The organism is Streptomyces sp. NPDC002779 (assembly GCF_042888685.1).
Classification (GTDB): Bacteria; Actinomycetota; Actinomycetes; order Streptomycetales; family Streptomycetaceae; genus Streptomyces.
Genome location: NZ_JBIAQC010000013.1, coordinates 1 through 55,533, shown reverse-complemented (window position 1 = coordinate 55,533; position 55,533 = coordinate 1). Strand labels below are relative to the sequence as shown.

At 72.3% G+C, this 55,533-nt stretch carries 53 protein-coding genes and 3 pseudogenes (1 of these 56 only partly in view); 35 read left to right on the top strand and 21 right to left on the bottom strand.

Annotated elements, in window-relative coordinates; translation table 11 throughout:
• From ACFYW5_RS30045 to ACFYW5_RS30035, 3 genes are all read right to left on the bottom strand, one after another.
• A protein-coding gene (locus tag ACFYW5_RS30045; RefSeq protein ID WP_389420250.1) for an ATP-binding cassette domain-containing protein crosses the window boundary here: on the bottom strand, nt 1-492 show its 5' end (the start). It extends 498 nt beyond the left edge of the window; only the first 492 of its 990 coding nucleotides appear in the window; the start codon lies at nt 490-492; the stop codon falls past the left edge of the window.
• A gap of 78 nt (nt 493-570) precedes the next feature.
• On the bottom strand, nt 571-1,413 hold the full coding sequence (locus tag ACFYW5_RS30040) for a DUF4097 domain-containing protein (RefSeq protein ID WP_389420249.1): 843 nt from the start codon (nt 1,411-1,413) through the stop codon (nt 571-573).
• 98 nt (nt 1,414-1,511) lie between these two features.
• On the bottom strand, nt 1,512-2,027 hold the full coding sequence (locus tag ACFYW5_RS30035) for a toxin-antitoxin system HicB family antitoxin (protein ID WP_389420248.1): 516 nt from the start codon (nt 2,025-2,027) through the stop codon (nt 1,512-1,514).
• 150 nt (nt 2,028-2,177) lie between these two features.
• Here ACFYW5_RS30035 and ACFYW5_RS30030 point away from each other — a divergent pair, with 150 nt between their 5' ends.
• On the top strand, nt 2,178-2,924 hold the full coding sequence (locus tag ACFYW5_RS30030) for an MBL fold metallo-hydrolase (RefSeq protein WP_389420247.1): 747 nt from the start codon (nt 2,178-2,180) through the stop codon (nt 2,922-2,924).
• Nucleotides 2,925-2,965: 41 nt separating this feature from the next.
• A complete protein-coding gene (locus ACFYW5_RS30025) occupies nt 2,966-4,207 on the top strand; it encodes a DUF4032 domain-containing protein (protein ID WP_389420246.1) in 1,242 nt (413 codons plus the stop codon).
• 1 nt (nt 4,208) lies between these two features.
• On the opposite strand, the gene ACFYW5_RS30020 is transcribed toward ACFYW5_RS30025, so the two are convergent.
• Nucleotides 4,209-5,084: a universal stress protein gene (locus ACFYW5_RS30020; RefSeq protein ID WP_389420245.1), complete on the bottom strand. Its 876-nt coding sequence runs from the start codon at nt 5,082-5,084 to the stop codon at nt 4,209-4,211.
• Between the two features lie 61 nt (nt 5,085-5,145).
• Here ACFYW5_RS30020 and ACFYW5_RS30015 point away from each other — a divergent pair, with 61 nt between their 5' ends.
• The 12 genes from ACFYW5_RS30015 to ACFYW5_RS29960 all read left to right on the top strand — a co-directional run bounded on the left by ACFYW5_RS30015 (nt 5,146) and on the right by ACFYW5_RS29960 (nt 20,270).
• Nucleotides 5,146-5,499: a VOC family protein gene (locus ACFYW5_RS30015; protein ID WP_389420244.1), complete on the top strand. Its 354-nt coding sequence runs from the start codon at nt 5,146-5,148 to the stop codon at nt 5,497-5,499.
• A gap of 28 nt (nt 5,500-5,527) precedes the next feature.
• A complete protein-coding gene (locus tag ACFYW5_RS30010; RefSeq protein ID WP_389420243.1) occupies nt 5,528-6,160 on the top strand; it encodes a dihydrofolate reductase family protein in 633 nt (210 codons plus the stop codon).
• Nucleotides 6,161-6,255: 95 nt separating this feature from the next.
• Complete coding sequence (locus ACFYW5_RS30005; RefSeq protein WP_389420242.1) at nt 6,256-7,932, top strand: FAD-dependent oxidoreductase; 1,677 nt, start codon at nt 6,256-6,258, stop codon at nt 7,930-7,932.
• Complete coding sequence (locus ACFYW5_RS30000; RefSeq protein WP_389420241.1) at nt 7,929-9,389, top strand: ATP-binding protein; 1,461 nt, start codon at nt 7,929-7,931, stop codon at nt 9,387-9,389. Before ACFYW5_RS30005 ends, ACFYW5_RS30000 begins: the two co-directional genes overlap by 4 nt.
• Nucleotides 9,386-9,736 (top strand): UBP-type zinc finger domain-containing protein, encoded by a 351-nt coding sequence (locus ACFYW5_RS29995; RefSeq protein WP_389420240.1) that lies wholly within the window; start codon nt 9,386-9,388, stop codon nt 9,734-9,736. Before ACFYW5_RS30000 ends, ACFYW5_RS29995 begins: the two co-directional genes overlap by 4 nt.
• A gap of 93 nt (nt 9,737-9,829) precedes the next feature.
• Nucleotides 9,830-12,751 carry an AAA family ATPase gene (locus tag ACFYW5_RS29990; RefSeq protein WP_389420344.1) on the top strand — a complete coding sequence of 974 codons (2,922 nt, stop codon included), beginning with the start codon at nt 9,830-9,832 and terminating at the stop codon, nt 12,749-12,751.
• Between the two features lie 124 nt (nt 12,752-12,875).
• The gene (locus ACFYW5_RS29985) at nt 12,876-14,063 is read left to right on the top strand and encodes a serine hydrolase domain-containing protein (RefSeq protein ID WP_389420239.1); all 1,188 of its coding nucleotides are present in this window, start codon (nt 12,876-12,878) and stop codon (nt 14,061-14,063) included.
• A gap of 108 nt (nt 14,064-14,171) precedes the next feature.
• Nucleotides 14,172-15,653, top strand: coding sequence for a CAP domain-containing protein (locus ACFYW5_RS29980; protein WP_389420238.1), 1,482 nt, complete (start codon nt 14,172-14,174; stop codon nt 15,651-15,653).
• Between the two features lie 55 nt (nt 15,654-15,708).
• On the top strand, nt 15,709-16,386 hold the full coding sequence (locus ACFYW5_RS29975) for an AIM24 family protein (RefSeq protein WP_389420237.1): 678 nt from the start codon (nt 15,709-15,711) through the stop codon (nt 16,384-16,386).
• Nucleotides 16,387-16,563: 177 nt separating this feature from the next.
• Complete coding sequence (locus ACFYW5_RS29970) at nt 16,564-17,598, top strand: tetratricopeptide repeat protein (RefSeq protein WP_389420236.1); 1,035 nt, start codon at nt 16,564-16,566, stop codon at nt 17,596-17,598.
• Nucleotides 17,595-18,620 (top strand): polyprenyl synthetase family protein, encoded by a 1,026-nt coding sequence (locus tag ACFYW5_RS29965; protein ID WP_389420235.1) that lies wholly within the window; start codon nt 17,595-17,597, stop codon nt 18,618-18,620. Before ACFYW5_RS29970 ends, ACFYW5_RS29965 begins: the two co-directional genes overlap by 4 nt.
• Nucleotides 18,621-18,752: 132 nt before the next feature.
• Entirely contained in the window at nt 18,753-20,270 is a 1,518-nt protein-coding gene (locus ACFYW5_RS29960) for a serine/threonine-protein kinase (protein WP_389420234.1), read from the top strand.
• Here the strand turns inward: ACFYW5_RS29960 and ACFYW5_RS29955 are convergent.
• On the bottom strand, nt 20,262-21,662 hold the full coding sequence (locus ACFYW5_RS29955; protein ID WP_389420233.1) for a serine hydrolase domain-containing protein: 1,401 nt from the start codon (nt 21,660-21,662) through the stop codon (nt 20,262-20,264). The genes ACFYW5_RS29960 and ACFYW5_RS29955 overlap by 9 nt on opposite strands.
• A gap of 58 nt (nt 21,663-21,720) precedes the next feature.
• Between ACFYW5_RS29955 and ACFYW5_RS29950 the strand changes: the two genes are divergently transcribed.
• Nucleotides 21,721-22,692 (top strand): LLM class F420-dependent oxidoreductase, encoded by a 972-nt coding sequence (locus tag ACFYW5_RS29950; protein WP_389420232.1) that lies wholly within the window; start codon nt 21,721-21,723, stop codon nt 22,690-22,692.
• A 100-nt stretch (nt 22,693-22,792) separates the two neighbouring features.
• On the top strand, nt 22,793-23,842 hold the full coding sequence (locus ACFYW5_RS29945) for a hypothetical protein (RefSeq protein WP_389420231.1): 1,050 nt from the start codon (nt 22,793-22,795) through the stop codon (nt 23,840-23,842).
• Here ACFYW5_RS29945 and ACFYW5_RS29940 read toward each other — a convergent pair.
• Genes ACFYW5_RS29940 through ACFYW5_RS29930 form a run of 3 tightly spaced genes read right to left on the bottom strand, consistent with a single transcriptional unit; the run spans nt 23,824 to nt 26,608 of the window.
• Complete coding sequence (locus ACFYW5_RS29940) at nt 23,824-24,315, bottom strand: DUF6328 family protein (protein ID WP_389420230.1); 492 nt, start codon at nt 24,313-24,315, stop codon at nt 23,824-23,826. The two genes, ACFYW5_RS29945 and ACFYW5_RS29940, sit on opposite strands and share 19 nt — an antisense overlap.
• A 37-nt stretch (nt 24,316-24,352) precedes the next feature.
• Entirely contained in the window at nt 24,353-25,336 is a 984-nt protein-coding gene (locus ACFYW5_RS29935; protein ID WP_389420229.1) for an aldo/keto reductase, read from the bottom strand.
• Between the two features lie 57 nt (nt 25,337-25,393).
• A complete protein-coding gene (locus tag ACFYW5_RS29930) occupies nt 25,394-26,608 on the bottom strand; it encodes an FAD-dependent monooxygenase (protein ID WP_389420228.1) in 1,215 nt (404 codons plus the stop codon).
• Nucleotides 26,609-26,953: 345 nt separating this feature from the next.
• Between ACFYW5_RS29930 and ACFYW5_RS29925 the strand changes: the two genes are divergently transcribed.
• The 3 genes from ACFYW5_RS29925 (at nt 26,954) to ACFYW5_RS29915 (ending at nt 28,764) form a co-directional block, all read left to right on the top strand.
• Nucleotides 26,954-27,328, top strand: coding sequence for a tyrosinase cofactor (locus ACFYW5_RS29925; RefSeq protein WP_389420227.1), 375 nt, complete (start codon nt 26,954-26,956; stop codon nt 27,326-27,328).
• A gap of 64 nt (nt 27,329-27,392) precedes the next feature.
• Nucleotides 27,393-28,217, top strand: a complete 825-nt coding sequence (locus tag ACFYW5_RS29920; RefSeq protein WP_389420226.1) for a tyrosinase family protein — start codon at nt 27,393-27,395, stop codon at nt 28,215-28,217.
• Between the two features lie 94 nt (nt 28,218-28,311).
• On the top strand, nt 28,312-28,764 hold the full coding sequence (locus ACFYW5_RS29915) for an SRPBCC family protein (RefSeq protein WP_389420225.1): 453 nt from the start codon (nt 28,312-28,314) through the stop codon (nt 28,762-28,764).
• An 8-nt stretch (nt 28,765-28,772) separates the two neighbouring features.
• Here ACFYW5_RS29915 and ACFYW5_RS29910 read toward each other — a convergent pair whose 3' ends face one another.
• Together ACFYW5_RS29910 and ACFYW5_RS29905 are read right to left on the bottom strand one after the other, a co-directional pair.
• Complete coding sequence (locus tag ACFYW5_RS29910; RefSeq protein ID WP_389420224.1) at nt 28,773-29,459, bottom strand: ribonuclease H; 687 nt, start codon at nt 29,457-29,459, stop codon at nt 28,773-28,775.
• A 46-nt stretch (nt 29,460-29,505) separates the two neighbouring features.
• A complete protein-coding gene (locus ACFYW5_RS29905; RefSeq protein ID WP_389420223.1) occupies nt 29,506-30,306 on the bottom strand; it encodes a VOC family protein in 801 nt (266 codons plus the stop codon).
• Between the two features lie 400 nt (nt 30,307-30,706).
• Here ACFYW5_RS29905 and ACFYW5_RS29900 point away from each other — a divergent pair, with 400 nt between their 5' ends.
• The 5 genes from ACFYW5_RS29900 (at nt 30,707) to ACFYW5_RS29880 (ending at nt 35,511) form a co-directional block, all read left to right on the top strand.
• Nucleotides 30,707-32,140 carry a family 2B encapsulin nanocompartment shell protein gene (locus ACFYW5_RS29900; protein WP_389420222.1) on the top strand — a complete coding sequence of 478 codons (1,434 nt, stop codon included), beginning with the start codon at nt 30,707-30,709 and terminating at the stop codon, nt 32,138-32,140.
• A gap of 29 nt (nt 32,141-32,169) precedes the next feature.
• Nucleotides 32,170-33,213, top strand: a complete 1,044-nt coding sequence (locus ACFYW5_RS29895) for a family 2 encapsulin nanocompartment cargo protein terpene cyclase (RefSeq protein ID WP_389420221.1) — start codon at nt 32,170-32,172, stop codon at nt 33,211-33,213.
• A 53-nt stretch (nt 33,214-33,266) separates the two neighbouring features.
• Nucleotides 33,267-34,142, top strand: coding sequence for a geranyl diphosphate 2-C-methyltransferase (locus ACFYW5_RS29890; RefSeq protein ID WP_389420220.1), 876 nt, complete (start codon nt 33,267-33,269; stop codon nt 34,140-34,142).
• Between the two features lie 125 nt (nt 34,143-34,267).
• Nucleotides 34,268-34,906, top strand: coding sequence for an ATP-dependent Clp protease proteolytic subunit (locus tag ACFYW5_RS29885; protein ID WP_389420219.1), 639 nt, complete (start codon nt 34,268-34,270; stop codon nt 34,904-34,906).
• 2 nt (nt 34,907-34,908) lie between these two features.
• Complete coding sequence (locus ACFYW5_RS29880) at nt 34,909-35,511, top strand: ClpP family protease (protein WP_389420218.1); 603 nt, start codon at nt 34,909-34,911, stop codon at nt 35,509-35,511.
• Nucleotides 35,512-35,529: 18 nt separating this feature from the next.
• On the opposite strand, the gene ACFYW5_RS29875 is transcribed toward ACFYW5_RS29880, so the two are convergent.
• From ACFYW5_RS29875 to ACFYW5_RS29865, 3 genes are all read right to left on the bottom strand, one after another.
• A complete protein-coding gene (locus ACFYW5_RS29875) occupies nt 35,530-35,934 on the bottom strand; it encodes a helix-turn-helix domain-containing protein (protein ID WP_389420217.1) in 405 nt (134 codons plus the stop codon).
• A 124-nt stretch (nt 35,935-36,058) separates the two neighbouring features.
• Nucleotides 36,059-36,511, bottom strand: a complete 453-nt coding sequence (locus ACFYW5_RS29870; RefSeq protein WP_389420216.1) for an ATP-binding protein — start codon at nt 36,509-36,511, stop codon at nt 36,059-36,061.
• 99 nt (nt 36,512-36,610) lie between these two features.
• Nucleotides 36,611-37,843, bottom strand: coding sequence for a DUF6777 domain-containing protein (locus ACFYW5_RS29865; RefSeq protein ID WP_389420215.1), 1,233 nt, complete (start codon nt 37,841-37,843; stop codon nt 36,611-36,613).
• A 161-nt stretch (nt 37,844-38,004) separates the two neighbouring features.
• Between ACFYW5_RS29865 and ACFYW5_RS29860 the strand changes: the two genes are divergently transcribed.
• Nucleotides 38,005-39,270: a streptophobe family protein gene (locus ACFYW5_RS29860; protein WP_389420214.1), complete on the top strand. Its 1,266-nt coding sequence runs from the start codon at nt 38,005-38,007 to the stop codon at nt 39,268-39,270.
• Here the strand turns inward: ACFYW5_RS29860 and ACFYW5_RS29855 are convergent.
• From ACFYW5_RS29855 to mgrA, 5 genes are all read right to left on the bottom strand, one after another.
• Nucleotides 39,267-40,271: a serine/threonine-protein kinase gene (locus ACFYW5_RS29855; protein ID WP_389420213.1), complete on the bottom strand. Its 1,005-nt coding sequence runs from the start codon at nt 40,269-40,271 to the stop codon at nt 39,267-39,269. The genes ACFYW5_RS29860 and ACFYW5_RS29855 overlap by 4 nt on opposite strands.
• Nucleotides 40,261-40,806 (bottom strand): hypothetical protein, encoded by a 546-nt coding sequence (locus ACFYW5_RS29850; RefSeq protein WP_389420212.1) that lies wholly within the window; start codon nt 40,804-40,806, stop codon nt 40,261-40,263. Before ACFYW5_RS29850 ends, ACFYW5_RS29855 begins: the two co-directional genes overlap by 11 nt.
• A 9-nt stretch (nt 40,807-40,815) precedes the next feature.
• Nucleotides 40,816-43,158 (bottom strand): FHA domain-containing protein, encoded by a 2,343-nt coding sequence (locus ACFYW5_RS29845; protein ID WP_389420211.1) that lies wholly within the window; start codon nt 43,156-43,158, stop codon nt 40,816-40,818.
• Between the two features lie 46 nt (nt 43,159-43,204).
• Nucleotides 43,205-43,615, bottom strand: a complete 411-nt coding sequence (locus ACFYW5_RS29840; RefSeq protein ID WP_389420210.1) for a hypothetical protein — start codon at nt 43,613-43,615, stop codon at nt 43,205-43,207.
• 294 nt (nt 43,616-43,909) lie between these two features.
• Nucleotides 43,910-44,899, bottom strand: coding sequence for an L-glyceraldehyde 3-phosphate reductase (gene mgrA / locus ACFYW5_RS29835; RefSeq protein WP_389420209.1), 990 nt, complete (start codon nt 44,897-44,899; stop codon nt 43,910-43,912).
• Between the two features lie 126 nt (nt 44,900-45,025).
• Between mgrA and ACFYW5_RS29830 the strand changes: the two genes are divergently transcribed.
• Both ACFYW5_RS29830 and ACFYW5_RS29825 read left to right on the top strand, forming a co-directional pair.
• Complete coding sequence (locus ACFYW5_RS29830; RefSeq protein ID WP_389420208.1) at nt 45,026-45,913, top strand: LysR substrate-binding domain-containing protein; 888 nt, start codon at nt 45,026-45,028, stop codon at nt 45,911-45,913.
• A 27-nt stretch (nt 45,914-45,940) separates the two neighbouring features.
• Entirely contained in the window at nt 45,941-46,450 is a 510-nt protein-coding gene (locus ACFYW5_RS29825; protein WP_389420207.1) for a DinB family protein, read from the top strand.
• Here the strand turns inward: ACFYW5_RS29825 and ACFYW5_RS29820 are convergent.
• On the bottom strand, nt 46,438-47,502 hold the full coding sequence (locus ACFYW5_RS29820; RefSeq protein WP_389420206.1) for an adenosine deaminase: 1,065 nt from the start codon (nt 47,500-47,502) through the stop codon (nt 46,438-46,440). The two genes, ACFYW5_RS29825 and ACFYW5_RS29820, sit on opposite strands and share 13 nt — an antisense overlap.
• Nucleotides 47,503-48,004: 502 nt before the next feature.
• Nucleotides 48,005-48,391: a VOC family protein gene (locus ACFYW5_RS29815; protein ID WP_389420205.1), complete on the bottom strand. Its 387-nt coding sequence runs from the start codon at nt 48,389-48,391 to the stop codon at nt 48,005-48,007.
• Between the two features lie 155 nt (nt 48,392-48,546).
• On the opposite strand from ACFYW5_RS29815, the gene ACFYW5_RS29810 reads away from it, so the two are divergent.
• Nucleotides 48,547-49,005 (top strand): pyridoxamine 5'-phosphate oxidase family protein, encoded by a 459-nt coding sequence (locus ACFYW5_RS29810; protein WP_389420204.1) that lies wholly within the window; start codon nt 48,547-48,549, stop codon nt 49,003-49,005.
• Nucleotides 49,006-49,127: 122 nt separating this feature from the next.
• Nucleotides 49,128-50,114, top strand: a complete 987-nt coding sequence (sph, locus tag ACFYW5_RS29805; RefSeq protein WP_389420203.1) for a sphingomyelin phosphodiesterase — start codon at nt 49,128-49,130, stop codon at nt 50,112-50,114.
• 11 nt (nt 50,115-50,125) lie between these two features.
• On the opposite strand, the pseudogene ssuE reads toward sph, so the two are convergent.
• Nucleotides 50,126-50,677 (bottom strand): annotated as a pseudogene (gene ssuE / locus ACFYW5_RS29800) (NADPH-dependent FMN reductase).
• A 581-nt stretch (nt 50,678-51,258) separates the two neighbouring features.
• On the opposite strand from ssuE, the gene ACFYW5_RS29795 reads away from it, so the two are divergent.
• From ACFYW5_RS29795 to ACFYW5_RS29770, 6 genes and pseudogenes are all read left to right on the top strand, one after another.
• The gene (locus ACFYW5_RS29795; protein WP_389420202.1) at nt 51,259-51,783 is read left to right on the top strand and encodes a winged helix-turn-helix domain-containing protein; all 525 of its coding nucleotides are present in this window, start codon (nt 51,259-51,261) and stop codon (nt 51,781-51,783) included.
• A 13-nt stretch (nt 51,784-51,796) separates the two neighbouring features.
• Nucleotides 51,797-53,032 carry an acyl-CoA dehydrogenase family protein gene (locus ACFYW5_RS29790; protein ID WP_389420201.1) on the top strand — a complete coding sequence of 412 codons (1,236 nt, stop codon included), beginning with the start codon at nt 51,797-51,799 and terminating at the stop codon, nt 53,030-53,032.
• Between the two features lie 107 nt (nt 53,033-53,139).
• Complete coding sequence (locus tag ACFYW5_RS29785) at nt 53,140-53,253, top strand: putative leader peptide (protein ID WP_389420200.1); 114 nt, start codon at nt 53,140-53,142, stop codon at nt 53,251-53,253.
• 178 nt (nt 53,254-53,431) lie between these two features.
• Nucleotides 53,432-54,538 carry an ABC transporter substrate-binding protein gene (locus tag ACFYW5_RS29780; RefSeq protein ID WP_389420199.1) on the top strand — a complete coding sequence of 369 codons (1,107 nt, stop codon included), beginning with the start codon at nt 53,432-53,434 and terminating at the stop codon, nt 54,536-54,538.
• A gap of 32 nt (nt 54,539-54,570) precedes the next feature.
• A pseudogene (locus ACFYW5_RS29775) lies at nt 54,571-55,357 on the top strand (ABC transporter ATP-binding protein).
• Nucleotides 55,344-55,533, top strand: a pseudogene (locus ACFYW5_RS29770) (ABC transporter permease); the annotation flags it as partial. The pseudogenes ACFYW5_RS29775 and ACFYW5_RS29770, both read left to right, overlap by 14 nt.

Sequence of the window (55,533 nt, the reverse complement as noted above, 5' to 3'; positions counted from 1 at the left end):
ATCGCCGACCAGGGTCATGGCGATGTCCAGTCGGCGTTTCATGCCGCCGGAGTAGGTGGCGGCGGGCTTCCTCGCGGCCTCGGTGAGGTCGAAGCGCTCCAGCAGCTCGGCGGTGACCCGTCGTCCCTCGCGCCGGGACAGATGGTGCAGGTCCGCCATGAGGAGCATGTTCTCCTCGCCGGTGATCAGACCGTCCACGGCGGAGAACTGCCCGGTGACGCCGATCGCGGCACGCACGGCCTGCGGATCGGTGGCGAGGTCGTGACCCGCGACCTCGGCCCGGCCGCCGTCGGCGGTGATGAGCGTGGAGAGGATCTTCACCGCGGTGGTCTTGCCGGCGCCGTTCGGCCCGAGCAGCGCGAACACGGACCCGGCCGGGATCCGCAGATCGACGCCGTCCAGGACCGTCCGGTCGCCGTACGACTTGCGCAGACCGACGGCAACGACGGCGGCCGGAGTCGGGCGACCGCCGCTCGGACTGGACGTGGGCATGACAGATGAAGGCATGGCGCCCCCCGTTCGAAGGCTGAAGAAGTGGGAGAAGTGAGCGGGTCGAGGCCGACCGCAGGATCAGGCCTTGGCGCGCAGGACGTCGATGTTGCCCCAGTTGGTCCGGGCGCGGACCGTGACGGCGTCCTCGGTCTGCGCCGGGGCTTCGGACACGGCGAGCGCGTTGCGCACCTGTCCGCGGTTGGAGCTGACGTCGAGCCAGGCGGCGGCGCCCTCGCGGATGCCGACCTCGATGGACCCGTTGGAGGTCTCCAACCGGACCTCCCCGCGTGCGACATCGGCGACGCGCAGCGGACCGTTGGTCGAGGTGCCGGTGACCGAGCTCTCGGCGCGCGCGATGTCGATGGCGCCGTTGGCGCCGCTCACCCGCAGCTCGCCGGTCACGGCGCCGACGATCGTGGCGCCGTGCGAGTTCTTCAGGACGGCGGGGCCGTCGACGGTGCCGACGCGCACATTGCCGGTGCTGCAGGTGATCTCGGCCCTGCCCTCGACCCGGTCCACGGTGATCTGGCCGTGCGACGCGCTCAGCTCCGCCGGACCCGTGGTGTCGAGGCGGATGTCACCGACCGCGGTCTTCACGCGGACCTCGCCGAGCCGGCCCTCGCCGAGCATCTGGGCCCAGGCGCCGGTCGCGTCGACACGTGAGCCCGTGGGCAGGTCGACGACCACGTCGACGACGCCGCTGGGCCCGACGAGACGGCGGTGCTTGGTCCGGATGGTCAGCACACCGCTCGCGTAGGAGACCTCGGTCACCTCGGCGGCGCGCACATCCCGGTCCCTCTTCGGATCGCGGGGCCGTACCTCGACGACCGTGTCGAGGCGGTCGCCCGCGGAGAACCGGAGGGAACCGGCGTCCACGCGGGCGCTGACCGAAATCGGTCCGGGAGTGTCGAATGCGGGCATGGCTGTACCGTCCTCGTGAGTCCGTGGGTCGTCCCGCAGGGGGACGTGATGGGGTGACGTGCCGGGGTGCGGTCCGCGATGAGGGCTGGACCGTGGGCCTAGCGCACCCAGCCCGTGAAGCTCTGCCCGACCGTGCGGGTCCTCTCCGTGGGGCGCGGGCGCGCCGGGCCGCCGTCGACCGCCGCCGACACGGCCCGTACCAGCCAGGCGTTGACCGACAGGCCCTCGCGGCTCGCGGCCTCCTCGGCGCGCGCCTTGAGGTGGGCCGGAAGACGCAGATTGACCCGGGCGGTGCCGCCCTCCTCGGCGTCCGCCACCGGCGTGAGCGGTTCGGCGGGCGCGGCGGGCTGCGCCGGGGCGCTGTCGTAGGCGGGCGGCACAGTCACCACGAAGTCGGGGTCGAGTCCGCGCAGCCGTACGTCGACCGAGCCGGGGGCCAGCTCGCGGGTGATCTCGTCCATCGCGTCCGAGAGCACGTTGAGCAGGGTCAGCCGGGCCGCCGACTCCAGCGGAGCGGTGAGGCGTTCGGCCAGCTCGCGGGCTTGGTCACCGCCGGCCTCGGCGGCCACCGCCAGTTCTCGGCGGAGGGTTTCGACGTACGGGGTGAGGTCCATGGCGCCATAGTGGCACCACGATGACGCCATGCGCAACCAGGATGGCGCCAAGCGGCGTCACGTGGCACCAGGACGCACCCGGCCCGGCGCCCGCCGCGTGATCTGCTTTGCTGATCCCGTCGAGCGGCAACCTCGGAACGGGGGACGGTCATGCGGGCGGACGTGCGGCAAGTGGCCGACGCCATCTATCTGGTGCACGGCAGCAACACCAACTGGGTGATCCTGACCGAGGGTGACGCGGCCACGCTGATCGACACCGGCTACCCGGGCGACCGGGAGCAACTGCTCGCCTCCCTCACGGAGGTGGGGAGTTCACCGCAGGCGGTGGCCGCCGTACTGATCACGCACGCCCACAACGACCATGTGGGTTCGGCCGAGTTCCTGCGGACGACGTACGGCACGCCCGTCCTGCTGCACGAGGCCGAAGTGCCGCACGCCCGGCGGGAGTTCCTGCACCAGGTGTCCGTGGGCCAGGTCCTGCGGAACGGCTGGCGGCCGGGCGTCGTGCCGTGGGCGCTGCACGCCCTCCGCTCCGGCGGCACGGCGCACGTCCCGGTCACCGCGCCGGCGGCCTTCGCGACGGGCGCCCCGCTCGATCTGCCGGGACGTCCGGTGCCGGTGCACACGCCGGGCCACACGGACGGCCACTGCGCCTTCCACCTGCCGGACAGCGGCGCCCTGATCACCGGGGACGCCCTGGTCAGCGGCCACCCGACCTCCCGCGTCGAGGGCCCGCATCTGCTGCTCGGCATGTTCCACCGCGAACGTGCCCGCGCCCTGGCCTCGCTGGACCTGCTCGGCGCTCTGGAGGCCGACCTGCTCCTGCCGGGCCACGGCCCCGCCCACCGCGGTCCGGTCCGTGAAGCGGCACTTCAGGCCAGGGAGCGCGCCGTCTAGGGTGAGGTGACGATCACCGGCGAGACGAGGACACCCCGCCCATGGCCCTTCAGATCAGCGCGACCAACCCGGAGCACCCCGCGCTCCTGCTGGAGCTGCCCTGGCACCTGCCCCTCGAGGAGTGGCCCGAGGAGTACCTCGTGCCGCTGCCGCGCGGTATCTCCCGGCACGTCGTGCGCTACGCCCGCGCCGGGGAGGAGGTCATCGCGGTCAAGGAGCTCGCCGAACGCCCCGCCCTGCGCGAGTACGAGCTGCTGCGCGACCTGGACCGGATCGGCATCCCGGCGGTGGACCCCCTCGCCGTCGTCACCGGACGCCTCGACGCCGAGGGCGCACCTCTGGAGTCGGTGCTGGTCACCCGGCACCTCGGCGGCTCCATGCCGTACCGCTCGATGTTCGAGACGACGATGCGCCCGGCGACCATGCACCGGCTGATGGACGCCCTGGCCGTGCTGCTGGTGCGGCTCCACCTGGCCGGGTTCGCCTGGGGCGACTGCTCGCTGTCCAACACCCTCTTCCGGCGCGACGCGGGCGCCTACGCCGCCTATCTGGTCGACGCCGAGACCGGCGACCTGCACCCCCGGCTCAGCCCCGGCCAGCGGGACTACGACCTCGACCTCGCCCGCGTCAACATCAGCGGCGAGCTGCTGGACCTGGAGGCCTCCGGGGCGCTGCACCCGTCGGTGGACCCGATCGAGTTCGGCACCGAGATCTGCGCCCGCTACCGGGGCCTGTGGCAGGAGCTGACCCGCACCTCGGTCTACCCGGCGGGCAAGTACCACTACATAGAGCGCCGGATACGCCGCCTCAACGACCTCGGCTTCGACGTCGCGGAGATGCAGATCGAGCACTCCTCCAACGGCGACACCGTCACCTTCGTCCCCAAGGTCGTCGACGCCGGCCACCACCAGCGCCAGCTCCTGCGCCTGACCGGCCTGGACACCGAGGAGAACCAGGCCCGGCGGCTGCTGAACGACCTGGAGAGCTGGATGGCCACCCAGGACGACTACGCCCCGGGCGACCCCCTCGCCGCCCGCCCCGAGGTCCTCGCCCACCGCTGGGTGCGGGACGTGTTCCGCCCGACGGTACGGGCGGTCCCGCTCGAACTGCGCGGCTCGATGGACGCCGCGGAGATCTACCACGAACTCCTCGAACACCGTTGGTACCTGTCGGAGCGCTCACAGCACGACATAGGGCTGGACACGGCCGTCGAGGACTACATCAAGAACATCCTCCCCAGGGCCCGGGAGACGCTCCAGCCCACCTCGGGGGAGGCGGGCTGACTCAGGACGCGGGCGGCACCACGGCCACCGGGCAGCCGGCGTGGTGCAGCACGCCGTGCGCGACCGAGCCGATCCGCGCGCCCACGGCCGTACGGTGGGCGCGGCGCCCGACGACCATCAGCTGCGCCCGCCCGGCCACCGACAACAGCACCTGCCCCGCGCTGCCCATCTCGACGTGCTCCACCACATGGACGTCCGGGAACCGGTCCCGCCACGGCTGCAGGGCCGCCGCCAGCGCCTTCTGCTCGAACGGCTCGAGCCCGCCCGCGTCGTCGAGCAGCTTCAGCGAGCCCGGGCTGTACGCGAACAGCGGCGGCAGCGTCCAGGCCCGTACGGCCCGCACCGTGGCACCACGCGCCGCGGCCGTCTCGAACGCGAACCGCAGCGCCGCCGCGCTGTCCTCCGGATCGCCCTGCTGACCGACGACGATCTCGTGTCCGGCGACCTCGGCCGAGGGCTTGTCATCGGCCCGGACGAGCACGACGGGCCGCTCGGCCTCCACGATCACCTGCTGCCCGACGGAGCCGAGCAGGAACCCGACGACCACGCCATGTCCCCGGGACCCCAGGACGAGCATCTCGGCGTCCTCGGCGGCGGCGACGAGCGCGTCGACGGGCCCGCCCTCCAAGGCGTCCGTCGACACCTCCAGACCGGGATGCCGCTCCTCTATCTCCCGGGCGGCCGCCGCCACCGCTTCCCGCGCCCACTGGGCCTGCGTGTCGGGATCGGCCTCCTCGACCGTCTCCAGCGCCTGGAACCGCCAGGCGTGCACCACCCGCAGCGCGAGCCCTCGCCGAACCGCCTCCCGAGCCGCCCAGCCCAAGGCGGCGATGCTCTCCTCGGTCCCGTCGAATCCTGCCGTGATCGGGCGCGTCATTGCGGGTTTCCTCCTGTGTCGCGGTCACGTCGGTGACCACAGTCTTCACTACCCTGCGCCCATGGCATTGCAGTGGGAGCAAGTGGTCGTGGACTCCGCGGATCCGGCGGCCCTGGGCGCCTGGTGGGCGGCGGCCCTCGGCTGGACGGTCCTGAACGACTCCGCCGACGAGTACGAGATCCGCCCGGCGCCGGACCGCATCCCGGGCCTGATCTTCGTCCCGGTCCCGGAGGAGAAGGCGGGCAAGAACCGGCTGCACCTCGACTTCCGCCCGGACGACCAGCGGGCCGAGGTCTCCCGGCTGCTCGCCCTGGGCGCCCGCCCCGCGGACGTCGGTCAGGGCGAGCAGCCGTGGGTGACGCTGGCGGACCCCGAGGGCAACGAGTTCTGCGTACTGGCCGCACGGCACCGCTGACCGCACCCACGCGACGGAGGAGAACGCGATGAGCGAACGCACGGGCAAGGTGGTCTGCGACCTCACGGTCTCGGCCGACGGCTACTCGGCCGGACTGCACCAGAGCGAGGAACGCCCCTTCGGGGACGACGGCGGGGACGGCTCGGGCGCCGGGCTGCACGCCTGGATGTTCGACACCCCCGACGAGAACCGGGCGGAGATCGACCAGTTGGCCGGTGCCGGGGCCTTCATCATGGGCCGCAACATGTTCGGCCCCGTGCGCGGCGCGTGGGACAGGCAGTGGAACGGCTGGTGGGGCGAGAACCCGCCGTTCCACGCGCCGGTGTTCGTGCTCACCCACCACGCGCGCGAGCCGCAGCCGATGGCCGGCGGCACCACGTACCACTTCGTCACCGACGGGATCGAGTCGGCCCTGGCGCAGGCACGCGCGGCGGCGGGCGACCGCGAGGTCCTGGTCCACGGCGGCGCCACCACCGTCAACCAGTACCTCGCCGCCGGCCTGGCCGGCGAACTGCGGCTGCACATCGCGCCCCTCACGATCGGCGCCGGCACGCGCCTGTTCGAGGGCGTCCCGCCGCTGCGGCTGGAGCAGGTGGCGTCCCGCGCGGCGAGCCAGGTCACCCACCTGACCTACCGGGTGCTGGGCGAGGCGATCGGCTGAGCGGAGCGCGGCGATCGAACATACGATGGCCACAGCCGGCCCGGCGGCTGCGGTCGCCGTGCCCCGGCACCGGACACTCTCGGGGTGGGAGACGTATGGCACAGGCCGCCGAATCCGCGCGGACCGTCATCCTGACCGTGGACGACGACCCGGGGGTCTCCCGCGCCGTCGCCCGTGACCTGCGGCGGCGCTACGGCGAGTCGTACCGGATCGTGCGCGCGGAGTCCGGGGAGTCCGCGCTTCAGGCGCTGCGGGAGCTGAAGCTGCGCGGCGATCTCGTGGCCGTGATCCTGGCCGACTACCGGATGCCGCAGATGAACGGCATCGAGTTCCTCGAGCGGGCCATGGACATCCACCCCGGCGCGCGACGGATCCTGCTCACCGCGTACGCCGACACCAGCGCGGCCATCGACGCCATCAACGTCGTCGATCTCGACCATTACCTGCTCAAGCCGTGGGATCCGCCCGAGGAGAAGCTCTACCCCGTGCTGGACGACCTGCTGGAGGCCTGGCGGAGCAGCGAGTACCGGCCGGTGCCCGCCACCAAGGTCGTCGGGCACCGGTGGTCGGCCCGGTCGTCCGACGTACGGGAGTTCCTCGCCCGCAACCAGGTGCCCTACCGCTGGTATTCCGCCGACGAGCCCGAGGGGCGGCGGCTGCTCGCCGCCGCGGGCGAGGACGGGCAGCGGCTGCCGCTGGTGATCACGCCGGAGGGGACACCGCTGGTCGAGCCGGACGCGCCGGAGCTCGCCGCGCACGTCGGCCTCGCCACCACGCCGACCGCCGAATTCTACGACCTCGTCGTCATCGGCGGCGGCCCGGCCGGGCTCGGCGCCGCGGTGTACGGGGCGTCCGAGGGACTGCGGACGGTGCTCGTGGAGCGATCGGCCACCGGCGGGCAGGCCGGGCAGAGCTCGCGGATCGAGAACTACCTCGGCTTCCCGGACGGCGTCTCCGGCGCCCAGCTCACCGACCGGGCCCGTCGGCAGGTCGCCAAGTTCGGCGCCGAGGTCCTCACCGCCCGCGAGGTCACCGGCCTGGAGGTCAGCGGCGCCGCGCGGCTCGTGCGGTTCTCCGACGGCTCGGCCATCGCCGCGCACAGCGTGATCCTGGCGACCGGTGTCTCCTACCGCCAGCTCCAGGCACCCGGCTGCGCCGAACTCACCAGCTGCGGCGTCTTCTACGGCTCCGCGCTGACCGAGGCGCCCTCCTGCCAGGGGCAGGACGTGTACATCGTCGGCGGCGCCAACTCCGCGGGGCAGGCGGCGATGTACCTGTCCAAGGGCGCCAAGTCGGTGACGCTGCTGGTGCGCGGGGCGGATCTGTCGGCGTCGATGTCGCACTATCTGATCCAGCAGATCAACGAGGCGCCCAACATCGGTGTCCGCCCGCGGACGGTCGTCGAGGCCGCCCACGGCGACGGCCACCTGGAACAGCTGACGCTGCGCGACCTGGACAGCGGGGAGAGCGAACTCGTCGACGCCCAGTGGCTGTTCGTCTTCATCGGCGCCGCCCCGCTGACCGACTGGCTGGACGGCACCGTGCTGCGCGACAGCGGCGGCTTCATCCTCGCCGGGCCCGACCTCACCCCCGACGGACGGCCGCCGACGGACTGGGAGCTGGACCGGCCGCCGTACCACCTGGAGACCAATGTGCCGGGCGTCTTCGTGGCCGGCGACGCGCGCGCCGAGTCAGCCAAGCGGGTCGCGTCCGCCGTAGGAGAGGGAGCCATGGCCGTGATGCTCGTCCACCGCTATCTGGAGCAGTCGTGAGCGGCCGGCCCGTGCCGTGCAGCCCCGCGGAGATCGGCTCGCTGTTCCTGTTCGAGAAGCTCTCCCCCGAGCAGCTCGGCAGACTGTGCGCCGAGGGCCGGGTGGAGCGGTTCGACCCGGGGCCGGTGTACACGGAGGGCGAACCGGCCACCTGCTTCTACGTCCTGGTCGAGGGCACGGTGGTGCTGTCCCGCCGGGTCGGCACGGACGACGTGGAGGTGATCCGCAGCTCCCAGCGCGGCGCGTACGCGGGGGCCATGCAGGCCTATCTCGGCGACCGGGAGCGGCAGGTCTACAACAACTCCATGCGCGTGACGGAGCCGACGCGGTTCTTCGTGCTGCCCGCCGACACGTTCGCGGCCATCATGCAGGAATGGTTCCCGATGGCCGTGCACCTGCTGGAGGGGCTCTTCTTCGGCTCGAAGAACACCCAGCGGGTCATCGGCCAGCGCGAACGGCTGCTGGCGCTCGGCTCGTTGTCGGCAGGTCTCACCCACGAGCTCAACAACCCCGCGGCGGCGGCCGTACGGGCCACCGCCTCCTTGCGCGAGCGGGTGGCGAAGATGCGGCACAAGCTGGCCGTGATCTCCTCCGGCCCGTACCCGCGCGAGAGCCTGGCGAGCCTCATCGACATCCAGGAGCGCACCGCCGAACGCGTCGGCAAGGCACCGGCCCTGGGCCCGCTGGAGGCGGCCGACCGCGAGGACGCGCTCACCGACTGGCTCGACGACCACGGCATCACCGAGGGCTGGCGGCTCGCACCGGCCTTCGTGCAGGCCGGACTTGACGTCGACTGGCTGGAGCAGGTCGCCGCGGCCGTGGACCAGGACATCCTCCCGGGGGCGATCGGCTGGCTCAACTACACGGTGGAGACCGAGCTGTTGATGGACGAGATCGCGGACTCCACCACGCGTATCTCGCATCTGGTCGACGCCGCCAAGCAGTACTCGCAGCTCGACCGCGCCCCCTTCCGCAGCGTCGACGTCCATGAACTCCTCGACAGCACCCTGCTGATGCTCTCGGGGAAGACCGGCCCGCGGATCAAGGTCGTCAAGGAGTACGACCGCAGCCTCCCGGAGATCCCCGCCTACCCGGCGGAGCTGAACCAGGTGTGGACGAACCTCATCGACAACGCGGTCTCCGCCATCACCAGCGCGGGCGGGGAAGGGACGCTGACCGTGCGGACGGCTCGGGAGCACGACCGGCTGCTGGTGGAGTTCCGCGACACCGGCGTCGGCATCCCGCGGGAGATCCGCGGACGGATCTTCGACCCCTTCTTCACCACCAAGCCCGTCGGCGAGGGCACCGGCCTGGGTCTGGACATCTCCTGGCGGATCGTGGTCAACAAGCATCACGGGTCCCTCCAGGTGGAGTCCGAGCCGGGCGACACACGGTTCCAGGTGCTGCTTCCGCTCACCGCCGCCGCTGGCGACGACACGAACGAGGAGTCCGTATGACCGAGGGAATCGATCCCGGCGCGCCGCCCAGCGGCGCCGGGTGCGTGGAATGCGACGAGCACGGCGGATGGTGGTTCCATCTGCGCCGGTGTGCCCAGTGCGGGCACGTGGGGTGCTGCGACTCCTCTCCCGGACAGCACGCCACCGGGCACTTCAAGGCCACCGGGCATCCGGTCGTGCAGAGTTACGAGCCGGGCGAGGAGTGGTTCTGGGACTACGGCTCCTCCGAGCTGTACGAGTCGGGGCCGGAGCTGGCGCCGCCGGTCAGCCGTCCCGCGGAGCAGCCCTCGCCGGGGCCCGCGGGGCGGGTGCCCGCGGACTGGGCCCAGGCGCTGCGGCGCGCCTGAGGCAGGGGGCGGGGCGGGCCGTGGCTGGTCACGCCGTTCCCCGCACCCACTTCCGTCGCACACGCGTGCCAGGATGAGCGAGTGACGCAGACCATGGCCCCCGCGCCCCTCATCGGCCGAGAACACGAGCTGGCCCGGCTCCTCGGTGTGCTGGAGCGTGCCCGTGCCGGGGAGGCGCGGGCCGTCCTGGTCGCCGGGGACGCCGGAGTCGGCAAGACCCGGGTGCTGGACGAGATCGCCTCGCGGGGCGCGGCGGACGGCATGACCGTCCTCACCGGCCACTGCGTCGACCTCGGTGACGTCGGTCTGCCGTATCTGCCGTTCACCGAGGTGCTCGGCGCGCTCGCCGCGGATCCGCGGTTCGCCGACGTGCTCGCGGGACATCCGGTCGTGGGCCGGATGCTGGGCGGTGGCACGGACACCGCGCGGGACTCCCGGCTCCAGCTGTTCGAGGGCATGGCCGCGCTCCTGGCCGACCTGGCCGACACCGCGCCGCTGCTGCTCGTCCTGGAGGACCTGCACTGGGCCGACCAGTCCTCCCGGGATCTGCTGCGGTTCCTGCTCAGCCGGGGCGTGCTCCAGCGGCCGGCGGGCGGGGTCGCGCTGCTGGCCTCCTACCGCGCGGACGATCTGCACCGGCGGCATCCGCTGCGCGCGCTGCTGGCGGAGCTGGTCCGGCTGCCCGCGGTGGAGCGGCTGGAACTGCGGCCGCTCGACGACACCGAAGTGGCCGAGCTGGTACGGGCCCTGGAGGAACGCCCGCTGCCGGAGACCACGGTCCGCAGGATCGTCGAGCGCGCCGAGGGCAACGCCTTCTACGCCGAGGAACTCCTCGCGGCCACGGACACCGAGGCCGGCGGGGTGCCGAGCGGTCTCGCCGACGTCCTGCTGATCCGCTTCGAGCAACCGTCCGAGACCGCCCAGCAGGTGCTGCGCACCGCCGCGGTCGCCGGGCGGCGCGTCGAGCACGATCTGCTGCGCGATGCGGCCGGACTGCCCGAGGCAGAGCTGGAGTCGGCGCTGCGCGAGGCCCTGGGCCGGCAACTGCTGGTCCCCGGCGACGGTGACACGTACTCCTTCCGCCACGCCCTGGCGCGGGAGGCGGTCTACGCCGATCTGCTGCCCGGCGAACGGTCCCGGCTGCACGGTGCGTTCGCCCGGCTGCTCGCCGGCCGGCCCCGGCGCGCCGAGACCGCGGCCGAGCGCGCCCACCACTACCGCGAGAGCCATGAGCTCGCCGAGGCGCTCACCGCCTCGCTGGAGGCCGCCGACCACGCCCGGCGGGTCGGTGCGCCCGCCGAGGAGCTGCGGCACCTGGAGGCGGTGCTCGATCTGTGGCCGTCGGTGGAGCCGTCCGCGCGCCCCTCGGGCGAGGGCCACGACCGGGTGACGCTCACCCTGCGCGCCTCCTCGGCCGCCGCGCACGCCGGGGAGGCGCACCGCGCGGTCGCGCTGACCCGGTCCGCGCTGGCGGGCGTCGACCAGCAGGAGGACTCGGAGCTGGCCGCCCGGGTCCGCTACACCCTCGCGGGCAATCTGATGACCGTCGACAACCTGAGCGCCGCCTTCGCCCACAGCAGTGAGGCGCTGACCCTGATCCCCGCCGATCCTCCGTCGCCCACCTGGGTGTGGGCGGCCGCCACCCATGTACTGGCGGCGCGTCAGGTCGGGGAGGGACAAACGGCGTTGCGGGTGGCCCACGAGGCGCTGGCCGTCGCCGAGCGGCTGGGAGTCACGGACGCCCGGGCCGACCTGCTCGTCTCACTGGCGATCCTGGAGGGCGACGGCCGGCGCAGTCCCGAGGGCCGGGCGCGGCTGCGCGAGGCGCGGGACCTGGCGCGGACGGCGGGCAACGCGGCGGTGGAGCTGCGGGCCCTGCTCCACTTCGCCATGGGCAGTTACGAGGCGGGCGAGCTGGAGGAGTGCCTGCCGTGGTTGACCGAAGGGCTCGACCGGGCCCGCCGCGCCGGGCTGCTGTCCTCGTCGTATCCGATGGAGATGCGCTATCTCCGGCTGCTGGTGCTGTACACGCTGGGCCGCTGGGACGAGTGCCTGCGGGCCGCGGCGAGCGACGCCGACATGCTGCCGCCCGCGGGCGGTTACACGTCCGGGCCCGCCTGGTACGTCTCGCTGGCGCGCGGGGACCTGACGGGCGCCGACCGGGCCCGGGCGCTGCTGGAGGGGCCGTTCGACTGGATGGCCACGCTGATCGCGGGCATCGTGCTGACCGACGCCGCCGCCCTGGCGGGCGATCCGGAGGCGGCGGTCGAGCGGGTGCGGTCCACGGTGGAGGCGCTCACCGACGAGGCGGGCTTCCGCCCCGATGTGACGGTACGGCTCGCCGCGCTGGCGCTGTCCGCCGTGGCCGACCGCGCTGTCGAGCTGCGGCACGGCGGCGACGAGGCAGGTGCCGGGCGCTGGGCGGACACCGCGACGGAGCTGATGGAGCTGGCGCGGGACTCGGCCGCGCACAGCGCCAACCGGACGCCGCAGGGTCCGGAGGGCATGGCGTGGCTGGCCCGCGCCGAGGCCGAGTGGTTGCGGGCGACCACGGGACCCGACGTGGCGGCCTGGGCCAAGGCGGTGGCCGCGGTCGACTACGGCGACGCCTACGAACGGGCGCGCTGCCGGTACCGCTACGCCGAGGCGCTGGTGACGGCCGAGCGGCGCGAGGAGGCGGCCGTCGAGGCGGCGGCGGTACGGGAGACGGCCGCGCGGCTGGGCGCGCGGCCGCTGCTGGAACGGGTGGACGCCCTCATCCGCCGGGCCCGCCTGTCGGACACGCGGGAACCGACCGCGTCCCCGCTGACCGCCCGTGAGCAGGACGTGCTGCGGCTGCTGGCCCGCGGCCGCAGCAACCGGCAGATAGGCGAGGAGCTCTTCATCAGCGGCAAGACGGCGAGCGTCCACGTCTCCAACATCCTCGCCAAGCTGGGGGCCGCGAGCCGCGGTGAGGCGGTGGCCGTCGCCTACCGCGAGGGGCTGATCGCGCCGGAGGCGACGACGTCCGGCTGAGACTTCCGCCTCTCTCGTACGGGTGAGACGCATCCGGTCGGACCCCGAATGAGCATCTTCTCTCCTCTCCCTGGCACTACTGTGCGTCGCCGTGACGGAGTGTCAGCAGGGAGAGAGGACGCGGATGGACTCGGCAACGGTGGGCAAGGGCACGGCATGGGGGACGGCGGTCCTCCTCGCCCTCCTGACAGTCCCGGCGCACGCGGCACCCCAGGGACCCGAACCGGATCTCGCGGCCCTGCGGGGCGTCCTGCGCACCGCGATGCAGCAGGGCGCGCCCGGCGCGATGGCCCGCATCGACGATCACGGCACCGTCTCCACGACGGCCGCGGGCATCGCCGACCGCAGCACGCTGCGCGCCCTCACCACCACCGACCGGTTCCGCATCGGCAGCGTCACCAAGACCTTCACCGCCGTGGTCCTGCTGCAACTGGTCGATGAGAAGAAGCTGAAGCTCGACGACCCGGTCAACCGCCATCTGCCCGGGCTGCTGCCCGACGACCGGATCACCGTGCGCCACGTCCTGAGCCACCGCAGCGGCCTGTACGACTACACCAACGACATGTTCGCCAAGACGGTTCCCGGCTTCGAGGCGGTGCGCACCAAGGTCTTCACCCACCGGCAGCTGGTCGCCCGCTCACTGTCCAGGCCGCGCACCACCGCGCCGGGCGGCGCCTACACCTACTCCAACACCAATTTCGTCGTCGCCGGCATGCTCATCAAGAAGCTGACCGGGAACTCCCTGCGCGCCGAGTACCAGAATCGGATCATCGAGCCGCTGAAGCTGACCGACACCTTCTACGTCCACCCCGGCACCCGCATCCCGGGCCGGTACACCCGCGGCTACCTCACCCCGGACACGCCGGGCGCCGCGCTCGTCGACGCCACCGAGCAGACGGTCTCCTGGGCGCAGAGCGCGGGGGCCGTCATCTCCAGCGCGCGGGACCTGAACACCTTCCTGTCGGCGCTGCTCGGCGGCCGGCTGACCTCGGCTGCGCAACTGGCGCAGATGAAGCGGTGGGTGCCCGCGGGCTCCGGTCAGGCGTACGGGCTCGGGCTGCGGCGCCGGGACCTGTCGTGCGGGGTGTCCGTGTACGGGCACACGGGTGCCGTCCAGGGCTTCTACACCTACGCGTTCGCCTCCAAGGACGGGCGGCGCAGCCTGGCGGCGCTCGCCAACACCTCCAACAACGGCGCGGTGCACACCACCATGCTGGGCACCCTGGAGTCGGCGTTCTGCGGCAAGAAGCCGAAGGCGACGCGCGGTTCCTCGGTCGGCGAGCGGATCGATCCGGGGGCTGTCCGGCGCTGAGTTCAGGGGGATCCGGCGCTGAGTCCAGGGGGCGGGAACCCTCGCGGGGCGGCGCACGTTTTCCGGACATCCCTCTTCGGACGCGTACGTGGACATCAGGACGGCCCCATGAGCGAGTTGGTCCCCGGGGGCAATGTGCCCCTCCCGGGCGGCGCCGTGGCCGTCCGGGTGCCCGGCCCGTTCGACGTGTCAGCCCTCATCACGGACGACGCCGGCAAGGTCCGCGGCGACGGCGACTTCGTGTTCTACAACCAGCCCGCCGCCCCGGGCGCCCGGCTGCACGGCGACACGCTGACCGTCGACCCCGCGCGGCTGCGGCCGGGCGCCACCCGGGTCACGGTCGTCATCAGCCCCGCCGACCCCGGCACCGCCCTCGGCGGCCTCCCCTCACCGACCCTGCACGTCACCGGAGCGGGCGGCCGCGCGCTGGCCCGGTTCGCCCCACCGCGCCCCCGGCAGGAGACCGTGCTGCTGCTCGCCGAGCTGTACCGCCGCGGCGGCGACTGGAAGCTGCGGGCCCTGGGCCAGGGGTACGCCGACGGACTGGCGGGCCTGGCGCGCGACTTCGGGGTGGACATCGCGGAGGACGCGCCCACCGGGTCGGGCCCGGGCTTCGGGGTGAACACGGCGGGGAGTACGCCCACCGGACCGGGCCCGGGCTTCGGGGCGAACACTGCGCAGAGCACGCCCACCGGCCCGGCATTCGGGGCAAGCACCGCGGCGAACGCACCCACCGGCCCGGACTTCCGGGCGAACACCGTGGCGAACCCGCCCGCCAGCCCCGGCCCCGGCCCCGGCCCCGGCATGGTCATCCCGGAGGGCGCGCCCTCCGACCCGCACGGCTTCGCCCCTCTCGTCAACGCCGCCCGTGCCTCGGCCGGTGCCCCGCCCGTCGCCCTGGACGCCCGCCTCAGCTCCGCCGCGCGTGACCACGCCGTCGCCATGGCGGCGCGGAACCGCCTGGACGGTGCGGATCTCCACCAGCGCGTCACCGCGACCGGATACGCGTATGTGACCGTCGGGGAGCACCTGGTCTCCGGCCCGCGCTCGCCCGCCGAGTTCGTCGAGTACTGCCTGGGCTCCGACCGGTCCCGGCGCACCCTGCTCGACCCGGCCTTCACCCACGCCGGGTTCGCATGCGCCCCCGCCCGTTCCGGGGACGTCTACTGGACGGCGCTCTGGGCCCGCCCCTTCACCCCGGCGGAGCTGGCCAGGACCGCCACCCGGGTCGTGGAACTCACCAACCGGGCGCGTGCCGGGGCCGGTCTCCCGCCGCTCGCCGTCGACCCGTTGCTCACCGCCGCCGCGCAGGCGCACAGCGCCGACATGGTCGCGCGGGCCTTCTACTCCCACACCTCCCCCGACGGCAGCCGGCCCTGGGACCGGGCGGCCGCGGCGGGCTCCCGGCGGCGCTCGATCGGCGAGAACATCGCCTGCGGCCAGCGCTCCCCCGCTGAGGTCGTCCAGGGCTGGATGAACAGCCCCGGCCATCGCGCCAACATCCTCAAGCGCGACTTCACGCACATCGGCGTCGGCTTCGCGGGCGGCGGCGAAGCGGGCACGTACTGGACCCAGCTCTTCGGCGGCTGAGGCAGGTTGCCGCACGAACTAGGCGGAGGGACACCGTCCGCGACACGATGCCCTCATGAAGGGTGATCTGTTTTCCAGCGAGCACATGGTCCAGCCCGCCACCGCGCCGGGTATGACCGTCGAGAACTCCAAATGCATCAGATACGCGGTGAGCGGCGAGATGCTGGCCCGCCAGGGCGCGATGATCGCCTACCGCGGCAACCTCCAGTTCGAGCGCAAGGGCCAGGGCGTGGGTGGCATGCTCAAGCGCGCGGTCACCGGGGAAGGGCTGCCGCTGATGGCGGTGCGCGGACAGGGCGAGGCGTGGTTCGCGCACGAGGCGCAGAACTGCTTCGTCGTCGAGCTCGCCCCCGGCGACGAGTTCACCGTCAACGGCCGTAACGTCCTGTGCTTCGACGCCTCGCTGTCGTACCGGATCGCCACCGTGAAGGGGGCCGGCATCAGCGGCGGCGGACTGTTCAACAGCGTGTTCACCGGCCAGGGCCGGCTGGGCCTGGCCTGCGAGGGCAATCCTCTGGTGATCCCGGTGTCGGCGCAGTACCCGGTCTACGTCGACACGGACGCGGTGGTCGGCTGGAGCGCCGGGCTCGCGACCTCGCTGCACCGCTCCCAGTCCATCGGTTCGATGCTGCGCGGCGGCTCCGGGGAGGCCGTGCAGCTGGTGCTGAGCGGTGAGGGCTTCGTGGTCGTACGGCCGAGTGAGGCGACGCCGCAGAAGCCTCAGCAGCACTGACGGTCCGTGAGGTGATCTGCGCCTCACGGGCAACCCGGTCGGCTCCGTCCACGTCTTGATCGGCAACAGATGACACCGCCCTGGCCCCTCGGGGGCCGGGGCCGGTTTCCGACGCCCTATACACGCCATGTATACGTTCAATGTAGAGATGCTGTGTATACGGACCGAGAGGGATCCATGTACGGCAAGGCATTCGCCCCGGAGTACCAGGGCACCCTGACCACCCTGTCCGTGAACTCCTCGCTCACCGACGTCCTGGCCGCCGGCACCGAGGAGCTGCGGGCCGCCGAGCGGGCCGGGAGGCACCGCGAGGCGGCCCGCTCCGGGCTCGCCGTCGCCGAGGCACATCGGCGCCTCGGCCGGATCGGCGAGGCGGACCGGGCCTGGAAGGCCAGCTACCGGTCCGCCCGCCGGGCCGGGGACACCGCGGCGATGGCCTGGGCGCTGTGGAGCGGCGGCACCCTGGCCCGGCAGCGCGGGGAGTTCGCGCTGGCCCGGCGGCTGCTCCAGCTCGCCGCCGACCTCGGTGAGCGCGGCGGGGACGTCGTGGTGCGCGGTTACTCCCTGGCCGGCCTCGCCGAGACCGGCCGTATCCAGGGCGACTACGAGGCCGTGACGCGGCTGCACGAGCAGTTGCTGGCCGAGGCCCGCCGTCGCGGCGAGGCCCGGCACACGGTGTGGGCGCTGGAAGGCATCGCGCAGATCCACCGCAATACCGGCGCCTACGACACGGCGTACGCCCTGTTCGAGGAGGCGGCCGGGATCGCCGCCCGCGCCGACGACCGGCGCGGGCACGCCTGGGCGCTGCGCGGGCTCGCCGACATCGTCTCGGTGCGCGACAAGGACACCGGGCGGGCCCTGGCGCTGCTGTCCGAGGCGGAGACCATCTGCCGGGCCATGAAGCTCTCCGGCGCGCTCGCCTACAACCACAAGATGCGCGGCAACGTCCTGTACCGCGCGGGCCGTTACGCCGAGGCCCGCGGCCTGTACGAGCAGGCGCTCGCCGGGTTCCGCGCCATGAGCGAACCGCGCGGGGAGGCCCTGGCCCGGCTGGGCCTGGTCAAGTCCAGGGCCCGACTGGGCCGGGACAGCGCCGAGACCGAGGCCGAACTGGCGGAACTGGCCCGGACCTTGGACCGGATCGGCCTGAAGCACGCCCGGGAGATGGTGGCCCGGGCGCAGGAGGAGCTGGGTGCGGAGGCCGGACGGTGACGGCGCTTCCCTCCGCGGCTCCCCTTTCCGGCGTTCACGTGCTGGACCGCTGCCGGGAGTTGGTCCGCCCGGCACTGGTCGAGGCCGTGGGGCGGCTGCATCCCTGGGTCGGCGAGATGGCCGCCTACTCCTTCGGCTGGTGCGAGGTGGGCGGCCCCCCGGTCGCCACCGCCGGCGGCAAGGGGGTGCGCCAGGCACTGGCGGTGCTCGGCGCGGAGGCCGCGGGCGGCCCCGCCGAGGCCGGGACGACCGCCGCGGTGGCCGTGGAACTGGTGCACGCCTTCTCCCTGCTGCACGACGACATCATGGACGGCGACCAGGACCGCCGCCGGCGCCCCACCGTGTGGAAGGCGTACGGCACCGGCCCTGCCGTCCTCGCGGGCGACGCGCTGTTCGCGCTGGCCGTCGGGACGCTCGCCGCGGCGCCCGGGGGCGGCGGCGCCGTACGGCTGCTGTCGGGGGCGCTCGGCGACCTGGTGCGCGGGCAGGCCGACGACCTGCTGTTCGCGACCCGGCCGTGGACGGGGCCGGAGCGGGTGCGGCCGGAGGAGTACCGGGCGATGGCCGAGTACAAGACGGGCGCCCTGCTGGGCTGCGCCGCCGCTCTGGGGGCCGCGCTGGGCGGCGCCCCGCCGGGGACGGTCGCCGCGCTGGACCGGGCCGGGCGCGACCTCGGGGTGGCCTTCCAGATCGTCGACGACGTCCTCGGCATCTGGGGCGATCCCACGGTCACCGGCAAGCCCGTCCACGGCGATCTGCGGGAACGCAAGAAGACGTTCCCGGTGCTGGCCGCCCTCGGCACACCCGCGGCCGGACGGCTGGCCGAACTCCTGGAAGCGGGGGAGGACTTCGGCCGCGCGGCAGAGCTGATCGAGGAGGCGGGCGGCCGGTCGGCGGCGCTCGGCGAGGCGCGGCGCCGGATCGCCGTCGCCGAGGCCGCCCTGGACGCCGTACCCCTGGAGGCCAGTGCGGCCGGGGAGTTGGTGGCGCTGCTGGACTTCCTGGTGCGCCGCGACCTGTGACACGGGTGTTCGAGGCACCGGATGAACAAACGGGAATCGGCGCATCTCGCTCGGCGAATCCTTGAACACACCCCGTCACGCCCGCCGTACCTGTGGAAAAGGTGAGAGCCAGGGGTTCAGCGAGGGATGACCATGGTCAAGGCACACGTCTCCACACCCGTGTCGATCGCCGGGAGGTTCCGGCTCGTCGAGGTCGTCAGCCGGGAGACCAACTACGTCTGCTGGTACGGGGAGGACATCGCGGTGGAGCGGCCGGTCCTGGTCACCCAGGTCGGGCTGCCGGACGTCCCGGACGGGGAGGAGGCGCGCCGGATCATCGCGCGGGTCCTGCACACCTGCGAGCGGATGGCGCTGCTGCTGCCCCACCGGGTCGCCGAAGTCGTGGACGTGGTCGAGGAGTCGGGGACGCTGTGGGTGGTCACCCGGTGGATCGACGGCGTGCCGTTGAGCGAACTGCTCGTCCAGCAGGGCACGTTGAACTATGTCCGGGCCGCGCGCATCGGCCTGGGGCTGCTCGACGTGCTGGAGACGGCGCACGGACAGGGCCTCACGCACGGCGAACTCAGCCCCGCCCAGGTGTTCGTGCGCGACGACGGGTCCCTCGTGGTCGCCGGGTTCGGGCTGGCCGGGGCCACCCTCGCGCCCCGGCTGGCGGCGCCCGCCTACGCCTCCCCCGAGCAGGCACGGAACGAGCCGATCGGGCCGGCCACCGACCTGTGGACGCTGGGTGCCCTGCTCTACACGATGGTTGAAGGGCGCCCGCCGTTCCGTGACCGGGGCCGGCCGGAGGCCACGCTGAAGGGCGTGGACCGCCTCCCGCTGCGCACTCCGGTGCGCGCGGGGCCGCTCACCCAGGCCGTGCAGGGGCTGTTGCGCAAGGACGCCGTGGAGCGGCTGCCCCGCCCGGTGGTCCGGGAGGCCTTCGTCCGCGTGCTGGACGAGGAGACCGCGGCGGCCGTGCCGAGCCCGCGGCTGCGCGGGCGGTACGCGCACGGTCCGGGCCGGAGCAACCGCTCCGTGCTCGCGGGGACCGCCGTGGCCGTGGTCACCGTCGCGGTCGCCGTGCTCGCGGTCACCGACCGGCTGCCCGGCGGCTCCGACGCCCCCGCCGCCGGGCCGAAGCCGAGCCCGACCCCGTCCGCCTCCGCCTCCCCCAGCCCCTCCGCCACGCCGCCGCCCGCTCCCACGGAGGCGCCCTTCCGCCGCTACGACTCCCCCGAGGGCTTCTCCGTCACGCTCCCCGAGGACTGGCGGCCGCTGAGCACCGACCGGGTCTCGGACCTGGCGTACCGCGTGGTGCTCGGCGCGGACGGCGACGCGCGCACGCTCACCGTCACCTACAGCGAGCGGGTGGGCCCCGACCCGGTGGCCGTCTGGCGGGACGTGGAGCCCGGCCTGCGGCAGGCCGGCGGGTACCGCAGGCTCGGCGAGATCCGGCCGACGACGTACCGGGGCCGGGAGGCCGCCGAGATGGAGTGGCTCGCCGGGGCCGAGGGCACCCGGGTGCGCACCCTCGGCCGGGGTTTCCTGCTCGGCGGCGGTCGCGGCTACTCGCTGCGGTGGACGGCGCCCGCGGCCGACTGGGACGACCCCGGCAACCGCGAGGGCCTGGCCACCGCGCTGCGCACCTTCCGGGAGCCCTCAGGCTGACCGGCGCGGCGCGCCCATCCTGAGCAGGCGCCGGGGGTGCAGGGGCTGGGTGCGCCAGCGGGCTGTGCAGGTGCGGTCCGGCAGCGAGCAGGTCACGGCGAGCCGGTGGGGCGTCTCCAGGAAGATCACCTCCACCTCCAGCGTGCCGGCGTCGGTCCAGCCGCCGCTCACGGCGGTGGGGACCGGCTCCTCGGCGATGCTCCAGCCGCTGTCTGCGAGCCGGAGTTCCAGCCGCTCGCCGTCCTCGACGAGCGTCAGCCGGTGTCCGTCCGCGGTCGCGGTGACCTCGGCGGAGATCCAGTCCGAGTCGAAGGCGACCGAGGTCCACCCCTGCGGCGCGGGTGTGCCCACGGCCGGGGGCAGCGCGAGCCCGGCCAGCCGCTGGGCCAGGGCCGCGTCCGCGGCTTCCCGGCCGGACAGCGGCCCGGGACGGAACGCGGGCAGCAGATGCGTCCAGACCATGTCGAGCAGCTTCTGCATGGCCACGGTGGCCGCGGTCGTCGCGATCACCGCGTCCTGCTCGGGCAGGACCAGACAGAACTGGCCGTACGCGCCGTCCCCGCGGTAGCCGTGCCGTGACATCCAGAACTGCAGGCCGTACCCCTGCCGCCAGTCCTCGCCGCCCATCGGCCCGTCGTCGTTCGCCGTGTGCGGGCGGGTGGCCTCGGCGACCCAGGACTCGGGCAGCACCCGCCGCCCGTCCCATATCCCGCCGCCCAGATACAGCTGCCCCAGCCGCAGGATCGCGTCGGTGGTGGCGTGCAGCCCGCTGAAGCCCAGGTCGCGGCCCGCCCGGTCGCGCAGCCACGCCACCTCTCCGATGCCGATCCGGTCGAACAGCCGGGGCCGCAGATAGTCGGTGAGCGACTGCCCGGTGAGGCGCTGGACGATCGTGGCGAGCGTGTAGGTGGTGGGCTGGTTGTACGCGAACACCGTCCCCGGATCCCGGTCCGGCGGGATCCGCAGGAACCCCCGTACCAGCTCGTCGGGGTCCAGCGCGCGGGCCCGGTCCAGGGTCTCGGCCTCGTGGCCGCTGGCCATCGACGCCACGTGCCGCACGAGCATCGCCCGGCTGCGCGGGTCGGTGATGTCGGCGTCGAACTCGGGGAAGTACGAGAGCACCGGAGTGTCGAGGTCGAGCAGCCCCTCGGCGACGGCGAACCCGGCGGCGGTGGACGTGAAGCTCTTGCTGAGCGAGTACAGCAGGTGCGGCCGCTCGGCGGTGTACGGCGCCCACCAGCCGGAGGCGACGAGGCTGCCGTGCCGCATGATCATGAGGCTGTGCGGCTCGATCTCGGGGTCGGTTTCGAGTGCGTCGAGGAAGGCGTGCACACCGGAGGCGTCCACGCCCTGGGAGGCGGGCGGGCCGGCGGGAAGTGCGCGAGTCGTCATGACGGGATCATTACCCACCGGTCCGTTTTCCCGTACCCCGGTCGGGGACTCGGGCCGTATGGTGCAAATCGGATACACGATGATGACCGAGCAGGCCGGCCCGCGTGACCTCGTCGACCACGTGGTGCGCGCCGAAGAGGCCGGCTTCGATTTCTCGGTGACCTCGGACCACTACTTTCCGTGGCTGCGCTCGCAGGGTCACTCGCCGTACGCGTGGGCCGTGCTCGGCGCGGCCGCCCAGGCGACCCGGCGGATTCCGCTGATGACCTATGTGACGTGTCCGTCCTTCCGCTACCACCCGGCGGTGGTGGCGCAGAAGGCGGCCACCATGCAGCTGCTGTCCGAGGGCCGCTTCCGCCTCGGACTGGGCTCCGGGGAGAACCTCAACGAGCATGTGGTGGGCGGCGGCTGGCCGTCGGTCGATGTGCGGCACGAGATGCTGGAGGAGGCGATCGACATCATCCGGGCGCTGTTCGACGGCGGCCATGTCACGCATCACGGCACCCACTACGACGTGGACTCGGCCCGGCTGTGGGACCTGCCCGACCAGCCGACGCCGATCGGGGTCGCCGTCTCCGGGGAGCAGTCGTGCGCGCTGGCCGGCCGGGTCGCGGACCTGGTGATCGCCACGGAACCGAAGGCGGGTCTGCTGGACGCCTTCGACCGGCACGGCGGACAGGGCAAGCCGAGGGTCGGCCAGCTGCCGGTCTGCTACGACCCCGACCGGGACACCGCGGTCAAGCGCGCCCATGCCCAGTTCCGCTGGTTCGGCAACGGCTGGAAGGTCAACGCGGAGCTGCCGCACCCGGATTCCTTCGAGTCGGCCACCCAGTTCGTCACCCCGGACGACGTCGCCGCGTCCATCCCGTGCGGGGACGACCCGGACGCCTTCGTCGAGGCCGTACGGCCGTACGCGGAGGCCGGGTTCAGCGAGATCGCCCTCGTGCAGATCGGCGGCGAGTCGCAGCCCGCCTACCTGGACTGGTCGGAGAAGACCCTGCTGCCCGCGCTGCGTGACGCCTTCGGATGACACACCCAGGGGTCCGGCAAACCGTCGTATGCAGGCGCATATAGGCTTCCGCTGCGCTTGTGCGCGTCCGTGTTCCCGCCGTGACCCAGGAGAGTCCTCCGTGACCCTAGCGTTCGCCCCGTCCGAGCCCTCCCCCGCGCCGCTGTCCGACCTCGTCGCGCGGGACGCGCGTGAGTTCGGGGCGTACGCCCGCACCGGCGGGTGGGCCTTCGGCCTGATGGTGGCGCGTAGCGTGCGCCCCGGCGGCCAGAGCGCGGACGAGACGCCGAAGGTGTCGGCGAAGGAGTTCGCCGAGCTCGCCGGCTGCTCGCCCGAGCGGGTCATGCGCTACTACAAGGCCTGGGACCGGGCCGCCGACGACGGTCTGGTCCCGCACTTCGAGGCGCTCCGGCCGGGCGCGGAGGTGGAGCTGCCGGACGCCGACGTGTGGCTGACCTACTACGTCTCGCGCACCAGCGCCGCCTCCGAGCGCGGCACCGCCATCGCCCAGGCCGCCGAGGAGGAGGGCATCCGGCCCACGAAGGCGCTGGAGGTCGCGGAGAACCCCACCGCGCTGCGTGCCGCGATCCTCGCCGACCCCTCCACCGCCCGCGCCGCCCGTGGCGCGCTGCTCGACCGCATCAAGGAGGACCCGGAGCTCCAGGCCGAGCTGGCCCGGGACGTGGTGCGTACCGACGACCTGAAGAAGGCCGTCGCCAGCGAGAGCCGGGCCGCCGACCGGATCGGCTACGTCCGCCAGATCGCGGAGTCCGGGCTGGTCAAAACGCCCGCCGGGCAGACCATCGACGCGCCCGTCGATCTGCGCCAGGAGGCCGAGCGGCACCTGTCCCTGCTCGACGAGTTGGACGAGGACGAGGACACCGGGGAGTGGGCCACCGAGGCCTACGACACGATGAAGACCCTCGTCGCCGAGACCGTGGAGGCGGATCCCGAGCTCCGCGTCCAGGAGCGGCGGACGAAGTTCTACAGCAGCCTGCAGCGGGCGACGAAGGTGTTCGAGGAGCTCACCTTCGACGATGTGCAGGAGTTCGTCGAGGACGACATGGTGCAGCAGTTGGAGGAGCTGCAGCATGCCATCGCCTCGTGCATCGCCACCCTGCGTGGCGCCAAGGGCACCGGCGGCCCCGGCGGTCAGTCGTTGGACGTGTAGCGGTGCCGTACCCACCACGGCAGGACGAACCAGCACAGGAGGTACCACAGCACCACGCCGGCGACCAGCCACGGGACGAAGCCGTCGTGGGTGGCGACCCGCAGGATCAGCAGCAGGGACGACGTGGTGGTGGCCAGCAGCAGCACCAGGCCGACGGAGGTCAGCCGGGACGCCCACTGCACCGCCCGGGATTTGATGCGCCGACCGGAGACCAGCCGGTGCAGGGACACCGGTCCTATCAGGGCGCCGGTGGCGGTGGCGCCCAGGATGACGGTCACGATGTAGATGGTCTGCTCGGTGTCGCCCAGGTCCGCGTAGGTCGGGGTGAATACGACGGTGAGCAGGAATCCGAAGAGGATCTGCACCCCCATCTGGGCCACCCGGATCTCCTGAATGAGCTCCGTCCACATGCGGTCGGCCCGCTCGTCCTCGGTCTCGTCGCGGCCGGAACGTCTCTCTGCTGCCTGCTCCATGAACTCCGTGTGACCCCGAGGTTGATCCTTCAAACGGTCACCAGCGGTTCTCGACCTGCTCCTTGATCCGGCGGTCGTACAGGTCACGGATCGCGGCGAGGGTCGCCTCCGGCAGCTCCGGGAGCTCGGCCGCGGCGGCGTTGGCGCGGGCCTGCTCGGGCGAGCGGGCGCCGGGGATCACCGTGGTCACGCCGGGCTGCTGGACGATCCAGCGCAGAGCGAGCTGGGCGGGGGTGTACCCCTGCGGGGCGAGGGCGGAGAACTCGGCGGCGGCCTCGACGCCGGTCGTGTAGTCGACGCCGGAGAAGGTCTCGCCGACATCGAAGGACTCGCCGTGCCGGTTGTAGGTGCGGTGGTCGTTCTCGGGGAAGACGGTGTCCTTGGTGTACTTGCCGGACAGCAGGCCGGAGGCGAGCGGGACGCGGGCGATGATGCCGACGCCCGCCTCCTGGGCGGCCGGAAGAACCGCGCGCAGGGGCTTCATGCGGAAGGCGTTGAGGATGATCTGCACGCTCGCCACGCCGGGCCGGGCGATCGCGGTGAGCGCCTCCTCGCAGGTCTCCACGCTGACGCCGTAGGCGGCGATGCGCTCCTCGGCGACAAGGGTGTCGAGGGCGTCGAACACCTCGTCCGAGGAGTAGACGGAGGTCGGCGGGCAGTGCAGCTGCACCAGGTCGATGCGGTCGATGCCGAGGTTGCGGCGCGAACGGTCGCTCCAGGCGCGGAAGTTGTCCAGGACGTAGTTCTCCGGGAGCTGGTCGACCCGGCGGCCCATCTTGGTGGCGACCATGACGTGCAGGTCGGGCCGGCTGCGCAGGAAGGTCGCGATGGTCTCCTCGCTGCGGCCGTCGCCGTAGACGTCGGCGGTGTCGAAGAAGGTCACCCCCGCCTCGGCGGCCGCCTCCAGGACCGCGAGGGCTTCCTTGTCGTCCACGTCGCCCCAGTCGGCACCCAGTTGCCAGGTGCCGAGGCCGATGACGGATGCGTGCTGCTGAGACCTGCCGAATGTGCGCTCGTCCATGGCGTCAGTCTGTCACCCGCCCCGCGCGCTTTCCGCGCGGGGCGGGCGCCGATCGGGCTACTCGCGCGAGGTCAGCGTCCTGGCATGGACCGTGCGGGCGACCTTGGGGCCCAGCCAGCGCTTGAACCGGCGCAGCGCCTCGAGCTGTCCGGCCGCCTTGTCCAGGCGGTAGTAGAGCTGGGGCGGGACGTACGGCAGCAGGGGTGAGTGGCGCTGCCCGAGGAGGGCGAACATGTGCTCGGGGGGCAGGTGGATGTAGCGGGGCAGGTTCTCGTACCACTGGGCGCTGTAGCGGGCCGCGCTCTGCAAGGGGAGCAGGGCCTGCTTGCGCTCCTCTTCGTAGCGGGCCAGGGCGCGCGGCAGGTCGGTGTGCTCGCGCAGGGCGCCGGCCAGGGCGAGGGCGTCCTCCAGGGCGAGGGTGGTGCCGGCGCCGATGGAGTAGTGGGTGGTGTGGGCGGCGTCGCCGAGCAGGACGAGGTTGTCGCGGTGCCAGGTGCGGTTGGTGAGGGTACGGAAGTTCAGCCAGGGGGAGCTACCGTCGGCCGGGGAGCGGCCGATCAGGGTGTGGCCGTCGAGGGTGTCGGCGAACAGCTTCTCCAGCAGGGCGAGGCTCTCCGCCTCGTCGGCGCGGTCGAGGCCGAGCCCGGTGAAGGTGTCGGGGGCGCATTCGACGACGCAGGTGCTGCGGTCGGGGCCGAAGCGGTAGCCGTAGGCCCAGATCCAGCCGTGGTCGGTCTCCACGAAGGCGAAGGTGAAGGCGTCGAAGACCTTGGTGGTGCCGAGCCAGATGTAGTGGTTGCGGCCGGGCCGCAGCTCGCTGCCGAAGTGGGCGGCGTGGTGAGTGCGCAGTGCGCTGTGCACTCCGTCGCTCGCGACGACCAGGTCGGCTCCGGGGAGCGGGGCGGCCGGGTCGATCTCGTGCTCGTACTCCAGTCGCACGCCGAGCGAGCGGGCGCGTGCGGCGAGGAGTTCCAGCAGCCGGTGGCGGCCGATGCCGAAGCCCTCGTCGCCCGGCCGACGGGTGGCCAGGTCCCGTACCCGGGCCACCCCTTCGCTCCAGCTGACCGAGTTGTCGGCGATGGCGCGCGCCGACTCGGGGTCATGCGCGTGCAGCCGGTCGAGCAGCCCGCGCCAGTAGGTGACGCCCCAGCCGTAGGTGGAGCCCTCCGCGTTGCGCTCGTGGACGGTGATGTCGTGGGACGGGTCCTGCAGCTTCAGCAGGATCGAGAGGTACAGGCCCGCGGGCCCGCCTCCGACGCAGTCGACCTTCACGCGCACCCCTTGAAATCACTCATTGCGATCATTTAGAGACGGAGAGTAGCAGCGCGGTCGCACCGTGCCCCGCTTCCGGATCGCGTCACTTTCCCTGCGTGACCCACGCCACCGGTGACCCGCCCGTCCGCGAAAGACCACCCGGATCAGGGGCCCCGGGAGAAGGAATTACCCGTTCCGGAGGGCGGTTCCACACCGGAACAGCAAGATCATCTTTGTTCAACCTTGCACGACATGTGGGTAATTGTCCGGATCGCAGCCAACCACTCCCGAGGGATTTCACCGCGTCTCACCTCTCCCGATAGGCATACGGAGTCAACAGCCGAACCACCCCGGGAGATCCGTATGCCGGAACTCAGCCGTCGCCGCGCGCTCACCGCGGCGGCCGCCCTCGCCGCCGCCTCCGGAGCCGCCACGCTCGCCGCCCCCGCCCCCGCCCGGGCCGCCGGCCACCACCCCGGCTCCCCCGCACCCTTCGACGAGGTCTACAAGGGCCGCCGGATACAGGGCCGGGCCCGCTCGGGCGGCGGGCACCACGACCACGGCGCCGGTTACGCCGTGTTCGTCGACGGGGCGGAGCTGCACGTGATGCGCAACGCCGACGGCACCTGGATCAGCGTCGTCAGCCACTACGACCCGGTGACCACCCCGCGTGCCGCGGCGCGGGCCGCGGTGGACGAGCTCCAGGGCGCCGCACTCCTGCCGTTCCCCACGAAGTGACCCGCCCAGTGACCCGCCCAGTGACCCGCCCCTGCAGCTACAGCACTTCCAGGAGCCCTCGCACATGACCGTCCGCAAGAACCAGGCGAACCTGACCGCCGACGAGAAGCGCCGCTTCGTCTCCGCCGTGCTGGAGCTCAAGCGCACCGGCCGCTACGACGAGTTCGTCACCACGCACAACGCCTTCATCATGGCCGACACCGACAGCGGCGAGCGTACGGGGCATCGTTCGCCGTCCTTCCTGCCCTGGCACCGCAGATTCCTGCTCGACTTCGAGCGCGCCCTCCAGGCGGTGGACCCCTCGGTCGCGCTGCCCTACTGGGACTGGACCGCCGACCGCACGGCACGGGCCTCGCTGTGGGCACCGGACTTCCTCGGCGGCACCGGGCGGAGCCTGGACGGCCGCGTGATGGACGGCCCCTTCGCCGCCTCCACCGGCAACTGGCCCATCAACGTCCGGATAGACGGCCGTACCTATCTGCGCCGGGCCCTGGGCGGCGGCGGCCGCCCGCTGCCGACCCGGGCCGAGGTGGACTCCGTGCTGGCGATGCCGACGTACGACATGGCGCCCTGGAACAGCGGCTCGGACGGGTTCCGCAACCATCTGGAGGGATGGCGCGGGGTCAATCTGCACAACCGGGTGCATGTGTGGGTGGGCGGGCAGATGGGCACCGGGGTCTCCCCCAACGACCCGGTGTTCTGGCTGCACCACGCCTACGTGGACCGGCTCTGGGCGGACTGGCAGCGTCGGCACCCCGGCTCCGGCTACCTCCCGGCGGCGGGCACCCCCGATGTGATCGACCTCGGCGACACGATGAAGCCGTGGAACGACGTACGGCCCGCCGACCTGCTGGACCACACGCCGCACTACACCTTCGACGCGGCCTGAGCCGGCGGAACGAGTCGCTCCTTCGGCGGTTTGTCCCCCACGGCACGCGGTAACCCGTGCCGGGAACCGTACACAGACCAAGGAAGGGCGACTCATGTCACAGGTCGAGGAATCCATCGAGGTCGGCGTCCCGGTCCACACCGCGTACAACCAGTGGACCCAGTTCGAGTCGTTTCCCGAGTTCATGAGCGGGGTCGAGCGCATCGAGCAGCGCAGCGACACGCTCACGCACTGGGTGACGAAGGTCGACGGGGTGCAGCGGGAGTTCGACGCGGAGATCACCGAGCAGATCCCGGACGAGCGGGTCGCCTGGACCACGGTCGGCGGCCAGGCCCATCAGGCGGGCGTGGTGACCTTCCACCGGCTCGACGAGCAGCACACCAAGGTGATGCTCCAGATGGACTTCCACCCCGACAGCCTCGCCGAGAAGGTCGGCGACAAGCTCGGGTTCGTGAAGCGGCAGGCCAAGGGCGACCTCGAGCGCTTCAAGACCTACATCGAGGACCGCGGCCGGGAGACCGGCGCCTGGCGCGGCACCGTGGTGTAGGTCCTGACCTACCCCGCCGCTTCCGTGCGGCACTCCGGGTGACCCCAGCCCTGCGCGTTCTTCGCGATGGGCTCGCCCGCGGCGTAGGAGCGGCCGCACAGACAGCGGCCGGGGAACTTCGCCTTGATGGTGCGCGCGGAGGAGCCGCCGCCGCTCTTCTTGGCGGTCGTGGGGCGGCGGCGCGGCGCCTTGGCAGGGGCGTCCGGAGCGGGCGGCGGCTCGGGCGAACCGAGGCCGCTGCCCGCGGGCTCCTGCACCATGGCCGCCTGGCTCGCGGCACGGTCGGCGAAGTCGTTGAGCTTGTCACCGTCGACCTGGTGAGCGGGCACATAGCGGAACTCGACGGAACGGCCGGCCAGGAGTTCGTCGATGCGTACGACGAGCTCCTGGTTGGCGACCGGCTTGCCTCCGGAGGTCTTCCAGCCGTTGCGCTTCCAGCCGGGCAGCCAGGTGGTGACGGCCTTCATGGCGTACTGGGAGTCCATCCGGACCTCCAGCGGCACGCCTGGGTCGGTCGCCGCCAACAGGCGCTCCAGGGCGGTGAGTTCGGCGACGTTGTTGGTGGCCTTGCCGAGCGGTCCGGCTTCCCAGCGGGCCGGGGTCTCCGTCTCGTCGGCGACGACCCAGGCCCAGCCCGCGGGTCCGGGGTTTCCCTTCGAAGCCCCGTCGCACGCGGCCACTACTAGTTCACGCATGCGCCGATCATGCCATGGGCCGCGAGGGTGACCGGAGCCCGCCCGGTCAGACGTCGGTGATCTTGGGCATCTCGCCCACGGTGGTCGTGGTGTCGATCACGGAGAAGTGCGCGCCCTGCGGGTCGCTGAGCGAGGCGAACCGCCCGAAGGGCGTGTCCATGGGCCCGAACCGCAGGACCCCGCCCAGCTCGGTGGCCTTGGACACGGCCTCGTCGCAGTCGGCGACGGAGAAGTACACGTTGATGTACGCGCCGGCCTCGGGCGGGAACTCCTCGGTCATCGCCATCCGGCCCAGGACCGTCTTGTCGCCGATGTTGAACAGCCGGAAGTCGACCCCGTCGTCGTCCATCCGCTGCGCGGTGTACGCGGGGAAGACGGCCGGGAAGAAGGCGTCGGACTTCTCCGGCTCCCGGGTGAAGATCTCGGCCCAGCAGAACGCGCCGGGCCGCTCGGGGGGCGCCTCGAAGCCCTCGTGCGCGCCGGCCTGCCAGACGCCGAAGACGACGCCGCTCGGGTCGCGGCCCAGGCACATGGTGCCGAAGTCGCCGACGCGCATCGGCTCCATCAGCACCTCGCCGCCGTGGTCACGGATCCGGTCGGCGGTGGTGGCGGCGTCCGGGGACGCGAAGTACAGGCACCACTGGGACGGGCCGTCCTGCCCGGGCATGGGCGGGACGACGGCGGCGACCGCCTTGCCGTCCGCGTAGGCCTGGGTGTAGCTGCCGAACTCCGTCGACGCCTCGCCGAAGGTCCAGCCGAGGACGGCGCCGTAGAAGCTCTTGGCTCCCTCGACGTCGGTGAACATCGCATCGGCCCAACAAGGGGTTCCCTCTGGCTGTACCGCCATGACTGCGGCCTCTCCGACTCGGGTTTCCGTCCGGCTTCCCACGCTATCCACCCCCTACGCCGAGCGCGCGCCGAACGAACCCCGGCGCCGTCACCGGCCGGGCCGGCGCCCCCGGTGAACCAGCCGCGCGCGGCGGCACGCTCGCACGGCTCCCGCGCTCCCTGTGCGCCGCCCGTTCGGGCGAAGACGACCGGCGCGGGATCACACGCGCTTTCGCAGTCCGCCCCGATCGGGCGGTTTGCACATCCGGCGCGCGAAACCGCCCCCTTCACGCGGTTCCCGGCCCTCACCCTCCGCTGTTTGCCTTGTGTACAGGCAGCGCGTGCTGTCCACCCGCGCCACGAGGTTGCCGTCTCACCGACCACACCGCTCACCCCTGAACCCCCTCCAGGGAGGGACTGTGTCCGCACCCGAAAGCGCCGCCGATCCCACCGTCGACGAACCCGGCACCACCGCTCCCCCGTTCACCAGCCTCAGCACGCGAGCCGCCCGCAACCTCACGACGACCACCAAGTCCGAACCCCAGATGCAGGCCATCACCTCACGATGGCTGCTGAGGATGCTGCCCTGGGTCGACGTCAGGGGCGGCGCCTACCGGGTCAACCGGCGTCTGCAGCTGCGCATCGGCCGCGGCCGGGTGCAGTTCGAGCAGAACGGCGCCGACGACGTCCGGGTGATCCCCCAGACGCTCACCGAACTGCCGGCGCTGCGCGGCTACCGCGACATCGAGGTCCTCCAGCAGGTGGCCTCCCGCTTCCAGGTCCGCGAGGTGCGCGCCGGACAGGTCCTCTTCGAGGCCGGACAGCCGGTCACCGAGGCCTACCTCGTGGTGCACGGCCGCTTCACCCGCTTCACCGCCGGCAAGTACGGCGAGGAGGAGGTCATCGGCGTCGTCACCGACGGCGAGGGCATGGGCGACGAGGCCGTCGGCCAGGCCGACCCGCTCTGGCTCAGCTCGGTCCGGGCCGAGACGTCCGGGGTGGTGCTGGTGCTGCCCTGGGAGGAGCTCATGGAGGACGTGGGCCGGGCCCCGTCGCTCGCCGCCCATCTGGAAGCCTACGCCGAGCGGCAGAGCAAGCCCATGAACCGCAAGGGCGAGGCCGATGTGCCGGTGCAGGCCGGCCACGTCGGCGAGCCGGTGCTGTCCGGCGGCTTCGTCGACTACGAACTCGCCCCGCGCGAGTACGAGTTGTCCCTCACCCAGACCGTGCTGCGGGTGCACACCCGGGTCGCCGACCTCTACAACGACCCGATGGACCAGACCCAGCAGCAACTGCGGCTCACCGTCGAGGAGATCCGCGAACGCCAGGAGTGGGAGCTGGTCAACAACCGCGATTTCGGGCTCCTCCACAACACCGCCTACGACCAGCGGATCAGCACCTTCGCCGGACCGCCGACCCCGGACGACCTGGACGAGCTGCTGTCGATGCGCCGCAAGACCCGGCTCTTCCTCGCGCACCCCAAAGCCATCGCGGCCTTCTTCCGGCAGTGCAACCGGCGCGGCCTGGTGCCCGGCACGGTGACCGTCGAAGGCCATGAGGTGCCCGCCTGGCGGGGCGTGCCCCTCTTTCCGTGCGGCAAGATCCCGATCGGCCCGCAGCACACCACCAGCATCATCGCGCTGCGCACCGGCGAGGCCGACCAGGGTGTGGTCGGCCTGTACCAGACCGGCATCCCCGAGGAGTACCAGCCGGGCCTGAACGTGCGGTTCATGGGCATCGACGACAGCGCGATCCTGCGTTACCTCGTCACCGCCTACTACTCCACGGCGATCCTCGTGCCGGACGCCGCCGGAATCCTGGAGAACGTCCAGATCGGCCGGACCGCCGACTGAACGGACCGCGACCGAACGGGAGTACGCCGATGAGCACGTCCACGTTCCGGCCGCCCGGCCCGCCGAGCCCGGCCCGCTCTCTGCGGGCCCGGCGCGGTGGTGCCGTGCCCGGCCTGCTGTACCGGCCCGCCGTCCCACCGGATCCGCAGAAGGTGACGGAGGTGGACCTGCGCCTCGAAGCCTGGGCGCGCGAGCTGGATCTGTTTCCCAGGGCCTGGTCCGGCGACTTCGCCGGCTTCCAGTTCGGGCGGGCCGTGGTGCTCCAGCATCCCGGCGCCGCCGACCTCGAACGCCTCACCGCCGCCGGCAAGCTGCTGCTCGCGGAGAACGTCGTCGACAGCTGCTACTGCGAGGTCTCCGAAGGCCGGGGCGCCTCGGCACGCGGCCTGGGCGGGCGGCTGGTCATCGCCCAGTCGGCGCTCGACCCGTACCACGGCACCCCCGAGACGGAGGAGCAGTGGCGGCTCGGCGTCCAGGCGGACGGACCGCTGCGCGCGTACCACTGGGCGCTGAAGGAGTACGCCGCCTTCGCCACGCCCAGCCAGACAAACCGGTTCGTCCATGACATCGCCCGGCTCCACCTGGGCTACCTCGGCGAGGCCGCCTGGGCGGAGACCGCGTACCTGCCGCGGGTGTGGGAGTACCTGACGATGCGGCAGTTCAACAACTTCCGGCCCTGTCTGTCCCTGGTCGACGCGGTGGACGGCTATGAACTGCCCGAGGCGCTCTACGCCCGCCCGGAGATCCAGCGGGTGACGGCGCTGGCCTGCAATGCCACCACGATCGTCAATGACCTGTACTCCTTCACCAAGGAGCTGGCGAGCGACCCGACCCATCTGAACCTGCCCGTGGTCGTCGACGCCAACGAGCGGTGCGGGCTGAAGGCCGCCTATCTGGAGTCCGTGGAGATCCACAACCGGATCATGGCGGCGTTCGAGGAGGAGGCCGCCGCCGTCTGTGCTCTCTCGCCCGTCGTCGCGCGCTACACCGAGGGTCTCGCGGCCTGGGTCGCCGGCAACCACGAGTGGCACGCCACCAACACCCACCGCTACCACCTGCCCGACTACTGGTGAGCGCTCCACAGCACACACCGGCCCCCACCGTCCCCCCACGAGAGGAACCAGCGTTGAGCTCCACCGACGTCGGCACGACCACCGCACCGGTGCCGCCCCAGTCCACGTACCAGCACCGGGTGGCGGACTACTGGAACGCCGAGGAGAACCCGGTCAACCTCGAACTCGGCAGGATCGACGACCTGTACCACCACCACTACGGCGTCGGGGACGTCGACCGGTCGGTGCTGGAGGGCTCCGACCCCGCGCTGCGCCAGGAGCGGATCACCGCCGAACTGCACCGCCTGGAACACGCCCAGGCCGAGCTGCTCGCCGCCCGGCTCGGCCCCCTGTCCCCCGCCGACCGGGTCTTCGACGCCGGCTGCGGACGCGGTGGCGGCAGCGTCGTGGCCCATCTGCGCTACGGCTGCGCCGCCGACGGAGTCACGATCTCCGTCAAGCAGGCCGAGTTCGCCAACGAGCAGGCCCGCAAGCGGGGCATCGAGGGCAGCGTGCGCTACCACTGCCGGGACATGCTCGACACCGGATTCCAGTCGGGCGCGTTCGCCGCCTCGTGGAACAACGAGTCCACCATGTACGTCGAGCTGGACCTGCTGTTCGCCGAGCACGCCCGGCTGCTGCGCCGCGGCGGACGCTATGTGGTCATCACCGGCTGCTACAACGACACCTACGGGCGCGCCTCCCGCGAGGTGTCCCTGATCAACGCCCACTACATCTGCGACATCCATCCCCGCTCGGCGTACTTCCGGGCGATGGCCCGCAACCGGCTGGTGCCGGTGCACGTGCAGGACCTCACCGCGGCGACCATCCCCTACTGGGAGCTGCGCCGGCAGGCCGAGCACCTGGTCACCGGAATCGAGGACACCTTCCTGACCGCCTACCGCAACGGCAGCTTCCAGTACCTGCTGATCGCAGCCGATCGGATCTGACCCGACGCCGGCGGGACTGCCCCTCTGCTCGTGGCTGATCTGCCGCGGGCAGAGAAATCCCCGGCGCGGGGAATGTGCGGGCAACAGTGGAGTCGACGGCATTCACGCCACGACGAGGAGATCCCATGACTCCACTCACCGCGCTCGCTCCCCGGGCGGAGGAGGGCGACACCGCGCCCACCCGGTTCGACGACCAGCTGGCCGCCCAGTTGCTCGGGCAGCGGATCGTGCTGCTGGGCACGCAGGTCGACGAGGTCTCCGCGAACCGGGTCTGCGCGCAGTTGCTGATCCTGTCCGCGGAGGACCCGCGCACCGACATCTGCCTGTACATCAACAGCCCCGGCGGATCGGTCCACGCGGGCCTCGCCATCTACGACACCATGCGGCTGATCCCCAACGACGTGTCGACGCTCGCCATGGGCTTCGCGGCCAGCATGGGCCAGTTCCTGCTGAGCGTCGGCACCGCGGGCAAGCGCTTCGCCCTGCCGAACGCGCGGATCATGATGCACCAGCCGTCGGCCGGCATCGGCGGCACCACCGCGGACATCGAGATCCAGGCGGAGAACCTGGAGCACACCAAGCGGACCATCGAGCGGCTGACCGCCGAGCACACCGGACAGAGCCCGGAGACGATCTCCCGGGACGGCGACCGGGACCGCTGGTTCACGGCCGAGGAGGCCCAGGAGTACGGATTGGTCGACCGGGTGGTGGAGTCGCTCACCGACGTCCGCCCGGCCGCCTCGAAGCGACGGATGGGGCTGTAGTCATGGGCAGTTACACGATTCCGAACGTCATCGAGCGCACCCCGCAGGGCGAGCGGTCCTTCGATGTGTTCAGCCGGCTGCTGAACGAGCGGATCATCTTCCTCGGTACGGAGATCGACGACGGGGTGGCCAATGTGGTCATCGCGCAGCTGCTCCATCTGGAGGCCGCGGCGCCCGAGAACGAGATCTCGATCTACATCAACTCCCCCGGCGGATCGTTCACTTCGCTGATGGCGATCTACGACACGATGACCTTCGTGCAGGCGCCGATCGCCACGGTCTGCGTGGGGCAGGCGGCGTCCACGGCGGCCGTGCTGCTGGCCGGCGGGGATCCCGGGCGGCGGTCCGTGCTGGAGCACGCGCGGGTGCTGCTCGGACAGCCGGCCAGCGGCGGCCGGCAGGGCACGGTCTCCGATCTGACGCTCCAGGCCAAGGAGATGGTCCGGATCCGCGCCCAGGTCGAGGATGTGCTGTCCCGGCACACCCACCACGACGTCGGGACGCTGCGCGCCGACATGGACCGCGACAAGGTGTTCACCGCCGAGGAGGCCGTGGCGTACGGCCTGGCCGACCGGGTGATGAACCGGCGCCTCGTCGGGGTGTGAGGCGCCGGAACGGCGGCGTCAGGCGGCCAGGCAGAGTCCGTCGTACGACGAACCGGCCGTGCCGCGGCTGCGGACGGGGCTCTGGCGGCTGGTGAGGCGGATCAGTTCGCCCTGGGCCCGGGACAGCAGGTCGCCGAGGCCGAGTCCGAGGGCGTGGGCGGCGGCCGCGAGGACCTCCGAGGAGGCCTCCTTGCGGCCGCGCTCCACCTCGGAGAGGTAGGGCATCGAGATCCGGGCGGCGTCGGCCACGTCCTTCAGGGTGCGTTCCTGGGCGAGGCGTTCGCGCCGCAGGACGTCTCCGACCAGGTCCCGCCACAGGGGTTCCCTGGTGGTGGGTCCGGCGGACCGCGGGGGCGAGGGTTCCGGGCGCGCGGGCGGGCGCAGCGGGATGACGCGGGCTTGGTTCGGCGCTTGGTTGCTCACCCTCCCAGCCTAGGAGCCCGCGCCGGGACGGGAAGGGCGCGGCGTTCCGCGCTGGGAGGAATCGCCAGGAGCGAACAGGGAGTTGAGCCGAGTCGAGCCGGTTCGGGTGACTGTCCGGTTCGGGTCACTGTCCGGCGAAACCGATCACCGCACGGACCCGCTTGCCGACCGGGATCCGTTCCACGGCGACGTCCCCCGCCAGCGCGTGCACGATCTCCAGACCGTGCCGGCCGATGCGCTGGGGATCCCGCGGGAAGCGGCGGGGCAGCGCGGCGCTGCTGTCGCAGACGGAGACCGTGACCCCGGAGTCGGTGCCCTCCAGCTCCAGGATGTAGGGGCCGTTGCTGTGCCGGTCGGCGTTGGTGACCAGCTCGCTGACCACCAGGAGCACCTCTTCCTGGGCGCGGTTGTCGATGTGGGCGCACCATTCGGTGCGCAGCCTGCCGAGGAAGAGGGCGGCGAAGGACCTCGCCTCGGCGATGCACCCCGGCTCACCGGTGTAATGGGCCGCCCGTCGGAGCGGTTCCACGGGCACGTCGAAACCAGTCGGAATCACTGCCCCGTCATGTTCGATCATGCGTTTCTCTCTCGGAAGCCGACCTGGCCGGACACTTCTGCATGAGTGCTCGTACCCAGTGCCGCGCTCCGCATCCCCCCGCACAGGGGACCGAATACGTCACATCGACGGAGTCAGCGGGCTGACGCCCGGCAGGGACTGGGTCGCCGTGGCGGTCGAGTCCGAGGTCAGCGGCACTTCAGGGGTGGTCGTCCCGGGTGACTCCGGCTCCGCCGGGGGCTGGGAGGCAGGGGGCGCCGGGGTCGGCGGCTGGATCTGGCCGGAAGGGGTGGTGGAGGTCGGCGGGCAGGTGTTCTCCGCGCCGTCGGGCGTGTCCGGGCAGGCCGGAGGGGTGTCGGGGGATGTCGACGTGGAGGGCGGTTCGGTCATCGACGGGGAGGGCTGGCTGGCGGGCGGGTCCGTCTTGCGGTCCTTGGAGCCGGTGTCACCGGGGTGCCGCTCGAACCAGTCGCCGCGCTCGGGGTCGTGGACGACGAAGACCTCGACGACGGTGGTGGCGGGGGCGACCACGATGACGTTCGAGGACTTGTACGACGGCCAGGAGTCGCCCGTGGTCCTCGGCCTCTGCTGGGCCACCGGCTCGGTCAGCGGGTTGCCGCAGGCGCAGCGCACCCGGGGCACTCCGCGGTCGTCGACGAGGACGGCGGTGCCGCTCTGGAGGACGGCCTGGTAGCTGGTGGCGGTGCCGTCGCGGTAGCCGTGGTTGGTGACGCGGGTGTCCATGCGCAGCTGCACGGGGGTGAGGCCGCGCAGATAGGCCGGAACGCCGGCGGGGTCGACGCGGGCGACGGAGGCGAACGCCCTGTTCTTCGCCGGTTCCGCCTGGAGTGCCTTGATCTGCTTCTCCACGTCGCAGCTGGCGGCGTTGCGGGTGCCGCCGTACAGTCCGGGCGCCGCGCCGTCGACGCCGCGGACGGCGTTGCCGGTGGGGGACTCGGTGGCCGGGGAGGGGGTGGCCGGCGGGGCGGAGCTGTCCTTCGCGGTGGACTCGGTGAAGGGGTCGGGGCCGGTCTTCCCGGCGGCCTGGAGGAAGACCTCGCCGCCCGCCGCGGAGCCACCGCCGCCACCGCCACCGCGGCCGAGGACGACGGCGATGACCACGGCCGCGACCACGACCGTGGCGAGCACGGCGATCCGCGGCACTGACCGCCACCACGGCCGACGGGGTTCCGGTGGCGGGGGGACATTGCCGCCACCGGTGCTCGGGGGCAGGCCGGCGCCGCTGCCGCCCGGGGGCTGGGAGGGCGGACCGGTAGGTGGCTGCGAGGGGCCGGACAGGGGTCCCGAAGGGGGTCCTGTGGGCCTGCCCGAGGAGGGAGGTTCGGCGCTCACGAGCCCTTCTTCCCGATAGGGGACTCTCACGGCCTTTCACCGGAATAGCCGTGTTTCTCCATATCATCACCATTGTGTGCTCCGGGCCGGTGCGCTGCGCAAGCCGACGCGGACGGCCCTCCCGGCAGGCGGGGCGGACGGAGGCTGCTTAGCGTGGCAGGGTGATCACGCGCACCCCCTCCGACCAGGCAGTGGCCCGCCACGGCTGGCCGCAGGCCGTCGTCGCCGTGCTGGCCGGACTGCTCGCCATGACGGTCGTCGCGACGCTCGGCCTGTGGGCGGCGGGGGCGGCCGGCCTTCCGGACGGCGCCTTCCCGCGGGTCGCCGCGGCGACCGTGGTGACCGCCGTGGGCGGCGCCGTGGAGATGTCGGGCGACGCCGGCGGCCTCGCCGAGTCCGCGGCCGGCCTCGCCGTGATCCCGCTGTCGGTCACCCTCGTCGGCGCGCTGGTGATCGCCGCCGGTTTCCTGCGGCCGCTGCGGCACCGGGCGGTGGCCGGGGCGCGCGAGCTGGCGGGGTGGGCGGCCCGGATCGCCGTACTGTGGCTGCTGGCGCTTCTCGGGCTGGCGCTGGCCGCCCGGCAGACCTTCACCGTCTCCCTGGGCGACGACACGCTCGGCGAACTGGGAGAAATCTTCGGCGTCACGCCCCGGGTCGGCTTCCGCGCGGACGTGCCGCTCACCCTGCTCTTCGGCCTGTTGTGGCTGGCGGGCGTGCTGGTCCTGGCGCTGCTGGTGTCCCGCGGGGCTCCCCTGCCGCCCCGGCTGCTGCGCTTCCAGGAGGCGGTGCGGCCCGCCGCGTACGCCATGGTCGTGCTGCTGCTCGCCTGCGCCGCTCTGGGCGCCGTCATCGGTCTGGTCGTCGCCGCCACCCGCGGCCACGCGGCGGAGACCCTGGCGGTGCTGCTGCTCGGTCTGCCGAACCTGGTGTGGCTGGCCTTCACCATCGGTCTCGGCGCCACCTGGGACGGCCGGGTCGAGGGCCCGTTCGGCCTGCCGATGCCGCATGTCCTGGACGAGGTGCTGCGCGGCTCGGACACCGCGGCCCTGAATCTGGGCACGCTCGCCGAGCACGACGGCCGGGTGTGGTGGCTGGTGGTCGTCGACGCGGTCCTGGTGCTCGCCGCCGCGTTCGTGATGGCGGCCCGTTCCCCGCGCCGGATGCGGGCCTGGCAGCACGCGGTGCGGATGGCGGTGGCGCTGGCGCTGACGGTGCTGATGATCTGCCTGGTCGCCCGGATCACGGCGCACTACGGCCTGTCCGTCCTCGGCATCGGCGACCTGGGGGGCGACCTGGCCGGGGAGCTGGTGCTGAAGCCGCGGATCTGGGGCGCGCTGGGCTTCGCGCTGCTGTGGGGCCTGGTGGCGGGATTCCTGGGCGCCCTGCTGGCGCGGCCGGTGCACCGGCGGGGCGAAGTGCCGCGCTAGCTGTACCTCCAGCCGAAGAACGGCTCGGCCCACCGCGGCGGCGGCTTCGGCCCCTCGGCCCGCTCGTCCCCCTGGTCCACGGCCCGTACGTCCACCCGGGTCGGCGGGTGGGCCCGCTCCGGGTCGCCCCTCAGGGCGAGGCGCAGCGCCGCCACGAAGGCCAGGCAGGAGTCGTACCGGTCGTCGGGGCTCTTGGCCAGCGCCTTGGCGAAGACCGCGTCGACCGGTGCCGGGAGGTCGGGCCGGGAGGAGGTCAGCGGCGGCGGTTCGTCGTACTGATGCGCCCACAGCAGCGCCATGTCGTCGTCCCGCCGGAAGGGCGGCCGCGCCGCCAGGCACTCGTGGACGACGCAGGCGAAGCCGTACACGTCGCAGCGCGCGTCGACCGGTTTGCCGGAGATCTGCTCGGGCGCCACGTAGTCCAGCGTGCCGACGAACTGTCCGACGGTGGTGAAGCCGGTCAGGGACAGCGACTTCTTGGTCAGCCCGAAGTCGGTCAGATATGCGTGCTCGGGGTGGTCGCTGTCGGTGCCGCGGGCGACCAGGATGTTGCCGGGTTTCACGTCCCGGTGGACCAGCCCGTGCTCGTGGGCGGCGTCCAGCGCGGACGCCACCTGCGCGGCGATCCGCAGGGCCGTCGCCGGCGCCAGGGGGCCCTGCCGGTCCAGGAGGTGGCGCAGGTCGCTGCCGGCGACGTAGCGCATGGCGATGTACAGGACGCCGTCGGTCTCGCCCGCCTCGAAGACCGGCACGATGTGCGGGTGGTCGATCGCGGCGGCGGCCCGGGACTCATGGGTGAAACGGCGGCGGAAGGTGTCGTTGCGGGCGAGTTCGGGGGCGAGCAGCTTCAGCGCGACGGTGCGGTCCAGGCGCAGGTCGCGGGCCCGGTAGACGACGGCCATGCCGCCGCGGCCGATCTCCTGCTCGATGCGGTAGGCGGCGATCTGCTTGCCGATCAGCTCGGAGGGGCGGCCCGAGAAGAGGCTCGTCTCATGGCCCATCCGGGGTCACCACCTGGGTGGCGGTGTGGTCACGGTTGCCGGTGGCGGCGCGGGGCGCCTCGTCCGTGGCGAAGGTGGTCAGTCGCAGGCCGTCGGCGTAGACCCAGCGTCCGTGCTCGGTGTCGTAGAGCCATACGTGCTCGCCCTCGACGACCACGCCGATCCGCAGCCCGCGGGTGCGGTCGCGGAAGGACTCGCCGTCCAGGCCGCCGGCCGCGAGATCCTCCAGCGCGGCCCGGTAGCGGGCGAGGTTCTGCTCGGCGCGGACGAGCTGGGGCCGGGGGTCGGCGGTGCGGGCCGGGGCGGCGTCGGGGGTGGGCGGGTCCTGGGGTACGGCGACCAGATGGCGGCCGTCGACCCAGGCCGACCAGCCGTTGGCGCACAGGACGTGGCCCCAGTCGCCGCGTCGCTCGATGAGCTGCACCGGCAGCAGCGGGTCGAGCGGCACGGTGGGCCGGGCCGGGTCGGGGCTCTGCCAGGCCGGCGTCCCGTGGGCGGGGACGACGTGCGTGGGCCGGAATCCGGGTGTCGCCATGGTCTCGGCCTACTTCCGCATCACGACGGGTTCTTGGCGGCGCAGCAGCCGGGAGACCACGTAGCCGAAGACCACCGACAGCACGATCAGCATGCCGATGTTGAGCAGCCAGACGCCCGCCGAGTGGCGGAACAGGGGGTCGCCGGTCAGCTCGCCGGGGACGAGCCGCGCCAGATCGACGGTGCCGGCCATCGCGCCCAGCGCCCACCGCGAGGGCACCAGCCAGGCGAGCTGTTCCAGGCCGGGCACGCCGTCGAGTTTCAGCAGGGCGCCGCAGAACACCACCTGGACGATGGCCAGCAGCACCAGCAGCGGCATTGTCACCTCTTCCTTGCGCACCAGCGCGGACACCAGCAGGCCGAGCATCATCGCGGTGAAGGCCAGCAGGGCGACGGCGACGATGATCTCGGCCAGGGGCGGCAGCAGCACGCCCTCGCCGCCAGGGGCGTTGAGATAGACGCCGAGCAGGCCGACGAGCGTCAGCACCACGGCCTGGAGCACGGTGATCGTGCCGAGCACCACGACCTTCGACATCAGGTACGCCGATCTGGACAGGCCGACGGCGCGTTCGCGCCGGTAGATCACCCGTTCCTTGACGAGTTCACGCACGGCGTTCGCGGCGCCGGTGAGGACCGCGCCGACGCACAGGATGAGCAGGGCGTTCAGCGCGGTCTCGCGGGTCAGGGCGCTGCCGGCCAGGGCGCGGGCCATGGCGCCCATCACGAACGGCAGGGCGATCATGATCGCGAGGAAGGTGCGGTCGGCGCTGAGCGCGGCGCCGTAGCGGCGGATCAGCGTGCCGAGCTGGGCGCCGCGGCTGCGCGGCCGGCTCGGCGGGGTGATGACGACCGGTCCGGAGCGCAGCAGCCGCGGCTGGGCGGCGGCGTCGGCGACATAGCGGCGGTGCAGGGGCGAGGCGGCGTAGTCGCCGGCCCAGTCGCGGTCCTGGTCGCGTTCGAAGGCCTCGAAGGCCTCCGGCCACTGTGCGAAGCCGAAGAAGGCGAGGGCGTCCTCGGGCGGGCCGTAGTAGGCGATCCGGCCGCCGGGCGCGAGGACCAAGAGGCGGTCGCAGACGTCCAGGCTGAGCACGCTGTGGGTGACGACGATGACGGTACGGCCGTCGTCCGCCAGGTCGCGCAGCATGTGCATCACCGAGCGGTCCATGCCGGGGTCGAGCCCCGAGGTCGGTTCGTCCAGGAAGAGCAGGGACGGTTTGGTGAGCAGTTCCAGGGCCACGCTGACGCGCTTGCGCTGGCCGCCGGAGAGGCTGTGCACGGGCTGTCCGGCGCGCTGCTCCAGGCCGAGTTCCCCGATGACCTCGTCGACCCTGGCGCGGCGTTCGGCCTTGGCGGTGTCCTGCGGGAAGCGGAGTTCGGCGGCGTAGGACAGGGCGGCGCGGACGGTGAGCTGGGAATGCAGGATGTCGTCCTGCGGGACCAGGCCGATGCGCTGGCGCAGCTCGGCGTAGTCACGGTAGAGGTCGCGGCCGTCGTAGACGACGGTGCCGTGGTCGGCGGGCCGCTGTCCGGTGAGGGCGTTGAGCAGGGTGGACTTTCCGGCGCCGCTCGGTCCGACCACCGCGAGCAGGCACTTCTCCCCCACCGGGAAGGAGACGTCGTCGAGCAGGGTCTTACGGCCGCGGTCGACGGCGACGGTGAGGTCCTGCACCTCCAGGGAGACCTCGCCGGTGTCGACGTACTCCTGCAGCTCGTCGCCGACCAGGCAGAACGCCGAGTGTCCGATGCCGACGACGTCGCCGGGGAGCAGGGGGGCGGTGGTGACGGGGCTGCCGTTGAGGAAGGTGCCGTTGTGGCTGCCCAGGTCGGCGATCTCGTGGCCGCCGTCGGGCAGGGCGCGCAGCTCCGCGTGGTAGCGGGAGACGACGAGGTCGTCGAGGACGAGGTCGTTGTCGGCGGCGCGGCCGATGCGGACGGTACGGGCGGGCAGCTGCCGTACGCTCGTCGGCTGCCGGAAGGTGCCGGTCTGCGCGGGCATCGAGACGGCCGAGGGGCGCTCGGGGACGGCGGTTTCCGGTCGGCCGAGGAGGACGGCGCGGGGGCCGTCGGCGGGGTTGCCGAAGCGGATCACGGTGCCCGGCCCGACGTCCCACTCGTGGACGCGGTGGCCGTCGGTGTAGGTGCCGTTGGTGCTGCCCTCGTCCTCCAGCGTCCAGTGGTCGGACTCGGGGCGCAGGACGGCGTGGTGCCAGGAGACGCGTGCGTCGTCGATGACGATGTCGCTGAGCGGGTCGCGTCCTACGTGGTAGTCGCGGCTCGGGGTCATCACGGTGGAGCCCGACTCGGTCTCCAGCACGAGTACGGGCGCAGTCGGTGCGAGCGGTCGCTCCGCCATGCCTGAATTCTACCGATCGGCCCACTTATGCGCCTGGCGCGGAGGATCAGGCGACCGGGACGACCAGGGCAGGGCTGGTGCGCTGCATCCGCAGCGCGTCGATCGACTCGGCGAGCAGCTCGTACTCGGTGGTGTCGTCGTGGGTGGCGATACGGACCAGCCGCCCGGCCGCCAACTGCTCCGCGACCAGCTCCTGTTGAGCGGTGTCTCCGCACCAGGCGCGCAGTACGGCGGGCACGTCGGGCACGGTGCCGGCGACCGGGACGAGCGCCCCCGCGGGTAAGTGCTCGGCGTCGGGGTGCGGGTCCAGCCGCTCGGCGATCCACGCCGCCCGGTCGCGCAGCCACCACAGGGCGAGGGCCAGGGTGGGCGCCCGGTAGGTGCCGAGCGGTACGCCGATGCGCCGGCCGCCGCAGGTGCCGTACGCGGTGACATGGCACAGGAATTCGTCGTGCACGTCTCACTCCCCCGTGGTGCGCTCGCCGGTGGGCCGGGCCTCGCTTTCCGGGCGGCTCAGCTGCTGTGCGTGATGGGGTCTTCGCTGCGGGTGAAGTGCCCTCTGCGATTGAGTATGTTCACTACTGAATCACTGTCACCATGACTTTTTAGCCACTCTCCTGGCATATTCGCCAAGATCGATGGCCGAAAGACGATAGGGGCAGGTTTTCCCAGGCAAGACGGCGGTCAGGCGCCCCCTCGGCCGCTCCGGCGACCGACGCCCCGCCGGGTCCGGCGGGGCGTCACCTCGGGCTCAGGCCTTCACGGCCTCGTCGATGCGGGACAGCTCCTCCGCGTCGAAGTCCAGGTTGCCGATCGCCGCCACGCTGTCCTCCAACTGCTGCGGGCTGCTCGCGCCGACCAGGGCCGAGGTCACCCGGCCGCCGCGCAGCACCCAGGCCAGCGCCATCTGCGCCGGCGTCTGGCCGCGGTCCTTGGCGAGGTCGGCGAGGGTGCGCAGCCGGGCCACCAGGTCCTCGGTGAGGGCGTCGGAGCTGAGGAAGGGGCTGTCGCTCGCGGCCCGGGAGTCCTCCGGGATGCCGTTCAGATAGCGGCCCGTCAGCAGGCCCTGCTCCAGCGGCGAGTAGGCGATGGAACCGATCCGCAGCTCGTCGAGAACGTCGAGCAGGCCCTCCTCCGGGCGGCGGTCGAGCATGGAGTAGCGCGGCTGGTGGATCAGCAGCGGGGTACCCAGCTCACCGAGGATGCGGGCCGCCTCCCGGGTCTGCTCCGGGGAGTAGTTGGAGACGCCGACGTACAGCGCCTTGCCCTGCTGGACGGCCGAGTGCAGCGCGCCCATCGTCTCCTCCAGCGGAGTCTCCGGGTCCGGGCGGTGCGAGTAGAAGATGTCGACGTGATCCAGGCCCATCCGCCGCAGGCTCTGGTCGAGCGAGGACATGAGGTACTTGCGCGAGCCCCACTCGCCGTACGGTCCCGGCCACATCAGGTATCCGGCCTTCGTGGAGATGACGAGTTCGTCGCGGTAGGCCGCGAAGTCCGCCTTCAGCGCCTCGCCGAGCGCCGACTCGGCGGCGCCGGGCGGCGGGCCGTAGTTGTTGGCCAGGTCGAAGTGGGTGACGCCGAGGTCGAAGGCGCGGCGCAGGATGGCCCGCTGGGTCTCGACCGGGCGGTCCGGGCCGAAGTTGTGCCACAGACCGAGGGACAGGGCGGGGAGCTTGAGGCCGCTGCGTCCGGTGCGCCGGTAGGGCATGTCCGCGTAGCGGTCGGGGTGTGCGGTGTACAACGCGACTCCAGAGGGGTGGGCACGGGGGAACCAGGGTCCCTGAGAACCGAGCCCACTCTTTCGTGACCTGTGGGCATCGGTCCAACAGAAGAATCCGATGGAATTCAGCGGATACGCTTCTCAGTCATGGAACTGCGCCATCTCCAGCACTTCGTCGCGGTCGCCGAGGACCAGCATTTCACCCGGGCCGCCGAACGGCTCATGGTCTCCCAGTCCGGACTCTCCGCCTCGATCCGCTCCCTGGAACGGGAACTCCAGACCCCGCTCTTCGTACGCACCACCCGCAGCGTGACGCTCACGCCGGCCGGGCGCGCGCTGCTGGGCGAGGCGGAGCGGATCCTCGCGCAGGTGCGGTCGGCCCACGAGGCGGTGGCCGCGGTGCAGGGTGTGCTGCGCGGGATGCTGGCGCTGGGCTCCGAGCAGTGCATCGCCGGGGTGCATGTGGCGGGGCTGCTCGCCGCGTTCCGGCGCCGCCATCCGGACGTGGAGATCTGCCTGCGCCAGGCCGGCGCGGGGGCGCTCGCGGAGGAGGTCGCGGCCGGTCGCCTGGACCTGGCCTTCGCCGTGCGTACGGCGCAGGAGGACACCGACCAGCTGCGCGCCGTACCGCTGACCAGCGAGCCCATGACGGTGCTGTGCCACCCGAGCCACCGGCTCGCCGCCACCGGAGCCCCGGTCACCCCGGAGGAGCTGGGCGCGGAGGTGTTCGTCGACTTCCACCCGGACTGGGGACCGCGCCGCACCACCGACGCCGCGTTCGCCGCCGCGGGCGTACGGCGGACGGTCGCCCTGGAGGTCAACGACGTGCACAGCCTGCTGGACCTGGTGGACGAGAACCTCGGCATCGCCGTCGTACCGCGCCACTTCCGCCACAAGCGGGAGTCACTGATCGCGCTGCCGGTCAAGGGCACCGGCGAGCGGGTGTACGAGACGGTCGCCCTGCTGCCGCCGCCGCAGGCCACGAGCCCGGCGGCGCGGGCGCTGATGGAGTTGCTGGAGACAGAGGGCGCGTGAAGGACGGCTGTGCGCGATGGTGGAGCAATGCACGCCAAGGACATCCTCATCGACGGTTTCAGCCGCATCAAGGAAGAAGTCCACGCCACGGTCGAGGGCCTCTCCCCCGACGGCCTGCACGCCCGGCCCGGCCCGGACGCCAACTCCATCGCCTGGCTCATCTGGCATCTCACCCGCGTCCAGGACGACCACATCGCCGACGCCTTCGGCCTCGACCAGGTGTGGCTCAGCCAGGACTTCCAGCAGACCTTCGGCCTCGACCTGCCCCCCAGCGACATCGGGTACGGGCACACCTCGGCGCAGGTCGGCAAGGTGCGGGTCGGCTCCGGTGACCTGCTGACCGGGTACTACGACGCCGTCCACGCCCAGACCCTCGGAGCGCTGCGAGAGCTGCCCGCCAAGGATCTGGAGCGCATCGTCGACGAGCGCTGGGACCCGCCGGTCACCCTGGGCGTCCGGCTGGTCAGCGTCCTGTCCGACGATCTCCAGCACATCGGACAGGCTGCCTACGTCCGCGGACTGCTTCAGAGCGCGTAACCCGGCAGGATTACGTCCTCGATGAGGGCCTTGCGCTCGTCGAACGGGATGAACGCGCTCTTGACGGCGTTCACCGTGACCGTGCGCAGGTCCTCCACCGTCCAGCCGGCCTGCTCGACCAGCAGGGACATCTCGCGCGTCATCGTCGTACCGGACACCAGACGGTTGTCGGTGTTGAGGGTGACGCGGAAGCCGAGGTCCTTCAGGGCGGTGATGGGGTGCTCGGCTATGGAGGTGGCGGCGCCGGTCTGCAGGTTGGAGGTCGGGCACATCTCCAGCGCGATCCGGCGGTCACGGACCCAGCCGGCGAGCCGGCCGAGCTTGCCGTCGACGATGTCGTCGGTGATGCGCACGCCGTGACCGAGGCGCTGGGCGCCGCAGATCTGGAGCGCCTGGTGGATGCTGGACAGGCCGTCGGCCTCACCGGCGTGGATGGTGAAGGGCACGTTCTCGCGACGCAGGTGCCCGAAGGCGCCGAGGTGGTCGGCGGCGGGGAAACCGGCCTCGGCACCGGCGATGTCGAAGCCGACGACACCGGCGTCCCGGAAGGCGACGGCCAGGTCGGCGGCCTCGCGCACCCGGTCGAACATGCGCATGCCGCAGAGCAGGGTGCCGACGCGGACCGGGGTGCCGGCCGCGGCCGCCTTCGCCATTCCGGCCGCCAGACCCTCCTGGACGGTCTCGACGACCTCGGCGAGGGCGAGCCCGCCGGCGGTGTTCAGCTCGGGGGCGTAGCGCACCTCGGCGTAGACGACACCGTCCGCGGCCAGGTCCAGCACGTACTCCTCGGCGGTGCGCAGCAGGCCCTCGCGGGTCTGCATCACGGCGAGGGTGTGCTCGAAGGTGGCGATGTAGCGGACCAGGTCACCGGAGTTCGCGGCCGCGAAGTACCAGGCGGCGAGCTCGTCCGGGTCGGTGGTCGGCAGGGTGTGGCCGACGGACTCGGCGAGCTCCACGACGGTGGCGGGGCGCAGGCCGCCGTCGAGGTGGTCGTGCAGGACGGCCTTGGGGAGCTGGCGGATCACGTCGATATCTACGCGCGTAGCGGTCATGGCGGGTCTTTCCTTGGGCGGGTGGGGCGGTTTGGAGTGGTGATGGAGCGGGCGGGGGCCTCAGCCGGGCGGGCGGGGCAGGTTTTGGCTGTTGCCGGGTGTGCGGCACGGGGTGGTTGGCGGACTAGGGGGGTCTGTCGGGTGCGCGGCGGGGCGGGTCTACGGGGGTTTGTCGGCGGGCTTGAGCGGGCACCGACGGGTGCGTGGTGGTGTGGCGGGCGGGGGTTGGTCGGCGGGCTTGAGGGGGGTCTGGCGGGTGCGCGGCGGGGCGGGTCTACGGGGGTCAGTCGGCAAGCCCGACCGGGGCTCAGCGGTTGCCCTGTGGCGCGGCGGCCGGGCCCGAGCTACCCCGACGGTTACCCGGCGGTGCGGCGGCCGGGCCCGAGTCACCCCAACTGCCGCCCGGCAGTGCGGCGGGGGCCGGGCTCCGAGCTGGCCCGGCGGTGCCGCGTGGTCGGGCCCGAGCCAGCCCAGCGCTGCCCGGCGGTGCCGCGGGCCGGGCTCAGTCGGCGGACTGGAGCAGGTCCCAGCGGTTGCCGTGCAGGTCCTGGAAGACGGCGACCGAGCCGTAGGGCTCGTGGCGCGGCTCCTCCAGGAAGGTCACGCCCGCGGCGAGCATCCGGGCATGGTCGCGGGCGAAGTCGTCGGTGTACAGGAAGAACCCGACGCGCCCGCCGGTCTGGTCGCCGACCCGGGCGGCCTGGGCGTCACCCTTGGCGCGGGCCAGCAGCAGACCGGTCCCCTGCTCGCCGGGCTCCACCACGACCCAGCGCGAGCCGTCCGGGCGCGGGCTGTCCTCGGCGAGCCGGAACCCGAGGGCGTCGGTGTAGAAGCGGATCGCCTCGTCGTAGTCGTCGACGACGAGGGTGACCAGGGCGATGCGTCTCATCGGTACCTTCCGGGGACGGGCGATTGACGGGAGAGGTTATACGTAAAACCCACCCGCGCGCCAGTCCATGACCGCGACACCGCGGACGGCTCGTTCCGCAGGCCTAGGCCCACGGGCCGAGGCGTCCCGGCACGGCACTCGGTAGCGTCCCCGGCATGACGATCACCGATCCGCCCCGCACCCCCGAACAGCGCCGACGCGACGTCCTCGACCGGCTGGAGCGGGAGATCGACATCTGGGTCTCCACGGCGGACGCCGACGGCGTGCCGTGTCTGGTGGCGCTCTGGTTCGTCTGGGACGGCGAGGCGCTCTGGCTGTCGACCCGGGGCACCAACCCCACGGGCCGCAATCTGCGCAACGGGCGGCGCACCCGGCTGGCGTTCGGGGACACCCGTGACGTCGTCCTGATCGACGGCGAGGCGGAGGCGTTCACCGCTGAGGAGGTGCCGGCCGCGGCGGCGGCGGCGTTCGCGGCCAGGACCGGCTGGGACCCGCGCGCCGAGCGCGCGCCGTACGCCTTCTTCCGGGTGCGCCCGCTGGCAGTGCAGGCCTGGCACGAGCAGCGGGAGCTGCCGCAGCGGCATCTGATGCGGGACGGTGACTGGCTCGTCTAGACAGTTTCGGCCCTTGTACCGCCGCGGGACATCCGACTCCCCCAAAGGTGTTACCTGAGGGTAACCCCTGCTGGTTTGATGTGCGGCGCCACCCAAGCCCCTCTCCACCACAGGGAGAACCAGTGACGCTTTCCGCACAGCGCCGTGCACAGGGATCGGCCGCGCTCGCCCTCTCGCTCGCCGTCGCGGGTCTGGCCGGCGCGACGCCCCCCGCGTCCGCCGCCGAACAGACCCCGGCGCTGAAGGTGTTGTCGTACAACGTGTTCCTTTTCAGCAAGAGCCTCTACCCGAACTGGGGCCAGGACCACCGGGCCGCCGAGATCGTGAAGGCACCGTTCTTCCAGGGCAACGACGTGGTGGTCGTCCAGGAGGCGTTCGACAACTCCTCCTCGGACGCGCTGAGGTCGGCCGCCGCGAGCGCCTATCCGTACCAGACGCCCGTGGTCGGCCGGAGCAGGACCGGCTGGGACGCGACGGGCGGGGCGTACTCGGCGACGACGCCGGAGGACGGCGGGGTGACGGTGCTCAGCAAGTGGCCGATCGTCCGCAAGGAGCAGCACGTCTACCAGGACGCGTGCGGCGCGGACTGGTGGTCCAACAAGGGCTTCGCGTACGTGGTGTTGAACGTCGGCGGCACCAAGGTGCACGTCGTCGGCACGCACGCCCAGTCCACCGACCCCGGCTGCGACGCCGGTGAGGCGGCCGCGATGCGCAGCCGTCAGTTCCGGACGATCGACGCGTTCCTGGATGCCAAGTACATCCCGGCGGGTGAACAGGTGCTGGTCGCGGGTGACTTGAACGTCGATTCGCACACCGCGGAGTACGGCACGATGCTCACCGACGCGGGTCTGGTCGGCGCCGACGCACGCACCGGGCACCCGTACTCCTTCGACACCCAGGACAACTCCCTGGCGCGCGACCGCTACCCGGACGACCCGCGCGAGGACCTGGACCATGTCCTGCACCGCGCGGGCCACGTCCGTCCGGCCGTATGGAAGAACGACGTCGTCAAGGAGCGGAGTGCGCCCTGGACGGTGTCGAGTTGGGGCACCGACCACACGTACACCAATCTGTCGGACCACTACCCGGTGACCGGGTCGGCGGGCTGATCACGGCGGGTTCAGCCGGCGGCGGCCAGTACGGGGCGGCCGCCGAGGGCGAGGGGAGAACTGGTCGGTGACCTGGGCCAGGACCTCGGCGGAGCCCGGGGTGACGGTGAGGGTCCCGTCGTTCCCGACGGTGATGTCCTTGTCCAGCGTGAACCAGCCCGGGGTGATGTGGGCCGGGCCCATGGAGTTCAGGACGGGGCGCAGGGCGTAGTCGATGGCGCGGACATGGGCGGTGGTGCCGCCGGTGGCCAGCGGCAGGACGGTCTTTCCCGCCAGGGCGTACTGCGGGAGCAGGTCGAGCAGCGCCTTCAGCAGGCCCGAGTAGGCGGCCTTGTAGACGGGGGTGCCGATCAGAGGCCGACCGCTCGACGAGGGCGGTGGTCTCGACGATCGCCGGGTGACGGATGTCGGCCCCCAGGAGGGCATCGGCCGGCAGGGTGCGGACATCCAGGGGGGATCACCTCGTGTCCCTGGGCCGTGAGCCGGTCGTCCAGGTGGCGCAGCAGGCGGGCGGTGCGGGAGGCGGCGGTGGGGCTTGCGGAGACGGAGAGGATGGTGGCCATGGGGAATCTCTCGAGTACGGCGATATGAGGGGGCCTTGGACAGGCCCGGAGGGTCGGTTCCGGACGCAGGCCCCGGCGCTTGAGCACCTCACGCAGACCAGGGGTGACGGGTCGTCAGCAGCGGGGGTGACGACACCCGGCGCCTGAAGGATGGGCGGCGCTGCGACAGCGCACGCGAGAAGTCAGGCCCGCGACAAGGTCAGCGAGGGAGGAAAGAGGGCCGGTCGGACGGCCCGCTGCCGCCTCAGGGGCAACACACGGCGGAGCACACCCGACCGAAGTCGATGTGGTCGCGTGAGACCAGACGTGGCTGAGGAGTCATGCGAACCGATTGATCAGGGCAGCGCACCTTTCGCCAACCTTCTCTACTTTTCCTATCGAGTTACTAGGAAAGTATTGACGGGGCTCCTGCCGGGTGCGCAGGATGGTGCCCATGTCCCACACGCAGCAACGACTCGTACGTCGTCGGCATGTCGACTTTGGTCACGTCGTCAGTGCCGCCTGCTGTCGCGCGTAAGGCACGCATCGCGCGTCGCCGCTCCGCTCCTTCTCTCCGCTCACTCCCCTGAAGGGCGAACGCCATGACCACGGCACTTCCCAGCACTCCCCTGTCCGACGTGCGCCATCTGCGCCTCGTGGACGACATCCCGCAGGACACCGCGCCCGGCTCCCCGCCCCTCGTCGGCTATTTCGTCCTCGTGCCCGAGGGCACCGATCCCGCCGAGCTCTTCGCCCGGGCCGGAGTGCAGCCGGTGGCGCCTCCGGTCCGGCAACCGGCGGGCGGCGACGTCCACATCGACCCCGAACGCCATGTGGCGGAGGTCGAAGGACGCGAACTCGACCTCACCTACCTGGAGTTCGAGCTGCTGGCCCATCTCGTCCGGCACCCCCAGCACGTGCACACCCGTGAGCGGCTGATGGCGGAGATCTGGGGCTACGACCATGTCGGCGACGGCCGCACCGTGGACGTCCACATCGCGCGGCTGCGCCGCAAGCTCGGCAAGGCCTACCGGGACCGGATCGTCACCGTGCGCAGCGTGGGCTACAAGTACGTGCCCGGCCGGCCGGTCAGCGGCTCCGACGCCGCGCCGCGCACCCGACTCTGAGGAGAGCACTTCGATGGGCGTCGCCCCCACCCCGCCCCGGCCCACCCCGCCCCGGCCCACCCCGCCGCCCGTACCGGAGCGCCCGCACTGGATGCGGGTGGCCCGGGAGACGGCTGACGACCTGGCCACCGACGCGGTGACCAGGGAACAGGCGGGCAAGGCGCCCTTCGACGAGGTGTCCCGGCTACGGGAGGCGGGACTGCTGACGCTGCTGGTCCCGGCCGCGCTCGGGGGCGGCGACGCGGGCTGGCCCACCGCCTACGCGGTCGTCCGGGAGCTGGCCGGCGCCGACGCCGCCATCGGCCGGCTGCTCGGCTGTCACTACGTCATGTCGTGGAGCGCCCGGCTCTTCGCCGAACCGGCGCTCGCCGCGCGCCTCGAACAGCGGTCGGCGGCCGAACAGTGGTGCTGGGGCGGCGGAATCGCCCGCCAGGAGCCGCGGCTGACGCTGGTGTCGTCGGGGGACGGGTACGTGCTCGACGGTCGGCAGAGCTACCCCACCGGAGTGCTGGTCGCCGACCGGCTGGCGGTACGAGCGGTGCGCGCCGACACCGGTGAACCGCTCGCCGTCGTGGCCGACCCCGGCCGGGAGGGCGTACGGATCGACGACGACACCGACCCCTTCGGCCAGCGGCTCGCCGCCGGGGGGAGCGTGGAGTTCGACGGCGTCCGCGTGCACGCCGACGAGGTGCTGGGCCCCCTCTCCGTCGACGAGGACATCCTGTCCCCGGCGGCCTCGCTGGCCTCGCCACTGGGGCGGCTGGTCTCGGTCCAGGTCTGTCTCGGCCTGGCCGAAGGGGTGCTCGCCGAGGCCCGTGAGTACAGCAGGATCGGCCACTCGTCCTGGCACCCGGACCGGTCGGCCGGAGCCCTCCAAGACCCCCTCACTCTCACCGAGTTCGGGGAGCTCACCGTCCTCACGCGCGCCGCGTCCGCACTCGCCGCCGAGGCGCTGACCGCCCTGGACAGCGGGCTGCGACGCGGAGCGGACCTCACGTACGACGAGGGCGCCGAGATCTCGGTCCTGGTGGCGGTCGCCGAGGCCGCCGCCGCCAAGGCCGCACACGAATCCACGGCCCGCGCCCCGGACATCATCGGCGCCCACTCGACCTCCGCGCGTCTGGGCCTGGACCGCTTCTGGCGCAACGCCAGGACCCACACACTGCAGGAGCCCGTGACCCATCGACTCCGCGATGTGGGCGGCTACTTCCTCAGCGGGGAACACCCGCCGTTCACGCTCCCGGTCTGAGCATCTCACTCAGCAAGATCAGCTCGTCCAGCATGCGAACGCCCTCTTGGGCCGGCGGCCGACTTCTGCCACGATCCCTAGCAACCAGGTAGGAAAGCTAGGAATCGATGGGGGTGGCCATGGGACCGTGCGTCCGCGCAGCGCTTTCGCTGCCGCTGCTGACCTCCCGCCGCCACATCGACCTGCGCCGTACGTCGAGCGCCATCTGTCGGCCCGTCTGAGGCCGGAGGCCGACCTGTCGGCCTCGACTTGAGACTGTGAGCCGAGCTGTCGGCCCCGCTTGAGGCCGTTCGCCGAGCGTGTCGGCCCCCGTACTTCCTTCAGCGATCACCCGCGCCCTCCCCGGAGCAGGCGTGTGTCCGCGTACCCCTGATCCACGACTCCCGAGAGGACACCTCCGTGTCTGCCGCAAGACCGCTCACCACCCTGCGCACCCTCGCCGCCATAGCCGCGCTCCCCCTCCTGCTCACCGCATGCGGTTACGGTTCGGACTCCGCCGACGACGACAAGCAGGCGCAGGTCGCGGCCGACGCCAAGAAGCTCTCCGCCGACGAGGTGCGGATCGGCTACTTCCCGAACCTCACGCACGCCACGGCCCTGGTGGGCGTCGAGGAGGGCATCTTCCAGAAGGAACTGGGCGGCACCACGATCAAGGCCTCGACCTTCAACGCGGGCCCCTCCGAGATCGAGGCCCTCAACTCCGGTTCACTCGACATCGGCTGGATCGGCCCCTCCCCCGCGATCAACGGCTACACCAGGGCGGACGGCTCCAACCTGCGGATCATCTCCGGCTCGGCGTCCGGCGGGGTGAAGCTCGTCGTGAACCCCGACAGGATCAAGTCCCTGAAGGACGTCAAGGGCAAGAAGATCGCCACCCCGCAGCTCGGCAACACCCAGGACGTGGCCTTCCTCAACTGGATCGCCGAGCAGGGCTGGCAGGTCGACGCGCAGAGCGGCGAGGGGGACGTCTCCGTCGTCCGCACCGACAACAAGGTGACCCCGGACGCCTACAAGTCCGGTTCCATCGACGGTGCCTGGGTGCCGGAGCCGACCGCGTCCAAGCTGGTCGCCGACGGCGCGAAGGTGCTGCTGGACGAGGCCGACCTGTGGCCGGACAAGAAGTTCGTGATCACGAACATCATCGTGTCCCAGACGTTCCTCAAGGAGCACCCGGACGTCGTCGAGGCCGTACTCCGCGGCTCGGTGAAGACCAACGAGTGGATCAACGCCAACCCGGATCAGGTCAAGGCATCCGCCAACAAGGCCCTGGAGAAGGAGTCCGGCAAGGCGCTGCCCGCCGAGGTCATCGACCCGGCCTGGAAGTCGATCAGCTTCCTCGACGACCCGCTGGCCGCGACCCTCGACACCGAGGCCGAGCACGCGGTGAAGGCCGGTCTGCTGGAACAGCCCGACCTGGACGGCATCTACGACCTCGCGCTCCTCAACAAGGTCCTCAAGGCCGAGGGCAAGGACGAGGTCGACGACGCCGGCCTCGGCGTCAAGTAGCGGATTCCCAGAGCTCCCAGGAGGTGACGACCATGGCAACCGCCCTCGCCAAGGCCCCCGACACGGATACGTCCGTGGAGCACGCCGCGCGCATCGACCACGTATCGAAGTCCTTCGCCGGCCCGGCCGGGCGGCAGCTCGTCCTCGACGACATCACCCTCGATGTCGCGCCCGGTGAGTTCGTCACCCTCCTGGGAGCCTCCGGGTGCGGCAAGTCCACGCTGCTCAACCTGGTCGCGGGCCTGGACCGGCCGAGCGCGGGCGCCATCACCACCGACGGCCGCCCGGCACTGATGTTCCAGGAACACGCCCTGTTCCCGTGGCTGACCGCGGGCAAGAACATCGAACTCGCCCTCAAACTGCGCGGGATGCCCAAGGCCGAACGACGCGGCCGGGCCGAGGAACTGCTGGAACTGGTCCGGCTGGGCGGCTCCTACGGCAAGCGGGTGCACGAACTGTCCGGCGGCATGCGCCAACGCGTCGCACTGGCGAGGGCGCTGGCCCAGGACAGCAAACTGCTGCTGATGGACGAGCCGTTCGCGGCACTGGACGCGATCACCCGGGACGTGCTGCACGACGAGCTGACCCGGATCTGGCGCGAGACGGGCCTGTCGGTGCTGTTCGTGACGCACAACGTCCGAGGCCGTACGCCTCGCCCAGCGCGTCATCCTGCTGTCCTCCCGCCCCGGCCGCATCGCCCGCGAATGGACCGTCGGCATCCCGCACCCGCGCCGCATCGAGGACAGCGCCGTCGCCGAGCTGTCCGTCGAGATCACCGAAGAACTGCGTGGGGAGATCCGCCGCCATGGCCAGCACTGAGACCACCGCCAAGGACGCGGGCGACCTCGCCGGACTCGAAGCCGGCCTGGACGCACTCGACGCCGTCCACACCAGCCGCACCCCGCTGCGCGAGACCCTGGTCCGCAAGGTACTCCCGCCGGTCACCGCGGTCGCGCTGGTGCTGGCGGTGTGGCAGGTCCTGGTCTGGGCCGAGG

Coding starts and splice junctions, on each gene's coding strand:
- ACFYW5_RS29880 (WP_389420218.1), top strand. CDS start 34,909: ATGGGCAGTTACACGATTCCGAACGTCATCGAGCGCACCCCGCAGGGC.
- ACFYW5_RS29870 (WP_389420216.1), bottom strand. CDS start 36,511: ATGATCGAACATGACGGGGCAGTGATTCCGACTGGTTTCGACGTGCCC.
- ACFYW5_RS29980 (WP_389420238.1), top strand. CDS start 14,172: ATGAGCGAGTTGGTCCCCGGGGGCAATGTGCCCCTCCCGGGCGGCGCC.
- ACFYW5_RS29845 (WP_389420211.1), bottom strand. CDS start 43,158: ATGGCGGAGCGACCGCTCGCACCGACTGCGCCCGTACTCGTGCTGGAG.
- ACFYW5_RS29820 (WP_389420206.1), bottom strand. CDS start 47,502: ATGACCGCTACGCGCGTAGATATCGACGTGATCCGCCAGCTCCCCAAG.
- ACFYW5_RS29995 (WP_389420240.1), top strand. CDS start 9,386: ATGACCGAGGGAATCGATCCCGGCGCGCCGCCCAGCGGCGCCGGGTGC.
- ACFYW5_RS29855 (WP_389420213.1), bottom strand. CDS start 40,271: ATGGGCCATGAGACGAGCCTCTTCTCGGGCCGCCCCTCCGAGCTGATC.
- ACFYW5_RS29905 (WP_389420223.1), bottom strand. CDS start 30,306: ATGGCGGTACAGCCAGAGGGAACCCCTTGTTGGGCCGATGCGATGTTC.
- ACFYW5_RS29955 (WP_389420233.1), bottom strand. CDS start 21,662: ATGACGACTCGCGCACTTCCCGCCGGCCCGCCCGCCTCCCAGGGCGTG.
- ACFYW5_RS29985 (WP_389420239.1), top strand. CDS start 12,876: ATGGACTCGGCAACGGTGGGCAAGGGCACGGCATGGGGGACGGCGGTC.
- ACFYW5_RS30030 (WP_389420247.1), top strand. CDS start 2,178: ATGCGGGCGGACGTGCGGCAAGTGGCCGACGCCATCTATCTGGTGCAC.
- ACFYW5_RS29790 (WP_389420201.1), top strand. CDS start 51,797: ATGGGCGTCGCCCCCACCCCGCCCCGGCCCACCCCGCCCCGGCCCACC.
- ACFYW5_RS29815 (WP_389420205.1), bottom strand. CDS start 48,391: ATGAGACGCATCGCCCTGGTCACCCTCGTCGTCGACGACTACGACGAG.
- ACFYW5_RS29785 (WP_389420200.1), top strand. CDS start 53,140: ATGGGGGTGGCCATGGGACCGTGCGTCCGCGCAGCGCTTTCGCTGCCG.
- ACFYW5_RS29825 (WP_389420207.1), top strand. CDS start 45,941: ATGCACGCCAAGGACATCCTCATCGACGGTTTCAGCCGCATCAAGGAA.
- ACFYW5_RS30020 (WP_389420245.1), bottom strand. CDS start 5,084: ATGACGCGCCCGATCACGGCAGGATTCGACGGGACCGAGGAGAGCATC.
- ACFYW5_RS29810 (WP_389420204.1), top strand. CDS start 48,547: ATGACGATCACCGATCCGCCCCGCACCCCCGAACAGCGCCGACGCGAC.
- ACFYW5_RS29990 (WP_389420344.1), top strand. CDS start 9,830: ATGGCCCCCGCGCCCCTCATCGGCCGAGAACACGAGCTGGCCCGGCTC.
- ACFYW5_RS30035 (WP_389420248.1), bottom strand. CDS start 2,027: ATGGACCTCACCCCGTACGTCGAAACCCTCCGCCGAGAACTGGCGGTG.
- ACFYW5_RS29830 (WP_389420208.1), top strand. CDS start 45,026: ATGGAACTGCGCCATCTCCAGCACTTCGTCGCGGTCGCCGAGGACCAG.
- ACFYW5_RS30010 (WP_389420243.1), top strand. CDS start 5,528: ATGAGCGAACGCACGGGCAAGGTGGTCTGCGACCTCACGGTCTCGGCC.
- ACFYW5_RS30025 (WP_389420246.1), top strand. CDS start 2,966: ATGGCCCTTCAGATCAGCGCGACCAACCCGGAGCACCCCGCGCTCCTG.
- ACFYW5_RS30040 (WP_389420249.1), bottom strand. CDS start 1,413: ATGCCCGCATTCGACACTCCCGGACCGATTTCGGTCAGCGCCCGCGTG.
- ACFYW5_RS29925 (WP_389420227.1), top strand. CDS start 26,954: ATGCCGGAACTCAGCCGTCGCCGCGCGCTCACCGCGGCGGCCGCCCTC.
- ACFYW5_RS29895 (WP_389420221.1), top strand. CDS start 32,170: ATGAGCACGTCCACGTTCCGGCCGCCCGGCCCGCCGAGCCCGGCCCGC.
- ACFYW5_RS29920 (WP_389420226.1), top strand. CDS start 27,393: ATGACCGTCCGCAAGAACCAGGCGAACCTGACCGCCGACGAGAAGCGC.
- ACFYW5_RS30005 (WP_389420242.1), top strand. CDS start 6,256: ATGGCACAGGCCGCCGAATCCGCGCGGACCGTCATCCTGACCGTGGAC.
- ACFYW5_RS29975 (WP_389420237.1), top strand. CDS start 15,709: ATGAAGGGTGATCTGTTTTCCAGCGAGCACATGGTCCAGCCCGCCACC.
- ACFYW5_RS29970 (WP_389420236.1), top strand. CDS start 16,564: ATGTACGGCAAGGCATTCGCCCCGGAGTACCAGGGCACCCTGACCACC.
- ACFYW5_RS29885 (WP_389420219.1), top strand. CDS start 34,268: ATGACTCCACTCACCGCGCTCGCTCCCCGGGCGGAGGAGGGCGACACC.
- ACFYW5_RS29960 (WP_389420234.1), top strand. CDS start 18,753: ATGGTCAAGGCACACGTCTCCACACCCGTGTCGATCGCCGGGAGGTTC.
- ACFYW5_RS29915 (WP_389420225.1), top strand. CDS start 28,312: ATGTCACAGGTCGAGGAATCCATCGAGGTCGGCGTCCCGGTCCACACC.
- ACFYW5_RS29935 (WP_389420229.1), bottom strand. CDS start 25,336: ATGGACGAGCGCACATTCGGCAGGTCTCAGCAGCACGCATCCGTCATC.
- ACFYW5_RS29910 (WP_389420224.1), bottom strand. CDS start 29,459: ATGCGTGAACTAGTAGTGGCCGCGTGCGACGGGGCTTCGAAGGGAAAC.
- ACFYW5_RS30015 (WP_389420244.1), top strand. CDS start 5,146: ATGGCATTGCAGTGGGAGCAAGTGGTCGTGGACTCCGCGGATCCGGCG.
- ACFYW5_RS29950 (WP_389420232.1), top strand. CDS start 21,721: ATGGTGCAAATCGGATACACGATGATGACCGAGCAGGCCGGCCCGCGT.
- ACFYW5_RS29850 (WP_389420212.1), bottom strand. CDS start 40,806: ATGGCGACACCCGGATTCCGGCCCACGCACGTCGTCCCCGCCCACGGG.
- ACFYW5_RS29940 (WP_389420230.1), bottom strand. CDS start 24,315: ATGGAGCAGGCAGCAGAGAGACGTTCCGGCCGCGACGAGACCGAGGAC.
- ACFYW5_RS29795 (WP_389420202.1), top strand. CDS start 51,259: ATGACCACGGCACTTCCCAGCACTCCCCTGTCCGACGTGCGCCATCTG.